This is a genomic window from Corallococcus interemptor (genome assembly GCF_003668875.1).
Lineage (GTDB): Bacteria > Myxococcota > Myxococcia > Myxococcales > Myxococcaceae > Corallococcus > Corallococcus interemptor.
In genome coordinates this window covers 1-56,827 of record NZ_RAWM01000029.1, presented here as the reverse complement: position 1 = coordinate 56,827, position 56,827 = coordinate 1, and the positions used below count along the sequence as shown (strand labels likewise).

The following is a 56,827-nucleotide window of genomic DNA, read 5'->3' as shown; positions in this document are numbered from 1 at the left end:
ATCTTGCGGTGGTTGCGCGCCAGGTTCTCGTCCGCCGGCAGCGGGCGGAACAGGTGCGCCTCGCAGCCGGCCGCCTCCAGCCGGGGCTTCACCTCTGTTTCGAAAGGACCGCTTCCCAGCGGATCCACCAGCACGCGGCAGTGCACGCCCTTCTTGGCGCGCTCGGCCAGCGCTTCAATCATCCGGTCGGACGCACGTCCCGGCCGCCAGATGAACATCACGATGTGGATGGAGGCGCGGGCCCGGCCGATCTCTTCCACCATCACGTCGAATACGGCGCCGTTGTTCGCCCACCGGATGCGGTTGCGCGGCTCCATCCGCACACCCGTCGTCTGGTACAGCGCCGATGCGAAGCCCGCCCCACGCGAACCCACCTGCCCCGTGAGATGAAACGGACGGGACGACTCCTTCGTGTTGCACGCGGACGGACATCCCGCGAGCAACATCGCCCCCAACATCCCCCCCAGCCATCGCCCGCCCTTGTTCACGTCCGTTGCCCGCGCCTCCTGGTCTTCAGGGGTAGGCACCCCCAGAAGCCATGTCACCCGCTGGGACAAGGCGAGTGTTGTCCGTCCACGGAGTGGGTGTGCGCACAGGGCGGCGAAGTGGGTGAAAGGTGCGTGCTAGCGTTTCGCTCCGTCGAGACATCGGGAGCGGACATGGCGTTGAGCACGTCAGAGGACTTCAAGCTGGACCTGGGCGTGGAGCCCTTGCGGCTGCTGCCCATCGTGTCCCGGCTGGAGGACTTCGTCCGGCCGTTCTGCGCCGCGCTCGATGCGTTCCATGCGGACTGGAGCGGCTGGGGCGGCAAGGCGACGTATTACTTCACGGGCAAGCAGGCGTGGGTGGACGCGCGTCTGGCGGCGCTCGATGCGGCGGAGCACCTGCTGTACCGGTTGTTCGACCTGGAGCGCGAGCGGCTCTCGCGTTCGAAGGCCTCGCGGCTGCTGTTGATGCGGCTGCTGGTGGAGATCCAGGAGAAGCACATCGAGCTGGTGGACTACGTCCACACGAAGAACCTGCTGCTGTTCACACCGGACCGCGCGACGCTGGGGACGGCGGCCCGCCAGCAGTTGGACGCGGACTGGGATGCGCTTCGCAACGGCACGGGCGCGGTGGCGCTGCCCACGGACGCGCAGTTCGCGCGAGGCAACCGCGAGGTGCGCGCCATCCACGCCCGGCTGTTGTCACGCCCGCATGGGCGGTCGCTGATGCGGTGGATCCTCGCTTCGACTCCGCAGGATCCGGTGTGGCCGGTGACGCTGGTGTTGACCCAGGCGTTCACTCCGTCCGCGCAGTTCCGCCAGCGGGTGGCGGCCAACCGTCAGCGCCTGACGGAGATGTCCGGCCAGCTGCGCCCCCTGGAGGAGGAGTACGAAGCCGTGGGCCAGCGGCTGTCCCAGATGGAGGTGGAGGCCCGGCGCGGAAACGAGCCGTGGGGCGAGCTGCGCGAACGGCTGAAGGTTGCATCGAGGGCCTATGCCGAGCTGTCCGCGACGCAGGGCGAGCTGGGCGGCCGCATCGACCACATCCGCGACGAGCTGCCCAAGTACGAGGAGGACGGCCACGGCGAGGACTACATGTTGACGGAGCCCGCGCCCGGCATCGCGGGCAAGACGAGTGGGCGCGGCTCCCGGCTGAGCCTGCGCTCCGGGTTGAGAGACAGCACGCAGCGCAACTACTCCGGCGAGCAGTACCCCATCCCAGCGCCGGCCTTCATCGTGTACGGACACGAGCTCATCCACATCCTCCAGCACCGGTATCCGACGCGGATGGTGCTGGATCCGCTGACCTATCCGCACGGGCACACGAAGCACGGCTACAGCAACACCACGGAGCACGAGACCATCCGCTCGCTGCGCAAGCGCCGCACGGGTGCGCACCTGCCCTTCTTCGAGAACCAGCTCCGAGAGGAGCACCAGCTCCCGAAGCGCAAGCACCACAACGGCACCACGGCCTTCGACCTGGGCGAGCTGGACTGAGCACGGCCTACCGTGTTCCTTGCGCGTGTCCTTTGCTTCCCTCTGCGAAGCATTCCTGGGAGGCACGCATGCGAATGACATTGTGAATGCTGGGCGTGATGCAGCGCGGGGCCTGCGGGGGCCGGGCTGAGCGTCAGACGCGTGTCCTTTGCTCTCCTTGGGAGGTGTCACTCCCAGGGGGCGTGGATGCGAATGACGCGAAGTGGGGCTGTCTGGCTGTGGCTGCTGTTGCCGGTGGCCGCATGGGCCGAGGACGTCCCGGAGGCGCCGCCCGTGGAGGTGGAACGGCGCCCACTGGACGAGGCCTGGCGCAACCTGCTGCGCGTGGAGGCGACGACGTTGTCCTTCCTGCCGCGCGCGGGGATGGGCACGAACGAGGGCTTCCTCCAGGTGGAGCCGACCCTCATTCTCGACGGAGGCGCGGAGTTCGGCCTCAACCTGGGCACGCCCGTGCGGTTGCGCCTCTGGAGTGGTGGAGGGGATGCGGGCTTCGTGCGGAGGGAGGACTGGGACAGCCTCTCTGATTGGGGCCAGCTCGTGCGCGGCCTCAAGCTGGGCTCGGACGCGGCGTCCGTCGGCGTGTGGCTGGGCGCCCTGGAGGACTACAGCCTGCTGTCGGCGCATCTGGTGCGCCGCTACTCCAACCGGACGAACCCGGACTACCACCCGGCGGGAGGCTTCCTCACGGGCACCGTGGGGCCGCTCTACACGGAGGCCTTCGCCTCGGACGTGTTGGGCGCGCGGTTGGTGGGTGCGGAGGTCGCGCTGGACGTGGGGCGCGTTCTCTTTGGCGCTGCGCGGTCGCCGGGGCGTTACTCACTCGCTGTTTCCGCCGTGCACGACTGGGGACGGGCCGGAGGCCGCGCGCCGTCCGTGACGCTGGCGCACCTGGACGCAACGGCGGTGGTGTTGAGGCGTCCGGGCCTGGAAGCGCACCTGCTGGCGGGCTGGGGAGGACGGCCGGGCGTTGGAGGTGCCTGGGGCGCGGTGCTGGGCATGGGGGCGGATGCGGTGGCCTCCGCGTGGGATGTGTCGGTGCGCCTGGAGGCACGCAGGCAGCACGGCGGCTTCCGGCAGGGCTTCTTCGGCCCGGACTACGAACTGGCGCGCTTCCAGTCCGTGGGCACGGAGGGTGTGCCGCTGGCGTCCGCTCCCCTTCCGGACGGGTACTCGCTCCAGGCCGAGGCTCGTGTGGGCTGGGATGCCGAGGGCTATCGAGGCCTGCAACGGCACCTGATGCTGTCGCTGAGCGCGGAGGCTTTCTCCTGGGGCCGCTTGGACGCGGACGGGCGCGTGGCGGTGCAGTTCCTGGAGCGCAGCCTGGAAGTGGCGGTGAAGGGGCTGGGCGTGGGCTTGGGCCAACCTGGGGCGCGCTACCTGGGAGCGGCGGAAGCACGCTGGCGAGTCATGGCGGGGAAGCTCTACGCGGTGGCCACGGGCGGCACGCTGCTGTTCCCAGAAGGTGATGGGACGCTGCGGCCGGGCGCTTTCGCGTCGGTGGGCCTGGGGGTGGACAATGCGCGCTGACGTCCTGCTCACGTGCGTGGCCCTCCTCTTCACCGGCTGCGCATCCGTGCCCCACGCGCCCGGAAGGACGCTGAGCTACACGGCCACGGACTCCCCTGGGACGTGGGAGTCAAACGACGGGGCGCCGCGTGCATCCGCTCCGGCGCCGAGTAGCACGCACCGAGAGGAAGCGCCGCCGCTGTACCGCCGCAAGGCCGTGCGCGAAGTGATGACGGGGGCAAGCCCCGTTCGCACGGTGGCCATGGCGGACGTCACCAGTCCTGACGATTCGCAGCCGGACGTCTGGGAGCGGTTGCTGACGAACGCGGGCCTGGAAGCGCGGGACGAGCGCCCTCTGGGAGGGGGACTGACGCCCGCACAAGCCGCGCGTCTTCTGGACGTGCTGGTGGGCAAGCCCGTCACGTTGAGCGCCTTCCCGCCTCGCATGGCCGCAGGCTTCATCCTGCGCGAAGTGATGGAGGGAGGCGAAGTCACGCGACAGGAGCTGTTGCGGCGGGTCGAGCGCTTCTCCCGGGAGCAGATCGCGGTGTTGCGTCCGGACGGCTATTTGGCGTGGGCCCTCACCGGGCGCACGCAGCAGAAGGTGGCGACGGTCGAATGGCAGGATGGCGCCTTCCGTGCGCACGGCTTCGAGCTGGGCCGCTTCTACAGCGGCAAGGGCGGTGTCTTCCGCGCGATGGACGCGAAGCTCCAGGCCTCGGATTGGCGGCCCATGGCCGAGGTCTACGACGACGCGGACGTCATCAGCCGCACCCTGGATGGAGCGGAAGATGCGTTCGTGGAGCTGTACCACGCGCTGGGCCAGTTGCTCACGCGCCCCGTGGACAGCCTCGCGGGACTGAGCCACCTGCCAGCAGGCGTGGCGGCGCTCATCGCGGCTTCACCCATGTACTGGGATCGCTTCCAGTCCATGACCCGTGGCGAGCAGATCCGCGAGGTGTCGCGGCTGACGACAGGCCTGCTCATCACCGGGGGCGCAGCGTCGGCCACGACACGGACGCTGAAAGGGATATCGCTGGGAGCGGAGGTTTCGGTGCCGGTGCTCTCGCTGTCGTCGGAGGGCGCGCTGGCGCTGGAGCACGTCGCGGTGCCAGCAGGGCGCGCGGCGGTGGCACTCAGCGGCGGCCCTGGGGCGGCCATCATCCTCCAGCGGGCAAACGCGGCCTCGAAGGGCGGAGCGCCTTCTCAGGGGCCTGGACAGTGGGGACCGGCGAAGGAGTCCATGAAGCCGCCCGCTCGGCGCTATCAGGAGCAGATCACGGGACACTCCGCCGATGATGCCTACTGGGTCGGCGGCACGAGCACGAAGGCGGGTGGCGTGAAGTTCGACGGCTTCAAGGACGGCGTGCTGCTGGAGGCCAAGGGACCCGGCTACGCGAAGTTCTTTGATGGCCTTGAGCCCAAGGAGTGGTTCCGGAACTCCGGAGCGCGGATGCTCGTTGAGCAAGCAGAGCGCCAGAGCAGAAAAGTTCGTGGCACGGGTATTCCTGTCCGGTGGCATGTCGCAGAGATGGCGGCTGCCGATGCCTTCCGCGAACTCTTCAAGAACGCACGTGTTGTAGGGGTCGAAATCGTCCACACCCCAGCTTTCTGAGTGGATAACCTCATGCTCGTGAAGCTCGACTCAGAGACCTATCCCGATACCTACTTTGCAGGTGCCTACTGGGGGCCGCGCAAAGAGTCTCCCGAGGAGTGCGCCCGTCGCACAGCGGGCTTCCTCAATCTCTTGGCGGAGTGCGATCCGTTCCTGGCCCACTGGTACAAGCCCGCCAAGTCGCGCAGGGACGCGCGCAAGCATCCCCTCATGCCGCCCGACATGCCTACGCTCGCTGAGATGTTCCGGCGAGGCGTCAACCGGGAGAGAGGGGGGCCTGTCTTTGAGGACTTGGGCTTTAGCTTCTGGTTCGACAACGGCGGAACCCGTCGTGATTGTGCAGCCCTGCGCATCCACTGCGGCGGATATGCGGAAGCGTTTTCTAACTCCTGTTTCTTGTCGCTCCCCAGCGAGGGAGCGAACGCGGAGCGTATTTTCACGGCGTCCGTGCTGGCCGAGGTGGTGCGCAGCATGGCGCTGGCCTGGGAACCTGAATGGGTCTCGGCCCTGTCCCGCACGCATCGGGACCTAGACGACAAGGACGGCAAGGCCGACGTGTGGCTTGGCTGGGTGACATACCTCGCTCGTCATCGGGGCAGTGTGCCGCCACTCCCCGCCCCGGTGCGAATCGAGCCGGTCGAGGACAAGGGCACCCTGATCATCCTCACCCCCGAGCGCTTCACAGTGGCCAACCCGGAGCATGTGGCGCTGGCGCGGCGGGTGCGCGAGTTGCTGGTCAGGGCTGGTCTCATGCCGCCCATCTCGGTCTGAGATTCCAGTCTGCTGTTAAGTCGGTGAGCAAAGGTTCCTGACAAAAGACGGCGGCTTGATCCACGAAGCCGCTGACGCTCCACAAAACCAGCCCAACTTTAGAAACCCGATATGGCACGCCTGAATTCGTACGAAGAAATCGTCAAAGCCTACCAATGGGGACCGCGCCTGAAGGCGATGGAGGAACTCGAATACTTCGCGAAGCTTCCGTCGCTTGAAGAGGCCATTGAGGCAGTGGCAGACGCGCGAAAGGAGAACGGCGCGCTCTTCAACCACCAGCGCCACCTGGAGCAATCCACGGTGGATGAGGTCCGTCGGGTGCTAATCGCGAACCAAGAAGCGATTCGTCAAGTCCCGAGCTTCGATGAGTTGTTCGCGATCCTCGAGCGCCTGCTGACTCCGATTCGCGGTGCCAAGGAAATGTACATCTACGACGCCGCGCTGCGGTTGGGATCCTACCTGAAGAAGATGCCGGAACGCGTGTACCTGCACATGGGCACCAGGGTTGGCGCTGAGGCGCTCGGCATCGCAGTCGCGGAACGTGCGTGGATCGCGGTCGAGGAACTTCCCTCAGCCTTCAGTCCCCTGAAGGCGTACGAGATCGAGGACGCGCTGTGCCGGTACAAAGACGATCTCAAGAGAGTACATGGGCGTCTCAAGCAGCGGCTTCGCTGAGTCGCTTACTCGACGCCGCTAATCCGGTCACTCGAAGCTCTCGACACCAACGGGGCTCGCTCTCCTCATTGCGAGGTCAGGCGTGTTGGAACCCGTCATCGCTCGCTGATTCGCCCGTGGCCTTGCGCTACTTCCGCGTGTCCCCCGGAGGCGTGGCCACCACCTCGCGCCCCAGCTCCAGAATCGTGGCGCTCTCCGATGGATCCGGGCGCTTGTCGCGCAGGGTGACGAACTCCTCCGCGGCCGTGGGGTGGATGCCCACCGTGGCGTCGAGCTGCTTCTTCGTCACGCCGCACTTCAGCGCCACCGCGAGCCCCTGGATGATCTCCGGCGCGTCCGCGCCCACCATGTGGAAGCCCAGCACCCGCTCCGTGCCCCGCTCCACCACCACCTTCATCATCGACCGCTCGTCACGGCCCGTCAGCGTGTGCTTCATGGGCCGGAAGCTGGAGACGTAGACGTCCACCTTGCCGTATCGCTCCATCGCCTCCCGCTCCGTGAGCCCCACTGTGCCCACCGGCGGCTGGCTGAAGACCGCGGACGGGACGTTCTCGTGGTCCATCGTCACCGGGTTGTTCCGGTACAGCGTCTCCACCATCGCCCTTCCTTCCGCGATGGCCACTGGCGTGAGGTTCAGCCGGTCCGTCACGTCCCCCACCGCGTAGATGCTCTCCACCGACGAGCGTGACTGCGCGTCCACCATCACCGCGCCCCGCTCGTTCAACTTCACGCCCGCCTCCTCCAGCCCCAGCCCCTGCGTGTTGGGCACGCGGCCGGTGGAGTACAGCACCGCGTCCACCTCCAGCGTCTCCCCCATGCGCGTCAGCAGGCTGAGCGTGCCGTCCTCGCGCTTCTCGATGTCCTGCACGAACGTCTCCGGGCGGATGTCCACGCCCTTCTTGCGCATCTCCTGCGTCAGCGCCGCGCGGATGTCGTTGTCGAACCCGCGCAGGACGGTGTCGCCGCGGATCAACATCGTCACCTTCGCACCCAGCGCCGTGAAGATGCCCGCGAACTCCACGCCGATGTAGCCGCCCCCCACCACCGCCACCCGGCGCGGCAGCGCGGGCAATTCCAGCGCCTGCTCGGACGTGAGCGCGTGCTCGATGCCTGTCACCTCCGGCAGGTAGGGCCGCCCACCCGTGGCCACCAGGATGCGCTCCGCCGTGTAGCGCTTGCCCGCGACCTCCACCGTGTGCGCGTCCACCACCCGGCCCCGGCCCTCCACCAGCGTCACGCCCGCGTCGCGCAGCAGCCGCCCGTAGATGCCCGTCAGCCGGTCCAGCTCCTTCGCCTTCACCGCCTGGAGCTTCTTCCAGTCCAGCGCCGGGCCACCCGCCGTCCAGCCGTAGCCGGCCGCGTCCTCGAAGTCGTAGCGGTAGTGCGCCGCGTACACGAGCAGCTTCTTGGGCACGCACCCGCGCAGCACGCAGGTGCCGCCCACGCGCCCCTCCTCGCAGATGGCCACCTTCGCCCCGGAGGACCCCGCGCGCCGGCTGGCCGCCACGCCGCCCGAGCCCGCGCCCAATGTGAACAAGTCGAAGTCGTAGCCCGCCATCCGGTGTCCTCCCTGCGTCAAAAGTGATGTTCCGGCGCTCCAGAGGGAAGGAACCCTGCCGGGCCCCGCCCGCCGGGCTGCCCCCCGGGGTCCGAAGCGCCTCCTGCTTCGCCTGCCGTCCGGCACATTCAAATCCCCTCCCGCACGAGAAGGGGGGATATCCTTGCGCGCGCGCAGGGCGGCTCCCCCTCATGTCTCACCCCCCTTCCTGTCAGACCTCCCGCCGGGCGGACGCCCCGGACATCGACACGTCTCCGGGCATGGACCCGGAAGTGGTGGGTCGGCGCTACCGCATCCTCGACCTGCTGGGGCGCGGCGGCGCGGGCACCGTGTGGCGCGCGCAGGACGGGCTCTCCGGCCCCGTGGCCCTCAAGCGGCTGCACAGGACGGTGGCGGACCTGGCGCGGCGGCCCGGCCGGGGCACCCCTTCCGCCTTCGCCACGCAGGGCATGGCGCTGTCGCTGGCCCACGAGTTCCAGACGCTGGTGTCCCTGCGACACCCCCATGTCATCCGCGTGCTGGACTACGGCTTCGACGCGGAGGGCCGGCCCTACCTGGCCATGGACCTGCTGGAGGACGCGCGCACGCTGGTGGAGGCCGGCACCGACGCGCCCCTGGCGACGCAGGTGGGGCTGCTCATCCAGACGCTCCAGGCGCTCGCGTACCTGCACCGGCGCGGCATCATCCACCGCGACCTGAAGCCCGCGAACGTGCTGGTGGTGCGCGGCCAGGTGAAGGTGCTGGACTTCGGCCTGGCCGTGGGACGCGACCAGCAGGGGCCTCGCGCGCAGCCCGCGGGCACCCCGGGCTACCTGGCCCCGGAGCTCTTTGAAGACCAGCCCCCCTCCGAGCTGACCGACCTCTTCGGCTTCGGCGCCATGGCGTGCCAGATGTTCTTCGGCCGGCTACCTCATGCCGGCCAGGTGTTCGCGACGCCGGGCTTCCCGCCCGCGCTCAAGGCCCTGCTGGAGCAGCTGGTGGCGCCCGAGCCCCACCGCCGGCCGCGCGACGCGGAGGCCGTCATCACCGCGCTGAGCGACGCCGTGGGCCAGCCCCGGCCCGCCGAGTCCGCCGCCACGCGCGAGAGCTTCCTCCAGTCCGCGCGCTTCGTGGGCCGCGTGAAGGAGCGCGAGCACCTGAAGGACGTGCTCGACGCGGCGCTCGCGGGGCAGGGCGGCGCGTGGCTCATTGGCGGGGAGAGCGGCGTGGGCAAGTCGCGCCTCCTGGAGGAGGTGCGCTCGCTGGCGCTGGTGCGCGGCGCGGTGGTGCTGCGCGGCCAGGCGGTGGACACCGGCGGCGTGCCGTACCAGGAGTGGCGCGCGGTGCTGCGCTGGCTGCCCATGCTCACGGAGCTGTCCGACCGCGAGGCGCGCGTGCTCCGGTCGCTGGTGCCGGACCTGGAGGCGCTCCTGGGCCGCGAGGTGCCCGCCGCGCCGGAGCTGGACGCGGACATGGCGCAGCTGCGCCTGCACCAGACGGTGGAGGACCTCTTCGCCCGCCTGCCGCAGCCCACCGTGGTCATCCTGGAGGACCTGCACCAGACGCACGCGGAATCCCTCCAGCTCCTCGCGCGGCTGGCGGCGAGGGCGCCGGGGCTGCCGCTGCTGCTGCTCGCGAGCTTCCGCGACGACGAGTCCCCGCAGCTGCCGGAGCGCCTGCCCGGCACGCGCATGCTGCGGCTGCAGCGGCTGAACGCGGAGGAGATCGCCCAGCTGGGCGAGTCCATGCTGGGCGCCGTGGGCCGCCAGCCCGGCGTGGTGGAGCTGCTGCGCCGCGAGTCGGAGGGCAACCCGTTCCTGCTGGTGGAGGTGGTGCGCGCGCTGGCGGAGGACGCGGGCGGCCTGGACCGGCTGGGCGCCATCACGCTGCCCCAGCGCGTGTGGGCGGGCGGCATGCGCGCGCTGGTGCAGCGCCGGCTGGAGAAGGTGCCCCGGGAGGCGCGGGAGCTGCTGGACGTGGCGGCGCTCCTGGGCCGGGAGCTGGACCTGGCGGTGCTGGAGCGCGCCGCGCCCGGCGTGGACGTGGAGGCGTGGCTCACCGACTGCGCGGCGGCGGCGGTGCTGGACGTGGCGGACGGCCGCTGGCGCTTCGCGCACGACAAGCTGCGCGAGCGGCTCTTGGAGGACCTGTCCCCGGCGCTCCGGCCCGCGCTCCACCAGCGCGCGGCCCTGGCGCTGGAGGCCGCCCATCCCCTGGGCTACGCCTCGGCGCTGTCGTACCACTGGGGGCAGGCCGGGGACGTGGCCCGCGAGGCGCACCACGCGCGCATCGCCGGCGAGGAGGCCCTGGCGGTGGGCGCGTGCCGCGAAGCGGTGCCGCTGCTCACGCGGGCGCTGACGGTGATGCCCGGGGCCACGCCGCTGGAGCGGGGCCGCGTGGAGGCGCTGCTGGCGGAGGCGCACTTCCAGCTGGGAGACCTGGAGGACTTCCGCGTGCTCGCGGAGGCCGCGCTCGCGCACTTCGGCTGGCGCGTGCCCACGTCGCGCGTGGCGTGGGTGCTGGGCACGCTGGGGCAGGTGCTGTCGCGGCTGGCGCAGAGCGCCCGGCCGGACGCGTACGTGGATGACTCCACGCGGCGCCGCGAGTCGCGCCGGGTGGCGGGCCGGCTGCTCATGCGGCTGACCGACGCGTTCATCTACGCGCAGGAGGCGCTGCCCGTGCTCTGGAGCGGCCTGCGCATGCTCAACCTGTGCGAGCCCGTGGGGCCCACGCCGGAGCTGGCGCGCGGCTACACGGTGATGGCGGTGGTGGCGGGCACGGTGCCGGTGCACCGCGTGGCGGACGCGTGGGTGAAGCGCGCGCAGGAGGTGGCGGAGCGCGTGGGCCGCCCGGCGGACCTGGCCTACGTGCTCAACCGCAATGCCGTCTGCGCGGTGTACCAGGCGCGCTGGCAGGACGTGGAGACGTGGCTCGCCCGGGCGACGGCCATCGTGGACTCGGTGGGAGACCTGCGGCTGGCGGAGGAGTGCCGCGCGCTGCTCACCGTGTCCGCCATGTACCGGGGCCAGTTCGCGCGGGGCCTGCCGCTGATGGACTGGCTGGAGGCGTCCGCGGTGCGGCGGGGCTCGGCGCAGACGCGGCACTGGGCCCAGCACTACCGCGCCCACATGCTGCTGCGGCTGGGGGAACACGCGCGGGCCCGCATGGCGCTGGAGCCGGCGCTCGCGTGGACGGAGGCACATGGCGGCGCCACCGACCGCATCATCACGGACGGCACGCTGGCGCTGCTGTGCCTGCGCGAGGGCGACACGGCGGGCGCGCGCGCGGCGGCGGAGAAGGCGCTGGTGCGGCTGTCCGCGGGCAAGCCCGTGGCGCACTTCGTCTACTTCGGCGCGACGGCGGTGGCGGAGGTGCTGCTCACGCTGTGGGCGCGCGAGACGCCCGGGCCCGGGTTGCAGGCGCTCACGCACAGCGCGCGGGCCGCGCTCAAGGCCGTGGAGGACTTCGCGCGGGTGTTCCCCTTCGGCGAGCCCGCCGCGTGGCTGTGGCGGGGCTGGGAGGCGTGGCTCACGGGCAAGCACGCCAAGGCCTTCCGCGCGTGGAAGCGCTGCATCGTGGAGGCCGACAAGCGAGGCATGCCCTACGAGGCCGCGAGGGCCCGGCTGGAGTGGGCGCGGCACCTGCCCTCGGGCGACGCGGAGCGCGCGGAGCTGCTACGGCGGGCCGTGGAGGACTTCACCCGGCTGGGGGCGCGCGAGGACCTGGCGCGGGCCCTGGCCGAACAGGGGACGGCAGGGTGACGAAGCGATGATGTGGCTGCGGGACGTGGCGTTGCTGGCATGCCCGGATTGCCGGGGCCAGCTGGTGTGGCACGGGCAGAGCGAGGACGCGCGGCTGGACGAGGGCCGTCTGCTCTGTGGTGGCTGCGGCGAGACGTGGGAGGTGGCGGACGGCCTGGCGCGGCTGTACCGCGAGGACCGCGTGCGGGGCACGGACCGCCTCATGCGCCACCTCTATGACGGGCTGCCCGCGCTGCACGACCCGCTGACGACGGTGCTGACGCCGCTGTTCCAGTCCGTCTCGGAATCGCGGATGCGCGACGGGTACATGCGCAGGCTGGAGCTGGGCGCGCTGAAGCCTCGCGATGACGGGCAGCCCGTGCGCGTGCTGGAGGTGGGCGTGGGCGCGGGCGCGAACCTGCCGCGCATCCGGGGCGCGCTGCCGCCGGGCCTGCCCGTGGAGGTGTGGGGCCTGGACCTGAGCACCGGCATGCTGGCGCAGTGCGAGAAGCGCCTGCGCAAGGGCCGGGGCGTGAAGGACACGCGGCTGATGGTGGCGGACGCGCACTCGCTCCCGTTCCGGGACGCCACGTTCGACCGCGTCTTCCACGTCGGCGCGATGGGCAGCTACCGCCAGCCCGCGGTGGCGCTGCGGGAGATGGCGCGCGTGGCGCTTCCCGGCACGCCGCTGGTGGTGGTGGACGAGCAGCTGGACGCGGCCTTCCGCCCGTCGCTGTTCCAGCGCGCCGCCTTCCGGGCCCTCACGTTCTACACACGTGAGGCGAAGAGTCCTCGCGAGCTGCTGCCGCAGGGCGCCGAGGACGTCATCGAGGAACAGGTGTCACCGTTCTACTACTGCCTCACGTTCCGCGTTCCGGCCGTCACGGGTTGAGCACCAGGTCCATCAGCTTGAGCGTCATGCCGCCCGTGAAGTCGATGGTGGCGCCGTTGAACCACGCGGCGTCATCTCCCACGAGCACGGTGACGAAGCGGGCCACGTCGTCCAGCGTGCCCATGCGCCCCGCGGGGTTCATGGCCGCGTGGCGTGCTTCCAGCTGGGCCAGCGCCTCTGGCGAATAGACGTGGCGCAGCGCGGGCGTCAGCACCGTGCCGAACTTGAGCAGGTTGACGCGGTGGCCCTTCGGGCCCAGCTCGATGGCCAGGTGGCGCACGTACATCTCCAGCGCGGCCTTGGCGGAGCTGATGAGGCCGGTGTTGCCCAGGTGCGTCTGATCCAACGGGTTCTGCAGGCCCAGCAGGCGCGCATCCGGAGCCAGCAGGTCGCGCCGCACCAGGGCCTGCGTCCAGTACACGAACGAGTGCGCCATGCAGTCGAACGTGCGCTGGATGCGGCGCGGGTGCAGCCGGTCCGGCCCTTCGGAGAGGAAGCGCCCCACGGACGCGCCCGCGATGGCGTGCACGAACAGCTTCACGCTGCGAGGGCCCGTGCGCTGGAGCAATTCGTCCGCGCCAGCCTCCGCGGCCTCGGGCGTGGAGGCATCCGCCTGCCGCAGGTGGATGTCCCGGCCCACGTCGCGCACACGGGCTTCCAGCTCACGCGCGGTGTCCAGGTAGCGGCCCCGGTGCACGCCGAAGACGTTCAGGCCCGGCTTGCGCGCGACGGCCTCCGCGATGGCCGCGCCCGTGCCGGAGGAAGCACCCAGGATGAGCGCCCACGCAGGGGACGGCGGATCCTCCTCCCGGGCTGGAGGGGATCCGCCTGCTGAGGGAGGCTCGTGCATGGTGCTTCCATCATAGGAAGCCGGGCGCGGCGGGGCTTGGGAGATGATCCATGCGGGCCGTGAAGACTCACCGTTCGCGCATGACCCGGATGGCCGCGGACACCAGCGCGGCGTTGTCTTGCGCGCGCTGCCCGTCCGGAAGCACCAGCGTGTCCTCCAGTCCAATGCGCGTGTCGAAGCCGTGGCGCCGGGCCCAGCCGAGCACGGCCCACGCGCCTCCTTCCGAGCCGTGCACGAGCAGCGGCCTTTCGAGGCCCGTGGCGCGCAGCAGCTCCACCAGCGTCCGCGCCTCCTGACACGCGGCCTCGGGTTGGGAGGACTGCGTCTCCACGAGGATGCGCAGGCACTTCGAGGCCTGGGGCCACGCGGTCAGCCGTGACACGTCCTCCGGAAACCACACGCCCGCCTCCACGCCGATGCCCGCGTCGAGCAGCGCGTCCGCGATGGACTCCCAGCCGGGCTCGGACAGGTTGACGGAGGCGAAGTCGGGACGGGTGCTGGCGGACAGCGCCTTCCAGCTGGCGACGCGCGCGTGGCGGGCCTTCACGTCCGGGACCATCCACGCGCCCGTGCTGACGCCCACCGGCACGCCCGGACACGCACGGCGGAGGTCCGCCACCGTCGCGCCGAGGTCCGCCGCGTCCAGGGACTCGAAGCCGTGCGCCGCGCGGGGGTGCACGTGGAACGCACCCGCGCCCACGGCGTGACAGGCGGCGGCGTCCTTCGCCAACGCTTCCGGGGTGACAGGCACGCGGGGATGATCCACGGCCGCGCGGGCTCCGTTGAGACAGGCCTTGAGCAACATGCGCCCCATGAAGCCATGGATGGCGCTGTCCACGGGCCTGCTGAAGTTGCTCCGTCCGCTGGTGGAAATCCCGCTGCACGAAGGGAGGGGTGGGTTGTTCCGGGGTTCGTGACGGTCTACCGATGAAGGACGCATCCCCGCGCCAGGGAGGAGGCACTTCCCGTCATGCGTCGCCTGGAAAAGGTCGTGTTCAGCCACACGGTCGAAGGCTTGGTGGTGGTCCTGGAAGGGCACCTGGATGGAGCGCTCCGGGCGCGGCTGAAGCGCGTGGGGCTGGACCTGGACCAGAAGCTGGCGCCCGCCTATCCCCGGGAACAGTGGCACCAGATGCTGCTCCTCGCCGCGGAGGCGCTCTTTCCCCACCGCCCGCCCGCGCAGGCGCACTGGTTCCTGGGGGAGCGGTTCGTCTCGGCCTACTTCGCCACCCACATGGGCCGCGCGCTACAGAGCGTGCTGCGGTTCCTGGGGCCCGCGCGCACGCTGGAGCGCACCACGCGCAACATGGCCTCCGGCAACAACTACCTGCAGGTGGACGTGCAGCGCCTGGCCGCCACCGACTACCGGCTGACGGTGACCGACGGCGGCGTCCACCCGGAGTTCATCGGCGCGCTCTGCCACTTCGGCACCCTGACCACCGGCGTGAAGGGGCTCTCCACCGAGGTGGAGACCCACGCGCCCCCCGCCGCGACGTACCGGATCCGCTGGTAGCTCTCAGCCGTGGGAGATGACGAACTCCTGGTCTCCCACGCGCACCTGGAGCAGGCGCTGGATGCCCGACCCCAGCTTCCACCGGAGGGCGAGCTGATCCATCCACGAGACGAACGCGGTGACGCGGAAGTCGTCGCAGGCCAGGTCATCCAGCGCCGTGAACACCTGCTGCACGGCGGAGGTCGCGTCGTTCTCCGCGATGACGGCTTCCGACTGGATGGCCTTGTTCAGCGCGATGAGCTTGTCGAGCAGGTCCTTCCAGAACACGTACACCTTGCCGTACGGCCGGCTCCCGATGTCGCCCCCGTAGCGCGAGCACTGCACCAGCACGTCCGCGAACGTGCCCGTGCCGCCGGTCTGCTCCCAGTGTGACGCGACGAAGCCGTCCGCTCCCGCCTGGGTCTTCAGGTGGTACGCCACGCTCGCCTTCGCCCGGTCCAGCGTCCAGTCCTTCGCCCCGTCCTTGAGGTACGCGTCCCAGAGCGGCGTGTAGAGCTCCTCGCGGCGCTGGAGGCTCGTGCGCACGGGCTGGTTGACCCGGGGCATGGCGCGCGCCAGGGCCCGCGCGAAGGCGTTGCGTTCGAAGACGGGCTCGGAGCCCAGCTTCGCCAGCAGCCGCCGGAAGCTGGGGTTGTCCACGCGCAGGTCCAGCCGTGTTTCGGTCTTGGTGCCGGCGGGCGCCGCGCGGAAGAGGCGGTCCACCAGCGCTGGCGCGTCCTCGGGCCGGACCGCGCCCCAGAGGGTGGCCGCGTCCACCGCGCGCTGGATGAGCTCCTTGGACAGGCCGTCCTCCACCTGGCTCTGGCCGAAGAAGGCGTATTCGAACTCGTCCGCGCTGGGCGTGAGGCTGAAGCGCGGCATCTGGGCGCTGAAGTCGAGCCCCCAGCGGGACGTCTTCCCGTACAGCACGCCGGAGCTCGTGTAGCTGCGCGCGCCCAGGAACGCGTAGCGGCGCGGCCCCTGCCGGTGGTCCCGGGACGCGTGCTGGACCACGGCCTTGAGCTTGCGGCGGTCCTCCTGCGAGGCGAAGTTGAAGTCACGCCAGCCCAGGCCCAGGCCCCAGACGCGCTGGGACTCCACGGACTTCATGTGGAAGTAGCGCCGCAGCCAGGCGTCGTTCACCCGGCGCTGGATGGACGCCAGGTCGCCGGAGACGAGCGCGCCGTGCGCACCCGCCAGCTCCGCCACGGGCACCTCCAGCTCCAGCAGGGTCGCGTCCTCGGTGGTGCGCGCGTACTCGTACTCGAAGCCGGCCTTGAGCGAGCCGCTCACCACGCTCTCCACGAAGTCCTTCAGCTCTTCATACGCGGCCGTCACCGCCGCGACCGTGGGCTCCACCGCCTTGAGGAACCCCAGCTGCTTCAGCAGCGCGGCGGCGACGCCGAGGAGCGCGGGCTGGAGCGAGCCCTGCTCCAGGCCATCGACGATCTTCAAGGCGTCCTGCACCTTGGCGTCCACGGCGCTCAGGATGGAGGCGAGCAGCGGCGACGTGTATTCCAGCGACACGCCCGCGGAGACGTGGACCGCCGCGGCGTCCGACGTGGCCTTGCGCACCGACACGCGGAAGGGGCCGCCGTCCTTCGGGCGGGAGAAGACGATGCGGAACGTGTCCTGGAGGGACACGGTGCCGCCGATGGACGCGCCCGCTTCCGCCTTCAGCTCGAACACCAGCTGCCCGGCGATGCGCTTCGCGAGCGCCGTCACCAGGGACGTGCTGATGGCGGACCAGGACACCTTCACGCCGGCCTTCAGGGCCACGCACGACTGGAACGACAGGGCGTCACCGGGCTGGAGCGCCTGCACGTCCGCGAGCACGAAGGGCAGCCGCAGGGACTTCACGTCCGAGCCCATCGCGGCCTCCAGCGTCTGGGTGGCGGCGTGGTGCCGGTAGTCCGCCACCTGCACCTGGAGCGAGCCTGATCCGCTCAGTCCGACGAAGGGGAAGTCGCCCTGGCCGTTGGCCTCCGCGCTCAGCTCCGCCGCGTACTTCAGCCAGCACGCGACGCCGTCCGGGGAGAAGAGGGGCTCCACCGTGGAGCCATCCAGCTCCTTGGGGGGCATGCCGATGATGCCGTACGCGTCCTTGTCGTCCCGGTCGTTGAAGAGCTCGACGGGGACCTTGAACGCGCCGGTCAGGGACACCTGGCCGCCCTGGATGGGGATGGCCTTGTTGCCGTTCAGCTCCGCGTGGCCCAGCGCCTGTTCATGCGCGGCGTTGCCCAGCGCGAGCTTGAGCGTGTTCACCGCGGGAATGTGGATGCTCCAGCTCATATGCCCCCCAAGGCCGTGTCCCATGGACCGGTGAGCAATCATTGACGTGGAGCCCGCCTGGACGCTTCTGACGGCGGGGAGGTGCGACTGTCCTCACCGTGAAATCGTCATCACCCCGGGGATGTAGGGGTTGTCCACAGGTGCATGTTCGAACTAACCAGGGGGCACCCAAGCCACGTCATCCCCCGAGACGTGGCGGAGGAGCCCCTCGTGTCGAACCCGTCGGAGATCGTCTTCGGCCATACGGTCGAAGGACTGCTGTTGGCCTTGAAGGGCCGGCTGGAAGGTCCGCTGCGCGCGAAGCTGAAGGAAGCCGGGCTGGACCTGGACCGGAAGCTGGAGCCCGCGTACCCGAACGCGACCTGGCAGAAGCTGCTGCAGATTGGCGCGACGGAGCTGTTCCCGGACGTGTCCATGAACGAGGCGCAGTGGCTGCTGGGCGAGCGCTTCGTCGCGGGCTACTTCGAGACGAACATGGGCCGCGCGCTCCAGACGGTGTTGAAGCTGCTGGGCCCCGCGCGCGCCCTGGAGCGCACGTCGCGCAACCTGGCCTCCGGCAGCAACTTCCTGCACGTGGACGTGGAGCGCCTGGCGGACACGGACTACCGCATCAAGGTGAACGAGGGCGGCACGTATCCGGAGTTCATCGGCTCCATCTGCCACCACGGCACGCTGACCACCGGCGTGAAGGGCCTGACCACCGTCGTCGAGTCCCGCCAGGGCCGCGCCGCCATCTACCGCGTGCGCTGGTAGTCGTCCCCCGGTGGCCTTGCCACCCGGGAGGCCCTGCTTGATGCTGGAGGCATGACGCAAGGGCCACCCACGGATGACGCCTCGGATGCCCTGAGGGAACTGGGACGCCGGCTCTCCAGGCGGAGGAAGGAAGCCGGGTTGGAGGTGGAGGCCCTGGCCGCGCGTGCGCGGGTTTCCGCGCACCTCATCCGGACCTTCGAACAGGGCGAGCAGGCGCTGGGGCTCAGCGCGCTGACCCGGTTGGCCTCGGCACTGGGACTCTCGCCCACGGCCTTCTTCCATACGTCCGCGCCCGTTGAGAAGGCCCTCATGGAGCCCACGGCGCTGTTGAAGGGAAGCACGGCCAGCGCTTCGCTCTCCGACGTGGATCGGGCCTTCCTCGTGGACGGGCTCCGGCAGGCACGGGCCTTCAGTCTGCTGGGGGCGCTCCGGCAGGTCCCCCGGTTGGCGGAGCAGTTCCAGCCCGAGCCGCCTCCCTCGAAGAATGCCCACCAGGCGGGATATGCGTGCGCCCGGAGGGTCCGTGCCCTGCTGCCGGAGCGGCAAGGGCCGCTGCGCAATCTGGGCCGGCTGATGGAGAGTCACTTCGACATCCTCGTCCTCCGCCATGCCTTCACGAACCCCGCCGTGAATGGGGTCAGCTGCCGCTCTGGCGACGCCCGCCTCATCGTCATCCATGAGGCGCTGACGCATGAGCCGGTGCGCCGCTTCGTGCTGGCTCATGAGCTGGCGCATCAGCTCCTCGACCTGTCGGAGAGCGACGTCCAGACGGACGAGGGGCGCTTGGACTCGTCACGCTTCTGGATGGAGAACCCTCCCGCCGAGAAGCGGGCCAATGCCTTCGCCGCCATGCTGCTGGCGCCCGAAGAGGCCGTGGCCCAGAGCCTGGGGGCCGCGAAACCGGAAGGCTATGGCCTGAAGGCGGCCCGCGAGTTGGTCATCCGGGCCCGCACCCACTTCGGCCTCAGCTTCTCCGCCATGGCCTGGCATCTCTACAACCTCCGGTACATCCGGGAGCGGGAGACCGTGGAGGCCCTTGTGATGTCACCGGACGAAACAGTCCTGGACAGCTTCGAGGAGGATACGCGCTTCACCGGCATCGAACGCCGTGCCCTGGATGCACATGCCCACGAGTTGATTTCGTCGAGCCGGGCTCGCGAGCTGCTCGGACGTCCTGTCGAGGATCTCCTCGCCACATGAGCCAATACGTTGTCGACACCGACGTGCTGGCGAACATCCAGCGCGCGGGTCATGCCGCTACGCTGATGGCGCTGGGAGCCCTGCCCGTCGTCATCACCGACACGGTCTGGGATGAGTTGACCGTGGGCGCCTCCCAGGCTGGCGCCCCGGAACGGCTGGTCCAGGAAGCGGAAGCGATGCTGAAGGCCATCGCGGGGGCGCCCATCGTGCTGGTGCCGCAGAGCCCGGAGGCCGAGACCCTGGTCCAGCTCCAACTCCCGCCGGTGACAGAAGGGATGGGGGAGCACTCGGTGATTGCCTACGCTTGTCACCATCCCGACGCGACGGCGATCCTGCATGATCGCCGCGCCCTCCACCGGGGCATCGAGGAGCTTCGCGGGCGAGTCCTCTCCCTGCACGGGTTCCTGGACGTGCTGCGCCGGGAGCACGGGCTTGCATTGAAGGCCGCCCACCAGATCTCTGAGTGGTACTGCGCCCGCTTCAAGCCGCAGCGACGCCCGCTCTGGTGGTGATGCTCAGGACGGCCGCGCCGCGTCCAGCAGTCCCTGCACCGCGCGCGTCACGTCGCGGTGCACCGTGAGCAGGGCCTCCCGGTCCGCCGCGTCGAAGCCCGGGGCCAGGTGGGTCGTCAGCGGTTCTCCTACCCATTGGGTCATCTTCACCGGGAAGGGGAGGGACAGCGGCCACAGGCCCGTGGCGCCCACGCCCAGCCACAGTGGCAGTCTTCCGGGCATCCCCACGCGCTTGCCCCACGCGTAGCCGTCGTTCAGGCCCACGTAGGCGTCGTCCATGCCGTGGCCCGCGATGGGGACGATGGGCAGCCCGTAGCGCACGGCCAGCCGCAGGTAGCCCAGGCGCTCTCCCCAGTCCACGCGGTAGCGGTGACGGAAGTCCCGGCAGCCCTCGCGTGTACCTCCGGGCTGCACCAGCACGTGCTCGCCTTTCGCTACTGCTTCGGCCAATAGCGGCCCGTCGCCGGTGACGAAGCCCAGCCCGTCCGCCACCTGCCGCATGCCGGGGATGCGGTCGAACGCGCCGTGCGCGATGCCGTGGGGGAGGTAGCCCAGCCGGTCGTGCAGCGTCACCGTCAGCATGCACAGGTCCACCGCCAGGGGGCGCCCGTGGTAGCCCACCAGCAGCTTCGCGCCGGGCTTCAGCAGCGGCTCCAGGTTCACGACTTCGTAGCGGTGGTAGCGCTGGAGCAGGCGGAACGTCGTCAGCCACGCGGCCCTCGCCGCCACCGCTGTCGCTGAGTTCACCCGCCCACCCGGTACAGCACCGCGCCGTGCGCCACGCCGGCGCCCACGCCCACCAGCAACACCCGGTCCCCGGGCTTCACCGGCCGCGTGCGCCACAGCCGGTCCAGCCCCACGCCCAGCGACGCGGAGCCCACGCTGCCCACGGTGTCCACGACCGTGACGCTCTTCTCCTCCGGCACCTCCAGCGCCTGGAGGATGGCCGCGAACATGCTCCCGTTCGGCTGGTGCGTGAGCACCCACTCCACGTCCGCCACCGTCAGCCCCGCGCCCTGGAGCACCGCCGAGGCCGCGCGCGTGAGTGCTCCCAGTGCCACGCGGGTCATGTCTCGCGACGCGGTGAGGAAGCGCATGCCTTCGCGCTGGCCCGTCTGGTGCGGGTTCTCCAGCACGACGTCCGGCGGCAGCGTGCCGTCGTTGCCGAACGCCACGCCCAGCACGCCCTCGCCGGGCCGAGCCTCGCCCAGCACGACGGCCGCAGCCGCGTCGCCCAGCACCAGGTAGGGACGTGGATCCTCCGGCCGCGTGGTGCGCGACAGGAGCTCCACGGACACCACGCCCACCGGCCCCAGGCCTGTCGCGACAGAGCGCGCCGCCAGGTCAAATGCGCTCAGGAAGCCCATGCACGCGTTGCCCACGTCCATCGCATCGCACGTCCCGGACAGCCCCAGCGCCGCCGCCACCCGGCTGCCATTGGCCGGAGTGATGACGTCCCCGCCCATGGACGACACGAAGAGGATCCGCTTGAGCGCCGTCGCCGGGAGCCCTGCTGCCTCCAGTGCGCCTCGCAGCACCTGAGCGCCCAGGTCCGCCGCGCGCATCCCCTCCGGAGCGAAGTGCCGCGTGCGAATGCCCGTCTTGCGCTCCACCTCCGCCGCGTCCCGGCCCACGCGCGCGCAGACCTCCGCGGTCGTCACCGGCGGACCGGGCAGCACGCTCGCGGTGCCGAGAATCCGGACCGGAATCACGCGGCCCTCCTTCCGCCGGCCGTGCTTCCTCGCGTGCGCAGGGCTTCCCAGGCCTGCTTGAGCTCCAGCAGCTTCTGCTCCAGGCCCATGTCGCGCGCGGCTTCGTCCAGGACCTCGTCCACGTGCGTGAAGCGCATGGATCCGAGCAGCGGTTGATCGCGCGTGCCCACGTCGTATCTCAGGTCGCCTCGCGCGGACTCCAGGTCTCCGTTGCGGTGCAGGAGCAGCACGCCACTGGCCAGGAGATCCTTCGCCCTCGCCACCGGGTTGAGCGCGGAGAGGAACAGCCCCACCGCTCCAGGCAACAGCGGCCTCGCCGCGTGGTGATGGCCCGCGGGGAAGATGTTGCTGGAGAAGATCAGGTCCGCCCCCGAGTGCAGCAACACGTCCACCGGCACCATGCTGGTGAAGGCCCCATCCACGTAGCGCGCGGGTGGCTGGAGCGTGGGCGCCCAGACTCCTGGCGCTGAACCACTCGCGCGCACCGCCAGCGCCAGCGGGCCCTTCTCCAGCACCACGCAGCGGCCGGTGGTCAGGTCCGTCGTCACCGGCAGGAAGCCCACGGGCAGCTCCTCCAGCGCCAGGTCTCCCAGATCGCCGCGCACCAGCCACTCCATGGCCTGCGTCGTCACGACCGACGACAGCGCCGCCGCGGACAGGTGCCCGCCCCGCGCCCGGTGCTGGAGCCTTCTCAAGCCATCCAGTCCCTCACGCCCGTCACGCGCGGTGCCGCAGTAGTACGCGCCCACCAGCGAGCCCATGCTGGCGCTGCTGAGCAGATCCACCGGCACGTCCAGCGCGGCCAGCCTGCGCAACAGGTGCACGTGGTAGAAGCCCCACACGCCGCCGCCGCTGAGCGCCAGCCCCACGCGCCGGCCCGTGATGGCGCGCGCCCACCGGGACAGCGCGTCCCGCGTCCCCGCGTCCAACCCCAGCGCCGCCAGCGGCCGCGCGTCCCCTGGCCGCACCACCCACCGCCCCCAGTCCAGCCGCAGCCGGCACCCGGGCGGAGGCACGTCCTCATCCCAGCCGTCCTCGTCCGGCAGCGAGCGCCCCAGCAACGTCGGGCTGCCCTGCGGCCGCCACGGCGACAGCAACACCGTGGGCAGCACCTGCGCGCCCGGCGTCCCCACGGCGTCCGACTCGCCTCCCGGGGGCACCAGCCACACCTCGCGCGGCGTCAGGCCCTCCGGCGCCGGCACGCCGTCCAGCAGCACGCAGTCGAAGTCCTCCCCCTCGGCCAGCACCGGCGCGTGCGGAACCACCGTTCGGCGGAACACCCCATCCGCGCCGCGCACCGCGCCCTCCGAGCGCTTCGTCCCCGCGCGCACCAGCAGCACCCGGTCCCCGAAGTCATGGACCATCACCTTCGCCACCAGCTCCACCATCAGGGACAGCGTCGCGGGCGGCAGCTCCAACCCCCGCGCGCGGAACGTCACCACGTCCGCGCGCGACGCCACGCCACCTCCAGAGCCACCGGCAAAGCCTCCGGGCCGGGGCACCGCCGCCACCGCCTCCAGCTCCGCGCGCGGAAGAAAGAGCGCATGCGACGCGGACTCCGCCGTCACCGTGACGGGCCACGTGCCGCGCGCGAGCGCCTCCACGCCCAGCGACATGCCCGGGCGCAGGTGCAGGAGCACCGTCCCTCCCGTCGTCACCCGCCACTCGCCCGAGCGCAGAAGATGGACACCGTCCACCGGCTCGCCTTCACGGCAGATGCCCTCGCCCGGCTGGGGCTCCACCGGCCGGGCCCTCTCCAGCAGCCGCAGCAGGACGGACGCGCGCGTGTGGCGCAGCGCGGGCGATTGCTTCAACGAGTACAGCCACCGACGCCGCTCATCGACAGTCAGGGGAGAAGCCATGCGTCGCCCAAGGATAATCAGGACGCTCCAGCGCCGGATAGCGCGCCGGAGTGCCTGCCCGCCGTGCGGGTCCTGCGCGATGCGTCGCTACGCCGGCTGGGGTCGCGGCGGCTCCCCCTCCGGAGGGATGGACGGCGGCGGCGGATTGTGCGGCGGCCCGCTCTGCGGATTGCCGTGCTTGCGGTGTTTCAGGATCTTCGTACGCGCCCCCTCCACCAGCGCGTAGAGCACCGGGATGAAGATGAGGTTCACGAAGGTGGAGAAGAGCATCCCGCCGAAGACGGCCGTGCCCAGAGACTTGCGCGCGGAGGCGCCCGCGCCGGTGGCCAGCATCAGCGGCACCACGCCGAAGAGGAACGCGAAGGACGTCATCAGGATGGGGCGCAGCCGCGTCTCCGCCGCGTTGATGGCGGACTCCACCACGCCCTGACCCTGCGCGCGCAGCTGCTCGCCGAACTCCACGATGAGGATGGCGTTCTTCGACGCGAGGCCCACCAGCATCACCAGGCCCACCTGGCAGAACACGTCGTTCACCAGCCCGCGCAGGTTCTGCAACAGGAGCGCGCCCATCATCGCGACGGGCACGGCGAGCATGACGACGAAGGGCAGGGCGAAGCTCTCGTACTGCGCGGCCAGCACCAGGAACACGAACACGATGCCCAGCGCGAAGATGACGAGCACGGTGTTGCCCGCGCTCTTCTGCTCCTGGGACAGGCCCGTCCACTCGAAGGTGAAGCCCGGCGGCAGGGCCTGCTTCGCCACAGCCTCCATCGCGTTGAGCGCCTGGCCGGTGGAGACGCCGGGCGCGCCCTGGCCGTTGATGTTCGCGGAGCGGAAGAGGTTGTAGTGCGTGATGTTGGGCGCCGTCGTCATCGGCGTCACCTTCACCAGCGACTCCAGCGGCACCATGGCCCCGGTGTCCGAGCGCACGTACAGGCTGCCGATGTCCTTCGGGTTGTCGCGGAAGGGCGTCGCGGCCTGCACGAACACGCGGTAGACGCGGTTGGAGAAGGTGAAGTCGTTCACGTACTGGCTGCCCAGGTACACCTGGAGCGTGGAGAACAGCGAGGACAGCGGCACGCCCAGCGCCTTGGCCTTCTCCCGGTCCACGTCGATGTTGAGCTGCGGCGAGCCCGCGGTGAACGCGGAGAACACGCCGCGCAGCTGCTGCTCCGCGCTCGCACGGCCCACCAGCGCCTGGGTGGCCTGCGCCAGCTCATCCAGCGTGCGGCCGCCCTGCTGGTCTTCGAGCACGAACTCGAAGCCGCCCACGCTGCCCACGCCGCGGATGGCGGGCGGTTGCAGGGGCAGCACGCGCGCGCCGCCCACCTGGGACAGCTGGGGACGCAGGCGCTCGATGATGCCCGCGACGCTGGACTCCTTCGTCGTGCGCTCCTCCCAGGGCTTCAGGTTGATGAAGAGCGAGCCGTAGTTGGCGCCCGTGCCCAGCAGCGAGAAGCCGCCCACGGTGAAGATCTGCGTCACCTCCTCCTGCTGCTTGATGATGTCCTCCACCTGGATGAGGACGTTGCGCGTGTACTCCAGCGACGTGCCCTCCGGGCCCTGCACCGCGATGATGACGTAGCCCTGGTCCTCGTCCGGGATGAAGCCCGTGGGCGTGGACCGGTAGAGCAGGCCCGTGGCCACGAGGAACACCGCGAAGATGCCCACCACCACCCAGCGCAGCTTGCCCAGCATCAGGCGCAAGAGCTTCCCGTAGCCGCGCCGGAGCGCGTCCAGCCCCTCGTCGAACTTGCGCGCCAGGACGAACTTCTGGCCCTCGTTGGGGCGCAAGAGGCGCGCGCACAGCGCGGGGGACAGGGTGAGCGCGACGAGCGCGGAGAGGCTGATGGAGAACGCGATGGTGAGCGCGAACTGGCGGTAGATGGCGCCCGTGGTGCCGGGGAAGAAGGACACCGGGATGAACACCGCGGACAGCACCAGCGCGGTGGCCACCACCACGCCGGCCACCTGCTGCATGCCCCGGTGCGTGGCCTCCTTCGCGTCCACCTTCTCGTGCTCGATGACGCGCTCCACGTTCTCGATGACCACGATGGCGTCATCCACCACCAGGCCCGTGGCCAGCGTGAGGCCGAAGAGCGTCAGCGTGTTGAGAGAGAACCCGAACGCGTTGACGAACATGAACGTGCCGACCAGTGACACCGGCAGCGTCGTCACCGCCACCAGCACGCTGCGCCAGCCGTGCAGGAAGATGAAGATGACCAGGACCACCAGGAGGATGGCCTCGCCCAGCGCCTTGAGCACTTCTTCAATGGAGGCGCTCACCGCGGCCGTGGTGTCGAACGCCACCTGATAGGTGAGGCCCGGCGGGAAGCTGGCGGACAGCCGCGTGAGCTCCGCCTCCACGCCCTCGCGCACCTCCAGCGCGTTGGAGCCGGGCAGCTGCGTGATGCCCAGGCCCACCGCGTCCTGGCCGTTGAAGCGGAGCAGCTGCTGGTAGTTCTCCGCGCCCAGCTTCACGTCGCCCACGTCGCGGATGCGCACCAGCGCGCCGTCCTGTCCGCGCTGGATGACGATGGCGCCAAACTCCTCCGGCGACGTCAGCTGGCCCTTCACCTGGAGGGACAGCTGGTACGCCTGCTCCTTGGAGGACGGTGCCTGGCCCACCTTGCCCGCGCCCACCTGGACGTTCTGCTCCTGGAGCGCGTTGAGCACGTCCTGCGCGGTGAGGTTGCGGCGGGCCAGCTCCGTGGGGTCCAGCCACAGGCGCATGGCGAAGCGGCGCTCGCCGAAGATGCGCACGTCGCCCACGCCCTTCACGCGCAACAGCGCGTCGCGGATGTAGACGTCCGCGTAGTTGCTGATGAACTCCGTGTCGTAGCGCTTCTCCTTGTCATAGACGCCAAAGGAGACCAGCAGCTGCGTCTGCGCCTTGCGCACGGTGACGCCCAGCGCGTTCACCTGCGAGGGCAGCTGGGGTGTGGCGGTGGCCACGCGGTTCTGCACGTCCACCGCGGCCAGGTCCACGTCGCGCGACGGGTCGAACGTCGCGGTGATGGTGCTCTGGCCGTCGTTGGTGCTGGTGGAGGACATGTAGCGCATGCCCTCCATGCCGTTGAGCTGGCGCTCCAGCACGGTGGTGACGGCGCTCTCCACCGTCTCCGCGGACGCGCCCGTGTACGTCGCCGTGATTTGAACCTGCGGCAGCGCCAGCTCCGGGTACTGCTCGATGGGGAGGCTGGGAATGGAGATGGCGCCCACCAGCGTGATGAGGATGGACAGCACGCTGGAGAAGACGGGGCGCTTGATGAAGAAGTCGGTGAACATGGCAGCCCCCTACTGACCCGCGTCCGAGCCGCCGCCCATGCCCTGTCGCGCGGGCGGCAGGGGCATGCCCTCCGTCTGGCCCCGCGCCTGCTGCGCGGGCTTCGGCTGGATGGGCATGCCGTCGCGCAGCTGCTGCACCCCGCTGATGATGACCTGGGTGCCCGCGTCCAGGCCCTTGAGCACCTCGTAGTCGTTGCCCTCCACCAGCCCCAGCGTCACGGGCTGGCGCTTCACCACGGTGCCGGCGTCGCCTTCGCCCACCACCAGGGCGAAGGACTGGCTGCCCTGCCGGGTCACCGCGGTGGTGGGCATCTTCAAGGCGTCGCGCACGTCGTAGACCAGCTGCGCGCGCACCAGCTGTCCGGCGCGCAGACCCACGGTGTTGTCGAAGGCGGCCTGCACCTCCACCAGCTGCGTGTTCGGGTTGGGCGTGGGGGCCACGAAGAAGGCGGGGGCGCGGACAATGGGCTCGCCGTCCTCGTCGAGGATCTCCAGCGGCGTCTGGCCCACCTTCACCCGCGCGGCCTGGTCCACCGGCACCTGCACGGACAGCTCCAGGGCGCGGCTCTGGTCCAGGATGGTGAGCGCGGTCTGCGGCGTCACGTAGTCACCCAGCTTCACGGGGATGTCGCCCACGACGCCGTCGAAGGGGGCGCTCACGTTGAAGAAGCCCAGCTGCACCTGCTGGTTTTGGATCTGCGCCTCCGCCTGCTGGGCCTGGGCCTCCGCTTGCGCCGCCTGGGCCACGGCCTGTTCGTAGTCCTGGCGGCTGACGAGCCCCTCCTTGAGGAGCTGCGCGCTGCGCTCGCGCGTCCGGCGCGCGAACTCGCGGTTGGCGACCGCGGAGGCCTTCTGGGCCTGGGTGGCGCGCAGGGAGGCCTGCTCCTGCCGGGGGTCCACGACGAGCAGCACCTGGCCCGCCTTCACCTTCTGACCGGGGCGGGCGGGAATCTTCTGGATGTAGCCGGCGACCTGCGGGACGACGGTGATGCTGCTGCGGGAGATGAGGGTGCCCACGTATTCGCGGGTGTCGCGCACCGGGCCGGGCTTCACCGCCATCACCTGCACGGGCATGGGCTTGCCGCCGCCCTGGCTCTGCTGGCCTCCCTGGGGGCCGCCTCCGGGCGAGGCCTGACCGGGCTCCTTGCCACCGCTGCATCCGCCTGTCGTCAGCGCGAGGACGAGTCCCCACGCGCCCCAGCCGCCCCTCACCAATCGCATGCCGCCTCCGACAGGAATGCATCCACCTGGGCCTGGCGGAACTGGAAGTCCCGGAGGACGAGCTCCAGTTCGGCCTGCCGCAGGGCCCCGGCTGACTGCACCAGCTCGAGGCTCGTTCCGGTGCCCACCTCGAAGCTGCGGCGGGTGAGCCGGTCACTCTCTTCCGCGAGTCCGCGCTCGCGCTCCGCCAGGTCGCGCGTCGCCTGGGTCACCTGCACGACGCGCTTCGCCTGGGTGACCTCGATGACGACATTGCGCTCGCGAGCGGTGGTGTCCGCGCGGGCCTGCTCCAGTTGTCCGCGGGCCTGGCGCAGGCGGCCCTCGCGCGCGCCGCCGTCCCAGAAGGGCAGCACGAGGCTTGCGCCGACGTTCCAGATGGGCACCTCCGCGAAGCCCGGGTTGACGGTGAGCGCGGTGGTGGTGCTGGTGAGGTTCAGGGTGGGCGCGTACTGGCGATACACCTCGCCGATGGCGCGCTCGGCCACCACCTGGCGCGACTTCGCGGCGGCGATGTCCGGGCGGTTCTCCACCGACTCCAGCGTGCGGCAGGTGGCCTTCGCGCCCTGGAGCAGGGTGGTCAGCTCCAGGCCCGGCTTGAGGCCCACGGCGGATGGGGTGCCCAGGGCCAGGCCCAGCGCCTCGCGAGCCTGGCGCAGGTTCTCATCGCCGGTGACGACGTTGCGGCGGGCCACCTGGGCGTCCTGCTCCACGCGGACGACGTCCAGGCGGGTGCCTGCGCCCAGCTCGAAGCGGCGCTGCGCCAGGGCCAGGCGCTCCAGCGCGGTGCGCAGGTTGACGCGGTTGACCTCCGCCAGGCGCTCGTTGGAGGACACGGAGACCAGTGCCTGCGCGAGCCCGCGAGTGAGCTGCCGGCGCGTCTCCGCGAGCGACAGGGCGGCGGTGCGCCGCGACTCCTTGGCGCTGCCCAGGGCGTAGAGGCCGGCCAGGTTCACGACGGGCACGTTGGCGTTGAGCACGCCGATGCCCAGCAGCTCCGTGGGCGTGAAGCCCTCGGCGCCGCCCACGCCACCTCCGATGCCGCCGCCCGCGCCACCGCCGACCGCGGGGATGCTCGGGTTGAGGACGTTGTACTGGACGGACAGGTTGCCATCGAAGGCGGGCAGCAGGCTGGCGAGCGCGATGCGCCACGTGCCCGCGGCGAACTCCACCTGGCCCAGGACGGCCTGGAGGTCGGTGGAGCGCTGGCGCAGGAGCGTGAGCGCTTCGTTCCAGGATTGGATCTGCTGGGGCGCGGCGGGCGCGGGCGTGAGCAGCGGATCCGACACGTTCGCCTGGAAGGGCGGAGGCACGTCCGGAACGTCGTCCGGGTTCTGGGACGCGGGCTGCCGCTGCGCGGGAGGATTCGGAGCCTGGGCTTTCGGCGCCGAGGCGGGAGGCGAGGGCGGCGGAGGCGCGGGTGGAGCGCGCCGCGGTGGCGCGGTGGACTGCGCGACGAGCGGCAGGGAAGGTCCGGAGCCGGTAGATGCTGTCGCCTCGCCGGGGACCCCGGCGGGGACGAGCAGGGCTGCGAACACGAGCGCATGCATAGGGGTGCTCCCCAGGTAGGGGCGAGGCCAGCCCCCGGCCACAGGTCGCGCCCCCGGCGCTCCGATGGACGACACAGCAGGGCGGGGAAGTGCTCAGCAGTCGATGAACAGGCCTCCCGCCAGTGGTGGGAGGTCGTGGGCCAGGGAAGGCCCCAACGTGCATCACGAGCGCCGAGCAGGCGTCTGTCTCGAAGGGAGGCCGGGCGTTCAGCACGCCACGGCCGTCACGCCCTGCTATTCGTAATACTTGCCCGCATCCGCGCTGGGAGCGATGAACGGCAAGGGCACGGAACCATCAGGTGGATCGAAGGACCGGCCGACCTCCGACGTGGGGACCAGGATGCCGGGCCCAGCATCCGTGGGCACCCGGGATTCATCCGGCTCGCCATCCCGGAGGCGACGGAGGAGCCGGCCATCGCTCCCGACGGCATACTGCGCGCCTGAGTGCAGCGCGGGAACCGTCAGCCCACAGGCCTGGGGATCCTCATCGATCCGGATGAAGAGGATGCCTTGCCGCTGAATGACCCGGTACCGGTGTGTCTCACGCCGGTCCACGCAGGGCGTGTTGGCATCTTGTGGACCCAGGAAGTCATCGGCGGCGACTTCGAGCGCGCGCAGGACACTGCCGCTCAATTCGACCGTGCCTGCTTCGATGGCGGGCTGCTCGAAGAACTGTGGGAACCCGATGGACGCGTCATTCGTCCAGGGCTCACGCGTGGGCGTGGACCGCAGGCAGCCCGCCAGGAGCAGCGCTGCCGGAAGCATGAAGTGCTTTGTCGCCATGAGCCCTCGTGAACGCGCCGGCCTCGGGCCCTGGATTCGCTCGGGAATGTCGCGGGCGTTGATCTGCACGACTCCGGGTGCCGCCGCGGGCTGCGCGCAGGCCAGCGCGACAAGCAGCGGCGACGCACCCAGGAGCCTTGCACCGGCACCCGCCATCACTGCACCGGCAGCATGCCCAGCCGCTGCTTCGCGAACTTGTTCTGCGGGTCGAACCGGAGCGCTTCCTCCAGCCGGTCGCGGCCCTTCTGCGGGTTGCCCTGCACCACGTAGAGGTCCGCCAGCCGCACCAGCACGTCCGCGTTGTAGGGCTGCAGGTCCAGCGCCTGCTCGAACTCGCGCGTCGCCGTGACGACGTCGCGCTTGCGCATGGCCAGCTGCCCCAGCATCACGTGCGGCTGCACCAGCCCGCGCGTCTCCGGCTCGGTCGCCAGCGCCTGCAGGGCCGGCATCGCCCTTGGGTCCCCGAACGCCGCCAGCGTCAGCGCCGCGCCCTGCCGCACCCACAGCGAGCCGTCCTTCAGCAACGGCACCAGGTCCTCCGTCGCCTCGCGCGCGTTCGCCGCGCCCAGCCCGTCGATGATGTCCGAGCGCAGCGTGGGGTCCGTCGTGCCCTTCAAGGCCGCGCGCAGCGCCGGCACCGCGTCGTGCTTGAACCGGCGCGCCAGGAACTTCGCCGCCGCGCCCCGCAGCGTGCCCGCCTCCGCCGTGTCCGCCAGCACCGCCTCCAGCGCCCCACGGCTTCCCGCTGCCGTCTTCTCGTCGAACGCGTCCGCCAGCCGCAGGCGCCGCTGCTGCCGCGCCTCCGCCTTCGGCCACCACTTCACCAGCGACGCCTGCATCGCGTCCGGCGTCTGCTTCGCATGGCAGGTGTTGCACGCATTGGGGATGTCATGGCGCGCCGTGTTCTGGGGCACCGGCACGTCCAGCGCGTGGTCCGCGAAGTGGTCCAACACGCCCGACACCACCGGAGGCATGTGACACGCCAGACAGTCCTGCGCCGCGGCCGCCTTGTGGTGCGTGTGCTGCTCGCCCTGCGCCACCACGTCCTGATGACAGCCCTGGCACGTCGCCGCGTTCACCGACGCGCGCGCCGCCACTGGCTTCTGTTTCTTCACCTCGTTGGGCGCGCTCGGGGCGTGCGGCGCCGTGTGGCACGTCAGGCACGTGGCCCCGCCCTTCAGGTGGCACTGGGACTGGATGAGCGCCTGGTACTCGAAGCTGGAGGTGCTGGGCCGCCCGTCCGCGAAGAAGTCTCCGGACCGGTCGTTGCCCACCAGCAGCACCATGGGCTGATAGCTCGCGTCGTAGCGCTGGCCGGGCTGGAAGTGGTGCTTCGCGTCCAGCATGGGGAACAGCGTGCGGCGCGGCCCGTGGCACTGCGCGCACACCGCGAAGCCCTCGTCCTTCGACAGCTTCGCCGGCTGGATGATGTCCGCCGGCAGCTGCGACTCCGCGTGCCGCCCGCCGGGTCCGTGGCAGGACTCGCACGCCACGCCCGCGTCCGCGAACTTCGTCTCCCACTGGTGGCTTGCCCTGTCGTAGCGCGCGTCCAGCCCCGTCACGTGGCAGTCCATGCACGCGTGCTGCGCGCTGCGGCGGAAGTTCGCCCAGAAGAACGGGTGGTCCGGCGCCAGCGCCCCCTGCTTCTTCTCCGAGTAGTCCACCCACTCGCCCTTGCCCGTCACGTGGAAGTACACCGGCAGCACCTGCCAGCGGCCGTCCGGCAACAGCGTGATGGGGTCCTGCATCCGCTTGCCGCCCACCACCCACTGCACCGGCCACTCGCCCAGGTTCCCGTCCGCGCCCTTGGTGCGCATCAGGTAGTGATTGCCGTCGCGGCGCATCCACGCCTCGCTGGACTCGCCCTTGAAGTGCGTGCCCGCCGTGAACGTGCCCGCCACGTACGCCTTCGTCGCCGGGGACAGCGCGCGCGAGTGCCAGTCGTGCTTCCAGCCGGCGTGCTGCTCCTCGTGGCAGTCCGCGCACAACTGCGAGCCCACGAAGTGGTTCGGCTGCGCGGGCGGCGCCTCCACCGTCTTCACCGGCACGGGCGCCGGGGGGGCCGGAGCCTGGGGCGCTGGAGCCTGGGCCACCGGCGGCGCCGTCGCGGGTGTGGGCGCCGGGGCGCGCAGGAAGAAGAACAGGCCCGCCGCGAGAACCACCACCGCGAGGGCGACAAGGACAGGGCGAGAGGAGCGCATCCGGAAGGTGCGCCCATGCTCCTCCCAAGCGATGGATGGCACAAGCGGCGCTCCGCGCAAGCCCTTCTCCTCCAGTGGACAATGACCTCCCAGGGAGGGCTGCGGTCCTGGCGAGGTCTGGATTAGGGTCCCCCTTCAAGCCAAGGGAGGCCGTGCCCATGCCCATGCGGTCCGTGAATGGAACCCGGCTGTATTACGAGGACACCGGCGGCTCCGGAGACGTGGTCCTCTTCAGCCACGGGCTCCTCTGGAGCACCCGGCTGTTCGACCCGCAGGTGGAGGCCCTGCGCGGCCGCTTCCGCTGCGTCGCGTACGACCACCGGGGTCAGGGCCAGAGCGACGTGCCCCCGGACAAGGTCATCGACGTGGAGACGGTGTACGCGGACGCGGTGGCGCTCATCGAGTCCCTGGGCGTGGCGCCCGTCCACTTCGTGGGCCTGTCCATGGGCGGCTTCGTGGGCATGCGGCTGGCGGCGCGGAGGCCGGAGCTGCTGCGCTCGCTGGTGCTGCTGGAGACGTCCGCCGACCCCGAGCCCCCCCTCAACGTGCCGCGCTACACCGCGCTCAACCTCGTCGCCCGCTACGTGGGCCTGGCCCCCGTCGCCACGCCGGTGATGCGCATCATGTTCGGCACGTCGTTCCTCACCGACCCGGGCCGCGCCGAGGAGCGGGCGCTGTGGGACGCGCGCCTGAAAGGCAACCGCCGGGACATCTACCGCGCCGTCAACGGCGTCATGAAGCGCAAGGCCATCGCGGACGAGCTGCCGCGCATCCGCACGCCCACGCTCGTCATCGTGGGGGAGGAGGACCGCGCCACCGTGCCCGCGAAGTCGGAGCGCATCCACTCCCTCATCCCCGGCTCGAAGCTGGTGCGCCTGTCGCGTGGCGGCCACTCGTCCACCGTGGAGGAGCCGGCGCTGGTGAACGCGGAGCTCGCTCCCTTCCTCACCCAGCACGCGTCCGGTCAGGCCGCGCAGGTGGGCTGACGCGCCGTTAGCGAAGTCCCCAGGAGGCTTTCCCATGCCAGTCGCGAAATGGAACGGCGCGGTGCTCGCGAAGAGCGACACCTACGAGACCGTGGAGGGCAACATCTACTTCCCGCCCGACAGCCTGTCGCGCGAGCACTTCAAGCCCAGCGCCACGCACACCACCTGCCCGTGGAAGGGCGAGGCCAGCTACTACTCGGTGGAGGTGGACGGGAAGACGAACGCGGACGCGGCCTGGTACTACCCGGAGCCCAAGCCGGCCGCGTCCAACATCCAGGGCTACGTGGCCTTCTGGAAGGGCGTGACGGTGGAGCGCTGAGGTTGGAACTGTAGGGGATGTGACGGGCCCCATGGGAACGAGGCTTCACGGAGGGACGCGAGCGGCGATGCTGCGGCCTTTCGCGGGGGCATGGCCCTCGCGTGGAGGAGCGGAGCCTTGGCGACGGTGTCCCTGCAGGACGTGCGCAAGGTGTACCGGGGCGGGGTGGCCGCGGTGAAGGGCGTGACGCTGGACATCGCGGACGGCGAGTTCGTGTCGCTGGTGGGCCCGTCCGGCTGCGGCAAGTCCACGACGCTGAACCTCATCGCCGGCCTCGAAGAGCTGTCCGGCGGCGAGCTGCGCATCGACGGGCAGCTGGTGAATGACCTGTCTCCGCGCGAGCGCGACATCGCGATGGTGTTCCAGAGCTACGCGCTCTATCCGCACCTGGACGTGGCGGGGAACCTGGGGTTCCCGCTCAAGGTCGCGGGCATGGGCGCGAAGGACGTCGACGCGCGCGTGCGCGAGGTGTCCGGCGTGCTGGGCCTGGAGGCGCTGCTGTCGCGCCGGCCCAAGGAGCTGTCCGGCGGACAGCGGCAGCGCGTGGCGCTGGGACGCGCGCTGGTGCGCAGGCCCAAGGTGTTCCTCTTCGACGAGCCCCTGTCCAACCTGGACGCGGCCCTGCGCACGCAGATGCGCGGCGAAATCAAGAAGCTGCACGAACAGCTCAAGGCCACGTTCATCTACGTCACGCACGACCAGGCGGAGGCCATGACGCTGTCGGACCGCGTGGTGGTGATGAGCCAGGGCGAGGTGCAGCAGGTGGCCCCCCCGCGCGAGCTGTACGACGCGCCCGCGAACCTCTTCGTGGCGGGCTTCTTCGGCTCGCCGCGCATCAACCTGGTGAAGCCGTCCACGCTGGGCCTGTCCGACGCGGACACGGTGCTGGGCCTGAGGCCGGAGCACCTCCAGGTGGGGCAGGGCGAACGGCCGGCGGACGCGCGCGAGGGGCGCGTGTACCTGGTGGAGCCCATGGGCGCGGAGGTCTGGGTGACGGTGGAGACAGGCGGCGAGCGGCTGGTGGCGCGGGCGCCTGGAGACTTCCGGGCCTCCAGTGGAGACACGGTGTGGCTGCGCCACGACGCGCGCTACCTGCGCCGGTTCGACGCGAAGTCCGGGCGCGCGGTGTCAGCGGGTCAGGCGTAGACCTGTTCGCTCTCCACGACGGGTTCCAGCCGGCGCTGGAGGGCGGCGAGCCGGTCGTAGCGCTGGTGCAGCGCCTCCTTGTGCTCGGCCCGGTCCGCGTGGGCGATTTCATCCAGCAGCGTCTGCAGCGAGGAGTCCACGGCGTCCTTCAGCACGCGGGATTCGTCATTCGACAGTTCCAGCAACATGGGGGGCCTCCTTGAGGCAACGTTAGGCACCGCGTGTCAGGGCCGCGCGCAGGGCAGGCGCGCAGCCGTGGAAGAAGGCGGCCCGAGGGCCCACCGGGCTGCCTGCCGCGTCGCGCACGACAGCGGGAGCGACCCCACTCTTGGTGAGGACCCCATGAGCGCGAGGAGCGACGCGATGATTCACGCGGGAGCGGTTCGTGAAGGCATGTCGGTGCGCACCGCCGACGGACATTCGCTGGGCCGGGTGGCCGGCGTGGGCGACACGCACTTCGAACTGGAGCAGGGGTTGGTGCCCATTCCCCGGCGCGACTACCTGGTCGAGTACAGCGACGTGGAGGCCGTGACCGGCGACGAGGTCCTGCTCAAGCCGGCGGACCACCCACAGCTCACGCTGGAGGAGGACGACGACGGCGGAGCCCTGCCGCCGCGCCACAGCGAGGGCCTGGAGGCGGAGCCCACGAACGACCCCGTGGGTCCCTCGCGGCACTAGCGCGTCCAACCCGGCAGGCAGGCCAAGGCCCTGGAATCACAGGGTCTTGTGGCTGCCTGGGTGTCAGACCGGCAGGTTAAACGGACCCCTCGACCAGACGTCCCGGTGGGGTCATGCGACGGTTTTCGACATCTTGCGTCACGATGCTGTGGTTGGGAGTGGTGTTCGCGTGCGGGCCCGCGCCGCGAGCGGACGCGGGCGGCGTGGAGGCGCCGGTGCCGGGCATGTTGTCCACGCCGAGGCGGCTGTTGCCCTACGTCGCGTTGGAGGACGGGCGGGTGCTGGCGGCGGGAGGCCATGACGGCAGCCGCACGCTGGGCAGCAGTGAGGTGTTCGACCCGGACACGGGGCGCTGGCGGACCACGGGGGCGCTGCGCACGGCGAGGCGCAACCACGCGGCGGTGCGGTTGTTGGATGGGCGCGTGCTGGTGGTGGGCGGCTCCAACGGCGTGACGGTGGGCGCGCTGGCGAGCGCGGAGCTGTACGCGCCGGACGCGGGCACGTGGACGCAGGCGGCGCCCATGCGCGACGCGCGCAACGACCCTGCGGCGGTGGTGTTGCCGGACGGGCGCGTGCTGGTGGCGGGCGGCACGGACGTGGACCTGCGGCCGGTGCGTTCGGCGGAGCTGTTCGACCCGGTGACGGGGACGTGGAGTCCGGCGGAGGCGCCAGCGTACGCGCGAGGCGGCGCGGGGACGGCGGTGGTGCTGCGCACGGGCAGGGTGCTCTTCGTGAGCGGCTTGCAGTCGGAGCTGTACGACCCGGCGACGGGCCACTGGGAGAAGGCGGGCGTGGTGGGCGGCGCGGCGGGGACGCACCGGCTGGGGCACACGGTGACGCTGCTTCCGGATGGGCGCGTGCTGGTGGTGGGAGGCACGACGACGCAGGCTGCGAGGACGGCGGAGGTCTACCTGCCGGAGCAGAACACCTGGGAGCAGGTGGAGGCGCCCGCGGTGCCGCGAGAGCACCACGCGGCGCTGGTGACGGCGGAGGGCGCGGTGCTGGTGGTGGGCGGCGAGCACTCGTCACGAGGCACGCTGGACTCCGCGGAGCGCTTCGATCCGGCGAGGAACACCTGGACGCAAGCGCCCACGCTGCACGAGCCACGAGGCGAAGCCGGAGCCCTGTGGCTGCGCCGGGGCACGGTGCTGGTGGTGGGCGGAGTGAACGAACTGGGCACCCTGGCCACGAGCGAGGAATACGTCCCCGCCCCGGCCGTGGCCCAGGTCGAGCCGGGCGAATAGCGAACGGATGGCTGGCACTTGGGGGATGCCGATTTGAGAAGCGTGGCAGCCGCAGCTCTGCTGAGCTTTCGTCCATGAACCCTGGCCCTCCGCACCACGCGTCCATCGACGACCCCGTGGCCGACGACTACTGGTCCTTCGAGGACGACCACGGGCGCAAGCACGTCTCCCGCGTCACCCTGGGCCGGCCCGTGCCCATCCCCCAGGATGCGAATGGGGACTGGTACTGCCCGCTGATCATCGGACACGCGGTGCCCATCACCGTCAGCATGGTGGGCGTCGGTCCCGTGGATGCCCTGCTCAACGCCGCGCGCTTCGTCCGCGAGCACTTCCACGAGCTGCGCAAGGTCAGCCCCCGCGCCCCGCCGCCAGGGTCCACGGATTCGAAGTGAAGCCAGGACAGTGCGTCTGGCTTTTCCCGGGATGACTGACAACGGCGGTTCCTGAGACTCATTCGCGCCGCGCGGCGTGAAAGGGCGCGTGACAGACTGCGCGCCCATGCGCTCCTGGAAACACCTGCTCGTCGTCCCGCTCGTCTGTTCCTCCGCCTGCGCCACCGCGCCCGCCGCTCCCTCGAAGCCCGAGGCCCCGGCCGCCGCCGCGCCGGCCGCTCCCGTCGCCGCCGTGACTCCGGCGGCTCCCGTGCGCCCCTTCGGCACGCTGCGCGAACAGGCCGCGCGCCAGCAGGCGTGGCTCAAGGAACGGCTGGAGACCGGCGTGCCCCAGCTCATGCGCAAGTACGGCGTGCGCATGTGGGTCGTCCCCATGCGCGAGTACAACGAAGACCCTGTCTTCAAGGCGCTCGTCGCCCCCACCACCTTCTCCGCCCGCCGCCGCACCATCTACGTCTTCTTCGACCGGGGCGGGGACCAGGGCGTGGAGCGGCTGGCGCTCGGCGGCAGCACCCAGGGCGGCCTCTATGAGGCCCGCCGCGCTCCCATGATGGTGGACCGCGGCGGCTCGCAGCGCGCCGCGGAGCTCCTGGGCCCTGAACAGTGGGTGCTCCTCAAGCAGGTCGTGGAGGAGCGCAAGCCGGACTCCATCGCCATCGACGTGTCCCCCGCCATCGCCTTCGCGGACGGCCTCACCCACGGCGAATACGAAGGCATGACCCAGGCCCTGGGCCCCACCTGGACCAGGCGCCTCAAGCCCGCCGGCGGCCTGCCCCTGGACGTGCTCGGCTGGCGCAGCGCCGACGAGGTCCGCTTCTACGCCGACCTCCAGAAGTACGCCTGGAACCTCATCCAGACCGCCTTCTCCAGCGCCGTCATCACCCCCGGCACCACCACCACCCAGGACGTGGAGTGGTGGATGCGCCAGCGCCTGGCCGACGACGGCCTGGACACCTGGTTCCAGCCGGACGTGGACGTGCAGCGCCAGGGCGCCACCGACGAACAGCTGGGCGACAACCCCGTCATCCAGCGCGGCGACGTGCTCCACTGCGACTTCGGCGTCACCGCGCTCCGCCTCAACACCGACACCCAGCACATGGGCTACGTGCTGCGCGACGGAGAGACGGACGCCCCCGCGGGCCTCAAGGCCGCGCTCAAGGCGTCCAACCGGCTCCAGGACATCGTCACCGGTGAAATCAAGCCGGGCCGCACCGGCAACGAAGTGCTCCGCGCCTCGCTCACGAAGATGAAGGCCGAGGGCATCGACGGCACCGTGTACTCACACCCCATTGGCCTGCACGGCCACGGCGCCGGCCCCATGATTGGCATGTGGGACCGCCAGGAGGGCGTGCCCGGCAACGGCGAGCACAAGGTGATGCCCAACTCCTGGTTCTCCATCGAGCTGCAGGCGACCCGCCCCGTCCCGGAATGGAAGGACCAGCCCGTGCGCTCCGCCCAGGAGGAGGACGTCGTCGTGGACGCGGAGGGCACCGTGCACTGGGCCCTCCAGCGTCAGACGTCCTTCCACCTGGTGCGCTGAGGCCTACTTCGCCGCGCCCGTCATGGACTTGAGCAGCGTCACCAGCGCCTGCTTCTCCTCGCTGCTCAGGTCCAGCTTGACGATGGTCTCCGTGCGCACGCCCGCGAAGGTGCCGTCCGGGTCGCCGCCCTCGTTGTAGAAGTCGACCACGTCCTCCAGCGTCTTCTGCGCGCCGGTGTGCATGTACGGCGCGGAGAGCGCCACGTTGCGCAGGGTGGGCGTGCGGAACGCGCCCTCCACCTCCGTGGGCTTCGCCTGCGCCTGCGCCTTGAGCGTGGACAGCCGCGCCGCGTCCGTGCCCGAAGGCGCGTCGCTGTACTGGCCCGCGGCGTTGAACGTCCAGGACACCACCGCGTCCACCGCGTCCGCATGTCCGCGCCGCCCGGCGCCGGAGTCCTTCAGCCCCAGGTTGTGGAACTTGTCGTCCGACAGCGAGCGGCCCTTGTGGCACACCACGCACTGGCCCTTGCGCACGAACGTCTTCAGGCCCAGGTACGCCGGGTCCTTCTCCTGCGTGCCCGCCTCCACCGCCTGGAGGAAGCGCCGCACGTCCGCGTCGAACGGCGCGTCCGTGCGGTTCAACGTGCGCTGGTACGCCGCCAGCACCTTGCCCACGTTCGCCATCACCCGGTCCGGGTCGGACTCGTCCGCGGGCGCCTTGCCGAACAGCTGCGTGTACGCCGTCGTGTACGAGGGCTCCGCCACCAGCCGCGCGCGCACCACCGTCGCGTCCGAGTTCATCTCGATGGGGTTGGTCAGCGGCAGCACCGCCTGCGACCAGAGCCGGTCCGCCCGGCCGTCCCACATGAACCAGCGGCTGTAGCCGATGTTGAGCAGGCTGGGCGGGTTGCGCTCCGACGGGTGGCCTCCGCAGCCCTCCGCCGTCGCCGTCTCCACCGTGTAGGACTCACCCGCGTGGCAGCTCTTGCAGGACACCGTCCCGCAGCGCGACAGCCCGGGGTCCTCGAACAGCCGTTGCCCCAGCGCCGCCGCGTCCGCGTTGTCCGCCCACTTGTTGGTGGGGTCCGGCTCCGGCTTCGCGCTCTGCGTGTGCAGGGAGCTCAGCTGGTCCAGCTCATCGTCGGTGGGAAAGGGGGCTTCGGATTCACAACCCGCCCCCAGCAAGGCCAGGGCGAGCACGGCGGTACGCGGACGGAGACCAATCATGGGCCGGGCCAGCTTCGCGCCCTTGTGTTCAGCAATCAATGGTCCCTGTTCCCCCGCCGGGCATGCGAGCGTCCACGCACGAAGGCCGGGGGGCCCTGTTGGGCGCGCCCCGGCCTTCACGGCGTGATGCTCTTCAATGGGACTTCGGGAGTGCTACTCGCAGGCCAGCTTGAAGCTCACCACCGGCGCCGCGAACTTGGCGATGGTCATCTTCGTGGGGCCCGGGGTGACCGTGGGCGCCGCGCCGTTGGCGCACTTGAGGCCCGCGTCCACCGCCAGCTCCACGTTCAGCTCCTTGCCGTCCGGCAGCCCGCCGACGTTGTAGCTGCAGCGGTTGTTGCGGCTCTGCTTCACCTCGCCCCAGCCCAGCGCCACGCCGTCGTTCTCCGACACCTTCACCCGCACCGCCGAGCACGGATTACCCGACAGACCGCTCGCGGGGTACGCGACGCTGCCCGTGACCGTGGCGTTGCCCGCGCGACCCGCGGCCGCCGCACCACCCGACGAGGCGCAACCCGTGGCGGCAACGACGAGGGCGGCAACAGCAATTCGCAACATGGATATCCTCAATTCAAGAATGAAATGGTTTTCGCGCCGGGTTGGCCGCCGTCCCGGCAGCCATTGGCGCGCGCCACGTACAATTCCGGCGCGCTTTCATTCCACGGAGAAGTGCATTCGCGATTGCATCACGCGGAGCATTTTCACTTTCTCGAACATCCATGCTCCGCGTCCGTGCCGCGCCTCATGGCTCCCATGAATTGGGATGCGGCTCACTGCAGCCGCAGCAAGGCGTCACGCGCGTGCACCACGCCGTGTCCGAAAACGGGATCCCATCCGGCGGTGCCCAGGTCGTGCGCGGAGGCCTCCAGCGCCTCGCGCACCTGCTGGGGCGTCAGCTCCGGCCGGGCGCTCCAGAGCAGCGCGGCCACGCCGCTCACGTAGGGCGCGGCCATGGAGGTGCCGGAGACGTGGGTGTAGTCCACGGGCACCAGCGACAGCCGCGCGTCCGAGCCCAGCCGCTCGCGCAGCATGGTGCTGGCGGCCTGGTTGACGCTGACGGCGGGGGCCCAGTGGCCCGCGCGGGGCAGCGACAGGATGTCCACCGCGCCGCCCGCGGGGGCGTCGTCGGCGCCGAAGACGACGGCGTGCGCGCCCTGGAGCATCACGTGGGTCATGGCCTGGGACACGGGCACCGCGCCGGGCCGCACGTAGGCCACGAAGCCGTCACACGTGGCGTCCAGGCACGACGACAGCGAATCCCCCAGGCCGCAGTCCACCAGCCGCCCCGCGGTGTCGCCCGTGGGCGAGTACAGCAGCGAGCGCGAGATGGGGGACGTGCCATCCAGGGACATCTCCGCGAAGGCGCCCATCCCCCGGGGGAAGGTGGACAGCACGTCCACGCCGGGCGCCACCAGCGACAGCTCCGCGCCCGCGTTGGAGAAGCTCGCGCGCCGCTCGTTCGCGTCCACCGCGCCCACCGCGAGCACGGACGGGTCGGACGCGGGGTAGAGCACCGGGCCGCCCTGGTTGCCCGCGGCCGCCACCACCAGCAGGCCATGCTTCAGCAGCGCGCGGAAGGACTCCGTCGTGCTGCGCGTGGCCGAGCCGCCGCCCAGCGACAGCGACACGACGCGCGCGCCCTGGGACTCGCACCACTCCATGGCGGAGAGCACCACGCTCATCTGCGTCTGCCCGGACAAATCCAGCACGCGGGCGATGACCAGCGACGCGCCAGGCGCCACGCCCGCGATGCCGCCCGGCGAGCCCCGGGCGCCGGTTTCACCGCCGTGGCCCAGGCGCGCCGCGATGATGCCCGCCACGTGCGTGCCGTGGCCCTGGCCCCACTGGCCGTGGGCGCTGCGGTCGCTGGCGTCGTCATCCCTGTCCACGAAGTCGTGGCTCGCCACCACCGCGCCCTGGAACTCCGGGTGCTCCATGTCCAGCCCGCTGTCGATGACGCACACCCGCACGCCCTCGCCGCTGGGCGCGCCCACGTCCAGCTCGCCGTCGTGGTTCGCGTCCCACACCTCCGGGGCCTGCACCAGGCGCAGGCCGCCGGTGTACTCGTCGGGCGGCCCGAAGCTGGCGGCCGTCACCTGGCGCGACAGCGGCGCGAAGAGCCCGGGCGTCAGGCCCTGGGCGAACCAGACCTGGTCCACCTCCACGCTCTCCACCAGCGCGTTGCGCTCCAGGGCGCGGCGCTCCTCGGGCGTCACGCGCGCGGCCACCGCGGGGATGTTGCGGTAGATGGCGCTCACCTTCGCGCCGGTGCTGGCCGCGTAGCGGGCCCCGGACGCGGAGACGCTCGCCGCCTGGGTGCGCTCCTCCCGGCGGAAGCGGATGATGACGGACTCGCGCCCGTCGCTCTGCACCGGCGAGGGCTCCTGGCCATCCAGCTTCTGGCGGGCCGTCATCTCCCCAGCGACGACACCGGGGCACACCTGCCCCTGCGCGGTGGTGCGCGAGGACGACTCCGGCGCACACGCGGACAGCGCCAGCAACCCGACGAATCCCCATGCCTTCATGACGCGGACTCCTTCCAAGCAGGACGCCCCTCCCGAGGGCAGTCCCCCGCTGGGCGGAGGACCAGGAGGAGCCCGCCCCCCTCACCTGGGAAGGAAGCGGCGTGCTGCCCTGAGGGAACGCATCCCCGCGTGGACGCGCATCGTCTCCGGGCCCAGGGGGCAGCCTGGACGTGCGCGGGTGCACAACAGACCTGTTACCGGGTGGAATACAGCTCCAGGAATTCCGTCAGCTCCGGGACTTTCCATTTTTCGTGCCCGCGGTGTCAGGGGCTGGCAAGGAGGGGCAGTGCGAGGTGCGCGGCTTGATTCCATGGGGGAGTCCATGCTGCGCTCCGGAGCGCCAAGTCATGAGCACCGCACCCACAGAGTCCCCCCGTTTCTTCGGGCGCTATGAGCTCGTCCACCTCCTGGGCCAGGGCGGCATGGGAGAGGTGTACCTGGCGAAGCTGTCCGGGGCGGCGGGCTTCGAAAAGCCCTGCATCGTGAAGACCATCCTGCCGGGGCTGGTGAAGGACCGGCAGTTCCTGGACCGGTTCCACCACGAGGCCAAGGTGCTGGTGCACCTGGTCCACTCCTCCATCGCCCAGGTGTACGACATGGGCGAGGCGGACGGCACCTACTACATGGCGCTGGAGTACGTGGCGGGCGTGGACCTGGGCTACCTGCTGGAGCAGGCCCGGGTGCAGGGCCGGGCGGTGCCCACGCCGGTGGCGCTCTACATCGGCCAGCGCATGGCGGAGGGGCTGGGCTACGCGCACCGCAAGACGGGCACGGACGGCGAGCCCCTGGGCATCGTCCACCGCGACGTGTCCCCGCACAACGTGATGGTGTCGTACGAGGGCGAGGTGAAGGTCATCGACTTCGGCCTCGCGAAGTCCACCGCGCGCAGCAAGTACACGCTGCCGTCCACGGTGATGGGGAAGCTGGGCTACATGTCGCCGGAGCAGGTCCGCGCGGAGCCGCTGGATCACCGCAGCGACATCTACTCCTGCGCGGTGGTGGTGTGGGAGATGCTGGCGGGCCGTGGGCTGGTTCCCCACGGCACCGTGGGCGAGATGATGGCGGCCATGTCGCACCCGGTGGTGCCGCCGCTGACGGACTTCCGTCCGGACGTGGAGCCGTCGCTGGAGGCGGTGCTGCGCCGCGCGCTGGCGCCTTCGCCGGCGGACCGGTACGCGCGGGCGGATGAGTTCGCGCGGGCGCTCAACGCGGAGCTCTTGCGCTCGGGCAATCCCATGGGCGCGGAGGAGGTGGGCGAGTTCGTCCGCGCCATCTGCCCGGAGGCCTTCGCCGAGCAGCGCAAGCTGACGTCCAGCGTGCACGGGGAGCGGCGCACGCCGTCGCCCGCGCCCCGGAGCGGCGGTTCGGGCACGGGGTTGTATGGAGGCCCCGGAACCGGCTCCGGGAGCAACGAGGCGCCCGTCGCGGCGGCCCTCCCGGAGGCGCCGGCCGGTAACAGGCCGAACACCGGGCGCATCGACGTGGACGGCGCGGCGCTGGGGCCGGGGGGCACGTTCGTGTCCCATCCCTCGGGCTCGGGTTCGGGCTCCGGTGGCGTGGCCAGGTCCACGTCAGGATCCGGCGGCGTGGCGCGCAGCACCGACGAAGTGGACGCGGCCGCGCTGGGCGCCACGGCGGTGCACCTGTCGCCCGCGACGCCCCAGGGCGCCGTGGTGGCGGGGGCTTCCGGACAAGTGCCGGCGGTGCAGCCCGAGTCCCGCCGTCCGGTGGCGCGGATCGCCGTGGCGGCGCTGCTCCTGGTGGGCGCCTCCGTGGGCATCACCGCCTACGTGCTGCGCCCGCACGCGTCCGAGCAGCCCGTCGTGGTCCCCCAGACGCTCCCGCCGTCCGAGCCGGTGGTGACCGCCGCGCCCCCTCCGAAGGTGGAGGAGCCGCCCCCCGCGGTGACGCCGCCCGTGGAGCCCCCGCCCGAGGCCGCCGCGGTGGACGCGGGCATGGTGGCGGGCGTGGAAGAGCCGGAGGTGAAGCCCGCGCCGGTGGCGAAGCCGGTCGTCCCGGGGCCGAAGAAGCCCGCGACACCCCAGGTGGAGATGGTGCCCGCGCACCTGCCCGTGGCGAAGATCGGCGACACGGGCGCCGGTCAGCGCGTGGTGAACGTGACGGTGCCCTCGGGCATCAACGCGGGCACGGTGTTCCAGGTGGTGGGACCGCCGCAGAAGGGGACCCGCAAGCGCCCGGTGCTGGGGACGGCGACCGTGCTGACCGTCCACCCGAGCCGCGAGCGCATGACCCTGCGGCTGGACGCGGAGGCGGACGCGGCGAAGGAGCCGCGCTTCGTGCTGATGACCGCGCGTCCCACGGGGCCCAAGCTGCCCACGCCCGTGGCCGAGGCCCCGCAGGCCGCGCCGCCCGCGCCCGAGCCGAAGCCCGTGGAGCGCTCGCGCCTGCTGGGAGAGGCGGAGATCGACGGAATCCTGGGGACCGGCTTCAACAGCACCCTCTACGTGATCAGCTCCGACACCCGGGCCTGGCACAACTGCGCCATCGTCCTGAACGGACGGAAGGAGGCGCGGATGGCGCGGCTGGAGCCCTACCAGACGCACAAGGTCCCGGTGGAGGTGCCCAAATACTTCAGGGTGAACAACAAGGCGCCCGCCGTGCCGGACAAGGCCGTGTGGGTGAGCTGCGACGAGGGCGAGGACACCTTCGCCCTGCGCAAGCGCTGAACGTCAGGGCGTAAGCCGCGAGGCGGCCACGGGGCACTCGTTGCGCAGGAACTCCGAGACCTCCGTGTCGCCGCCGTTCGCGTTGCGCACGGCGCGGGACAGGGACGTGCGGCACTGCCAGGTGACCTCGCGCGTGCCGTGGCAGCAGTGCCACCCGGTCAGCGTGCGGTCCAGGTACTGAATCATCTCCTCGCGCGTGGGCGTGACGATGCTCCACACCGCGCCCGCCAGCAGCGCCCACCCCACGAGCGGCAGCGCCAGCTTCCGCGCCCAGCCGCGAAGGCCGCCCGGAATCAGGGCCGCGTGCACGCCCAGCTGCGCATCCAGCGGCCGGCGCTGCAGCACCACCTGGAGCAGCAGCTCCACCGGCGCGGTGAGCGCGCGCAACAGCCCCGCGCCCAGGCCCGGCACCCTGCCTTCCGCCCGCTCCAGCTTGAGGCCCAGGGCGTGACGGCCCGGGGTGAGCCCCGTGAGGCCTCCCACGCAGGACAGCACCACCCAGGCGACCCCCATGGCGAACCCCAGCAGCCCGGCCGTGGACACCCACTCCGCCGCGCGCACCGCGCCCCAACCCACGAGCGCCGCGCCCGTGAGGTCCAACGCATCCGCCACCCAGAGCCGGTTCTGGAACCGGGCCTCGGTGGGCGGTGTGTCCATGGAGAACAACGTCCCGTCGCTCATCAGCCTCTCTCGTGGTCGAGCGGCGCGCGAGCATAGGCGGCCCGCCGTCCACAGGCGCGCTCCAAAAGCGCCCACCGGGACGGGGAATCCGGCTACAGGTCCAGCACCAGCCGCTTGGACCGGGCGCGCGACACGCAGACCAGCATCCGCGCGTCTCCGGCGGCCTCCTGCTGGAAGAACGTGTCCCGGTGGTCGGGTGTTCCCTCGCACACGCGGGTGACGCAGGTGCCGCAGGAGCCCGCCTCGCAGTCGCTCTCCACCTTCACGCCGTGGGTGCGCAGCACGTTGAGCACGCTCTTGCCGGCCGGCACGCGCAGCACCTGGCCGGTGCTCTTGAGCGTCACCTCGAAGTCCTCCTCCGGCGTCGCGTGGGTGGCGGACGTGCCCTCCGCGGTGAAGGCCTCGAAGTGCACCTTCTCCCAGGGCCACTTGTTCAGCGTGGCCGCCTCCCGCACGGCCTTCATCAGGCCCGCCGGGCCGCAGCAGTACAGCCGCGTCCCCGGGCCGCGCGTGGCCAGCAGCGACCGCACGTCCAGCCCCTTCGAGGGGTCCCCCCCGTCGTGGTGGATGTGCACGCGGCCCGCGAAGGACGGCGTGGACAGCAGCTCCTGGAAGGCGGTGCGGTCCGCGTCGCGCGCGCAGTAGTGCAGCACCCACTCCGCGCCGGTGCGCTCCAGCACGCGCGCCATGGCCAGGAGCGGCGTGATGCCGATGCCGCCCGCGATGAGCACGTAGCTGCGGCCATACAGGAGGGGGAAGTCGTTGACGGGCTCGCTCACGGTGAGGACGTCGCCCTCGTGGACGTGGTCGTGCATCGCCCGGGAACCGCCGCGGCCGTTCACGTCGCGCTGCACGGCGATGACGTAGCGGTGCGTCTCGCCCGGGTCGTTGCAGAGCGAGTACTGGCGCATGCCGTTCAGACCCGGCACCTGCACGTCCAGGTGGGCGCCGGCCTCGAACTCAGGGAGGGCGCTTCCGTCCTGGGAGACCAGCTCGTAGGACTGGATGCCTTCCGCCTCACGGGCGATGCGCGCCACCCGCAGCTTGAGCGTGTTCGTCGTCACGGTATTGCCCCTGTTCCCTTGCCCGCCGCCCGCGCGAGACCGATCTGGCCGCGCACGGTGTGCACGCCCGCGCCGTCCGGGGAGTGGGGCCCGGTGTGGTTTTTCGACCGGTTCCGGACACCAGGCGCCTGTCGCCCGGCTGCCCTCCGTCCGGACTTGGCGGCCAGGGCGGCGGGGGTGGGCACGGCCGGGAATCCATCCCCACCCTTCACTCCGTGCCGCGCTGCGCCAGGGCCACTTCGGGACCCGGGCGTCATGGCGAAGGGGGAGGCGCGGCCCCCCGATTCGACGCGAAGGGAGACGGCCCATGGATGCCATCACGTTGCTGAAGGCGGACCACAAGACGGTGGAGCAGCTGTTCCGCAAGTTCGAGAAGGCGGGCGACCACGCGCTGGCGCACAAGCGCAAGCTGGTGGACGAGATGGTGCGCGAGCTGTCCATCCACGCCGCCATCGAGGAGCAGGTCTTCTACCCGGCCGTGCGCGCGCGCTCGGAGGACCTGTCCCCGGACGTGCTGCGCTCGCTGGAGGAGCACCACGTGGTGAAGTGGGTGCTGTCGGAGCTGGACACGCTGCCCGCGGAGTCCGAGCGCTTCGACGCGAAGGTGCACGTGCTGATGGAGAACGTGCGCGCGCACGTCCTGGAGGAGGAGCAGTACCTCTTCCCGGAGGTGAAGAAGGCCTTCAAGCCGCAGGAGCTGCGGCAGGTGGGTGAGTCGCTGGAGCTGGCGAAGAAGGCCGCGCCCACGCACCCGCACCCGGCCGCGCCGGACACGCCGCCGGGCAACCTGCTGACGGGCGCGGTGGCGGCGATGATGGACATGGGGCGGGACGCGCTGCGCACCGCGCGCCGCAAGGCGGTGACCCAGGTGCGCAAGTCCGCGCCGCGTCCGCTGAAGAAGCCGCTGGAGTCCCTCATGTCCATGGATTCGGCGGGGGACTCGCTGCACTAGCCGAGCGTCCGGCGCCAGACGTCCCGGGCCTGGTGAATGTCCACCGGGGCCGGGGCGTCCTGAGGGACATGGGAGGCTTTCGCGCGGGAAGCGCGAAGGTCTTTTCCTCAGCCTTTGGGAAGGAGGCGCCATGTCCGCTGTTCGCAGGATGTTGACGACGTTGGTGGTGCTGGCGGGCTTCACGGCCGCGGCGCAGACGCAGGTTCCGCCGTCCGGCTCACCGCAGCCCCGGCCGCCCGTGGATCCGCAGGTGCGCACGTTGCGCGTGGAGGGCACGGGCGAGGTGAAGGCGCAGCCGGACGAGGCCTTCATCGACGTGGCGGTGGAGACGTCCGCCGCGAACGCGAAGGCGGCGGGTGAGGAGAACGCGAAGCGGATGGAGAAGGTGCTCGCGGCGCTCACCGGTGCGGGCATCGCGAAGCGGGACCTGCAGACGCGCAACTACAACGTCTATCCGGAGTACACGCCGGCGCCGCCGCAGGGCGGTGAGCCCAAGCTCAAGGGCTACCGGGTGAGCAACCTGGTGAGCGTCCACGTGACGGACCTGTCCAAGGTGGGGAGCCTGTTGGACAAGGCGCTGGCGGCGGGAGCGAACCGGGTGGACTCGGTGCGCTTCGGGCTGAGCCGGCAGGACGCGGTGCAGGGCGAGGCGCTGCGGCAAGCGGTGGCGCGGGCGCGCAAGTCCGCGGACGTGCTGGCCGCGTCGCTGAACGTGAAGCTGGGTTCGGTGCTGGACGCGAGCACGGTGACGGAAGCGCCGCGCCTGTACCCGGCCACCTTCGCCATGGACATGGCGGAGTCGCGCGCCGCGCCCATGACGCCCATCCAGCCGGAGGAGCAGACGGTGCAGGCGAAGGTGACGCTCATCTTCGCGATCCAGTAGCTACTGCCATCCCAAGGCCAGCAATCTCAACGGCTTGCCGGGGTGCTGCGTTGTCGGGGGAGCGTCATGTGCCCCCAATGTGCCCCTCTGGCGCCGTCAGGCCAGAGCGGCGCGATGCTGTGAAGCGGGCGCGTCGAGCTGTTGGACGGCGCGCTCCTTCGTCTCCGGGGAGAGGTGGGCGTACCGCATCGTCATTTCGATGGTGGCGTGGCCCATCAGCTCCTGGATGACCTTGAGCGGGACACCGCGCATGGCGAGGTGGCTGCCGTAGGTGTGGCGGAGGTCGTGCCAGCCGATGCGGCCTTGTTCTCGGGTGATGTTCGCCTGAATCAGGCTGCGCTCCAGCGGTCGCCGCATCAGGCCGTCGGTGAGCGGCTGACCGTCCTCCTGACAGAACACGTAGGCCCCGCGCAGATGACGGTGCTCCTTGAGGGCATCGACCACGGACGCGGGCAGGTCTACCCCTCGCTCGCGGCCACCCTTGGGCAAGCCCTCGTGTCCGTTCGTGCGGGTGCGCCGGACCTGGAGTTTGCCGCGCGGCAGGTCCAGGTCGCTCCACTGGAGTCCCATCAGTTCGCCCTCGCGGAGGCCCGTCTTGATGGCGACGAGGAGCAGCGTCCTCCACTCGGGTTCGGCGTGGGAGACAAGCCGCTCGGCCTCTTCGAAGGTGAGGAAGTCGAAAGCGGGCTTCCGCGTCTTGAGGAGCTTCACGCGGGGGACATGGGCGATGACGCCCTGTTCCTGCGCGAGCGTGAGCAGCTTGTGCAGCACCGTGAGGGTGTTGTTGATGTACCTGGGGCTCATGGGCGGTGGCCCGGAGCCCTTGCGCAAGCGGAGGGCTGCCCGCGAGGGGGCTTCCTTCCGCGCTCGTGCGCCCGAGTGCTTCTTGCGCATGGCGGCCTTGAAGTCCTCCACCTCCGCGAGGCCGATGGCATCCAGCGCCATGCTTCCGAAGAACGGCAGGAGGTGAGCCGCCAGAATCTGCCGCTTGCTGAGCAGGGTGGAACCCTTGTTGTTGTTCTCGCTGTACGTGATGAAGCGCGGCTCGAACTCCGCCAGCGTGACGATGCGCTTCTCCGTGGGCTTCTCCTTTCCGAAGGTCCCGGTCAGCAAGGCGTGGCGGACCTGACGCTCGTACTCCTCCGCGCCTCGGCGGGTGTTGATGGGCGATGCCTTGCGGACTCGCTCCACCTTCCCGCTGGGGTGCTGGTACTTCACGTCCACCCACCACGCTTCCTGCACCTTGCCCTCTTTCGTCTTCCACTTTCGCAGTCTGACGCTCATCGACTCTCTCCGAGCGCAGGACCGCCGTTACCCGGTCGCCATGCTAACAGCGCGTCGCGACGGATGCGGATGGATCGGCCGATGTGGAGCACGCCTGGGAGTTGAGTCAGGCGGATCAACTCGTAGAGCGTCTTCCGGTTCACGCGCAGGAGCGCTGCGGCCTCGTCGACCGTCAGGAACTCGGGTGCGCTGAACCCCGTTTCCGTGGGCTTGGTCATCGTGTCGGACCGCCCCCGTTGGTTGGAGGCGCGCGGCCTGGCATTGCCTCGGGGGACGGCTGCGGGTTGTTCGTGCTCGCGACGTGAACACCGCGCGGGCCCGTGAGCGGGACGACCTTCGCTGCTTGCGGTGATGCGTCCTGAGCCGGCTGATGCCAAGAGGGAAGCCATCCCCGTGCCCTGTTGTCGCGCTGCTCGGTCCAGCCTGCTGTCTTCAGCGCGGCAAGGAAGGTCCGTTTCTGGGGCGGATGCTTCTGCCCCACCGCGATGCAGAAGCCGCAGACCGCCGCATACAGCGCGTCATTCGTGAACGCCTGGGTCTTGCCCACCTGAGCGCCGACACGGTGAATCGCTTGGGCCATCGGGCCCGTCGTCGCCCAGTCGCGGAGCTGCGCGTCGGGGTCTGGGCTCTCGCTGAGTTCTCGCAGGAACTGCTCCGTCACCGGCTCGCTGAGCTGCTGAAGCTCCTCGCGGGACGCGTTGACGTGAGGCCGGCGGACCTGCCGCGCGTCCACGGCGCGGTTGACCATGGCGTGAGCGAAGGCGGCCACCTGCCGCATGAACTCGGGCGTGAATGCGTCGTCCTCTCCGGGAGCGTGCAGCGATTCCAAGAACTCCCGATGCGTCATGCCCAGGTCCGGGTGCGTGTACTCGGCGGGCTTGGTCCTGTTGTGGAGCACCGTCCAGCGTCGGTCGCCCTCTTCGATTTCAAGAGGCTTCGTCCGGTTGGTAGCAGCGAGGAGCCCCGCGCGATTCGTCGCGGACGTCCGGGCAACCCCCTTGCTCTCCAGGAAGACCTCTCCGTCTGTGATGGTCGCCTTGAGGCCGTCTCCGAGTGAGCCCCCGCGCTTGTGGTTGTCGAGCAACTCGTTGGCGAAGATCAGGAGCTTCGTGGCGAAGTGGAAGTTGTAGGGCTTGGCCAGATCCGCCTCTCCAATCTGGACGCAGTTGGACGGCCCCAGCAGGTGCGCCAGCACGCGATAGAGCACGTTCTTCCCGGAACCCGGAGGCCCTTGCAGAAGGATGGCGGTGCCCGGCCTGGAGCCCGGATGCTGGACCTTGAAGGCGATCCAGTTGAGCAACCAGTCCAACCCGGCTTCATCCTCCGCGAGCCAGAGAAGCACGCGGCGCACGTTGGGCCACGTTCCCGGCACGGGTACGAGCGAAGGGGGTTCCCAGGTGTTGACCGCGAAAGTCCCGTCCTTGCGCTCAATGAGCACGGGCGCGTGTGGCCTGCACTCCATGGACATGACACCCACGCAGAGGGCTGGAGTGCTCGGCGAGGAAGCCAGCGGGCTTGCTCCGCGTGGCCATGTATCGCGCGGCTCCAGTAGCCCGCGCAGAATGAGGTAGTCCTCCGCGGCCTTCTGAGTCAGGAACTCGGGCGCGAAGCCGTGCCCGTCGTGCCGCCGCGCGAGGTAGCGCTCCAGCGGGACGATCTTCACCAGCGGCATCTTCGCCACCTGGGCAAGGGCGCTGTCCCTGTCTGCGACGTCAGCCGAAGCGTTACCGGGCTGGATCTCGGCGCTCATCGCTCGCCCCCATTCCCGAGGCTCGGATTGGCCACCAGTTTCAGGTTCCGGAGCCATCGTGCGTGCTCGGCCTCCTGGTCAGCCTTCCTCTGTCGTTCCCACTGCGTGAGCTTGGCGCGTGCGCCGCGTAACCCGCGCAGGGCTTCGCCCCACACGTCACGCGAGGGTTCCAGGTGTGCGAGGGCATCAAGCGAGCGGCGCGCGCATTCGAGGAGGCTTTCCGAACTCTCGTCGGGCTTGGCCGCCCAGGCGAGCAGTTCGGTCAGCTTGTTGATGCCCAGGTGCCGCTGCCCGTCGAGCATGAGCACTTCGCCCGCGTCCATCTGCGCGAGCACGGTCACGGCGTCGGAACGCTTGAAGCGCTGGAGTCGCCTGCGCACGTCACCCGAATTCGCCGCGCGCGTGCCGTCTACCTGCTCCTCGTTGGGGCGTTCGGCGTAGCGCGCGAAGGGCTCCCGGAGCAGGGGCCCGAACTCTGCTTGTACGTCCACAGGCTGGCCCTGGTGGTGCTCGGGGGCTGGGCGTGGCACGGCGTTGGAGGGATCCCAGCTTGGCAGGTAGTAGAGCCGCGCCACGTCCTTGCAGGATGCATCGGCCTTCAGCGCGGCGTCGGTCATGTCGCCCAGGCTCACGCACTGCATGAGGCGCGGCCAAAGGCGTTCCGACCAGCGGCCCGGTGAGCCCACGGGAACGGGCTCGCTGAACGGGAAGACGACCCGATAGCGAATGGGCTTCGCTGTGCGTCCGTAGGAGTGCGTGGGGTAGGCGAGGAACCACAAGCCACGGCGGCGCAGGCTCGCAAGCCACGCCTCAAGCGCGGCCTGGGTCTCACCGTCGAAGTCCACGATGCCCAGAGTGACGTGGGAGAAGTTCGCGTTGCGCCGGTAGGGCGTGGGCGTGGGCTGCCCGTCCTTGCCTTCGTAGAGGCCGTCAGCGCGGGGTGGGCACGGCCTGGCGGGGATGATGGCGCGACCATCCTTCTCCTCGCGCAGGAGCGGATCCACGGCCACCTCCCAGAGCGCGGTCATCAACTCGGTCTGTGAATCGAACGTCACGACCTCAAGGCAACCGGGCGTGAACCGCGAGTCCGTCAGGCAGACCGCCCAGGATGCGAGCGCGGAGGTTGAAGAACAGCCGGCCGAGATAGCGGATGTGACGGAGCACTCAACGCGTGGGCGCTCCGTCACTGCTCCGTCACCGGGGTTTTCACCCTGTACGTGACGGAGTGACGGAACTTCCTTTTTCTTAAGAGAAGAAGAGAGAGAGGAGAGGGAGAAACGAGCCGCGTCAGTCACTCCGTCACCGCCTGTTCCGGGGTGGTCGCAGGGCTGACAGCCGGCGTCGCGTCATTGGGTTGGGCGAGGGTGTAGACCCGTGGCACCGCGCCTCGTGATCCCGGCGTGTAGCGGAAGGACTCGCGCACCGTGCCCGTGCACAGGAGGAGGGTGAGCGTTCGGCGGATGACCCCCTCTCCGGCATCGAGCCGCGCGCGCAGCTCCTTCACGGTGAGGCCCGAAGGGCCAGCGTCGCAAAGCGCAGCGATGACATGGGGGCGGTAGTTCTCGACGGCTTCAAGCATGGTCGTCCTTCGTTGTCGGTGACTTCGCCTCCTGTAAATGGGTGCAAAATTTGGCCGTGGCTCACGCTCTGGCGTTTTTTCTGGTGACTGCCGTTGAGCCCTCGCTTGTGACTCATCCCCACAAGCGTTTCGGAGTCGTCGATTCATAAGGCTGGCCCTGGGAGCCCCCCCGGCTCCGGTTTCCGAAGCGTCGACCTGTGAGACCTTGCTCGGCGGTCCCACACGCTCGAAAAATTCTCAGGAAAAACGCAGCCCCTTCACGCCACGTCGCGGATATGCGCGGCGTAGCGCGGGTTTTTTCGGCAGAACCGGGCGAACCCCATACCGACAGAGGGATTGGAGGCACCATCCACCCTTTGTGCCTGTGGATCCGTCCCCGCGCGCGTAGACCGTAAGCAGCGTTTCCAGGCCTGTGGTTCCTTTCGGTTTGGTAGTTTCGCGGGCGGAGGCCGTCCCGCTTGCCCTTCTCCTTCTCCGCGTTGAACCTGCCCCTCGTGCTCGGGGGACTGCTTCTCTTCACGGCGGCCCAGGCTCAGTCGGCATCATCTGTCCGCGAGCGCAGGGACAGGCGGGTTGTGCTCCCACGTCCTGGTGAGCCCGTCCTGGAGGTTCCAGTCGCGGCGGGCATCCTGACGACCCTCGTTCTCGATTCGGCGCTGGACCGGAACTCCGTGGAGCTGGAAGGCCGCACTCGCTTCAAGCTCGTGGACGTGGGCGAGCGCGCCATCAACCTGGAGCCGGTGATGGAGCTGGGCGCGGGTGAGCATCTGATGCTCCGCGTGCGCTTCGCAGATGGAGCCTTCCCCGAGCATGCGGTCTTCGCGCTCGTGTCTCACCCAGCCATGGTGGACACCCGCGTGGAAGTGTCCCGTCGTCCGCTGGCTCCCGAGGCGCTTCAGGCGGAGTTGTCCGAGGTGCGCGCCCAGCTTGCGGCGAAGGAAGCCGAGCTTGTCGCACTCCGCGCACGCGGCGATGCGAGCAGTCCTGCGGCTCTCGCGCTGGCGGGGCTTCTCGACGAGGATGGGGTATCGACCAGGAGGGTTGACCTTCAGTCCAAGACGGAGATGCAGTCGTCACTGCGTGTCATGGACGGCGTCAGCTTTCGGGCCAACGCATGGGCAGTGGTGTCCATGAAGGTGAAGAACTACGGCAAGACGCCCTGGACGCCCACGGAAGCGCGCCTCATCCGTTCAACGGGCGGTGTGCCGGTGCAGGTGCTCGGCGTTCGCATGAAGCAGCCGCGGATTGGGCCCGGAGAGGTTGGCACCGTCGTGGTGGAGGCGGAGGATCCTCCGTGGACTGCGGGTACGCTGTTCCGCTTGGAATTGATGGATGCCACGGGCACGCGTCCTCTTCTCGTTCCAGCTGTTGCGCTGTAGAGGTCGGCCATGTTGACGGTCATTCACCACCCCGCGCAGCTCCCGCCCGGGTACATGATTCACGGCTGGCGCGTGGTGAAGCTGCTGGGCGCGGGCACCTACGGTGCCGTCTACCGCGTGGAGATGAACGGCAGCCCCTTCGCGATGAAGATCGCGATGCACCGGCCCGGGAGCGGCGACGCGGAGCAGGCGGACGCACGGTTGAAGCGTGAACTGGGCTGCCTCGTTCACCTGACGCACCCGAACATCGTCGGCGTGCATGGTCACGGTCGCTTCCCGGACTTCGAAACGGGGTGGCTCTACGTCCTGCTCACCTTCGTCGAGGGCTACACCCTCGCAGAGTGGGTGGAGCGGATGCATCCCACGGCCCAAGAGGTGGTCCGCGTCTTCGAGAAGCTCGCGGGCGCCGTGGACTACATGCACGGGCGCGGCGTCTTCCACCGCGACTTGAAGCTCGCCAACATCATGGTGCGCGCCAAGGACGGCGAGCCCACCATCCTCGACTTCAGCGCGGGCGACTACACGCACGCCGAGGACTTGACGGATGCGCCCTTGCCGCCCGGCACCCGCCGCTATCGCTCGCCCGAGGCCGCGCGCTTCTTCAAGGAGCACGGAGACGAGAAAGGGGCGCGCTACGAGTTCAAGGTGACGGATGACGTCTACGCGCTGGGCGTCTGCCTCTATGACGTGCTGACGACGGCGGAGCCCGCGAGCGGTTCCCCGAAGGCGGCCGTGGAGGGACGCTGGGTGCCCAAATCCGCCCGGGAATTGAACGCACGGGTGCCGGCGGGACTCAGTGACGTGGCGATGCGCTTCATCGCGCGCGAGCCCGAGCAGCGCCCCCCCACGGCGGAGGTGATGCGGCGCGAATTGGCGGCACTGCTGGGGGAGGCGGGGCCGGAATGGACCGTGCCCGTCCATGTTCCTTCGCTGAGGCCACCGGCAGCTCCCGCCTCCAACACGGATGAGGAAACGCCCCCCGCCCGTCGTGTGCGGCGGGCCCGCGTCGTGGACGCCGGAGTGGCGCTCCTCGTCGTGGCGGCAGTGGCGGGGGCCTTCATGTGGCTGCGCCCCGCGTCGCATCCTGTCCCCAGTGAGGGTGTGGCGCGTCCGACCGCGCCCACTTCGCCTGGGGATGCGGGAGTCGCCTCCCGCGTTCCAACGCCCATGTCCCTCCAGGATGCGGGCCCCTCACCTGACGCGGGCGACGTGCTGGCCGCGTCGTCCCCTGGGGTAGCTTTGCCCCCTCTTGATCCTGTCCGGAAGGAAAGCTCCGCCGTGAAGCGTGCTCCCATCGTCGCAAGCCCGTCCAAGAAGGACTCCACCTCCAGTTCCAGGGCGGAGTTCCTCGCGAAGTGTGCTGCGGCGAGCGCCGCCGTCGCCTTGCAACTTGGCTGCCCCAGCAGCGCCCAGGTGCGTCCTGAATCAGGGGCGTGCCCCGAGGAAGCGCGCAACGCCATGTTCCGAGGAAAAGAAGAAGGATGGCTCGGTATGGTGCGGAACCAATCTTCCGTGCAGGTCACCATCGACAGGAGCCAGCCGGGCGATCCTGGTGATGAAGGGGTGTTCAGGGATGGCCCCGTGACAGGGGTTGTCTTCACGGCGAACCGTGCAATCCCCAAGGGAACTGTGTTCTCCGGCCGGTTGTGGACGGGGGACGGGACGTTCCTGCTGGCCCGCTACACCGAAGCGCACCTCCCGGACGGACGCACGCTTCCGGTGTGCTTTGCCGTTGGGCTGGATGGCCCCCACGAAGCTTGGGAGGGCTCCAAGCCAGGGGCAGTTCGCCAATCTCGTGTCCAGGTGGCGTATGCCGTGGACCGCTGGCCCTGAGGCCGGAACGTAAAGACTCGTTGCGTTTCCGTCGCTGGGGGACCCATTCCGGGGATAGCAGGAAAATTTGGAATAGAGGACCCCCAGCGTCGTTCACGCTCGAAGGCAGCTGGAGGTAGCTTTCCGTCTGCCTTTGCGCGGCTCCCTCGCGCGGGCATTCAGGAGCCCCCTTCATGTCCAGTAACCGTTCACCGGCTGGAGGCTGCTTGAAGGGACTGCCGGGCAGCGGACGGTGGGCGGGACGGCGCTCGACGGCGGGGGCCGCGGAGTGGCACACCGCCACTCGTGGCGGGACTCGACCCCAGGG

The 56,827-nt window shown here is 70.5% G+C and carries 47 protein-coding genes (1 of these 47 cut by a window edge); 23 read left to right on the top strand and 24 right to left on the bottom strand.

The annotated features are described in order from the left end of the window. Positions 1-446, bottom strand: the 5' portion of a protein-coding gene (locus D7X96_RS13640; RefSeq protein ID WP_244219574.1) for a phospholipase D-like domain-containing protein. Its footprint begins 733 nt before the window's first position; only the first 446 of its 1,179 coding nucleotides appear in the window; it begins with the start codon at positions 444-446; its stop codon lies off the left edge, out of view. A gap of 213 nt (positions 447-659) precedes the next feature. On the opposite strand from D7X96_RS13640, the gene D7X96_RS13635 reads away from it, so the two are divergent. The 5 genes from D7X96_RS13635 to D7X96_RS13615 all read left to right on the top strand — a co-directional run bounded on the left by D7X96_RS13635 (position 660) and on the right by D7X96_RS13615 (position 6,549). Then, entirely contained in the window at positions 660-1,982 is a 1,323-nt protein-coding gene (locus D7X96_RS13635; RefSeq protein WP_120553029.1) for a type III secretion system effector protein, read from the top strand. 186 nt (positions 1,983-2,168) lie between these two features. Beyond that, the gene (locus D7X96_RS13630; protein ID WP_121769903.1) at positions 2,169-3,509 is read left to right on the top strand and encodes a hypothetical protein; all 1,341 of its coding nucleotides are present in this window, start codon (positions 2,169-2,171) and stop codon (positions 3,507-3,509) included. Then, on the top strand, positions 3,499-5,103 hold the full coding sequence (locus D7X96_RS13625; protein WP_121769902.1) for a restriction endonuclease fold toxin 5 domain-containing protein: 1,605 nt from the start codon (positions 3,499-3,501) through the stop codon (positions 5,101-5,103). The genes D7X96_RS13630 and D7X96_RS13625 overlap by 11 nt, the downstream gene beginning before the upstream one ends. A gap of 12 nt (positions 5,104-5,115) precedes the next feature. Further along, entirely contained in the window at positions 5,116-5,874 is a 759-nt protein-coding gene (locus tag D7X96_RS13620) for an immunity 52 family protein (protein ID WP_121722265.1), read from the top strand. A gap of 111 nt (positions 5,875-5,985) precedes the next feature. Then, positions 5,986-6,549, top strand: a complete 564-nt coding sequence (locus D7X96_RS13615; protein ID WP_147468298.1) for a hypothetical protein — start codon at positions 5,986-5,988, stop codon at positions 6,547-6,549. Positions 6,550-6,676: 127 nt separating this feature from the next. Here D7X96_RS13615 and gor read toward each other — a convergent pair whose 3' ends face one another. Further along, positions 6,677-8,107, bottom strand: a complete 1,431-nt coding sequence (gor, locus tag D7X96_RS13610) for a glutathione-disulfide reductase (RefSeq protein WP_121769901.1) — start codon at positions 8,105-8,107, stop codon at positions 6,677-6,679. Positions 8,108-8,298: 191 nt separating this feature from the next. On the opposite strand from gor, the gene D7X96_RS13605 reads away from it, so the two are divergent. Next, entirely contained in the window at positions 8,299-11,847 is a 3,549-nt protein-coding gene (locus tag D7X96_RS13605) for a serine/threonine-protein kinase (RefSeq protein ID WP_121769900.1), read from the top strand. Positions 11,848-11,854: 7 nt separating this feature from the next. Then, positions 11,855-12,718 carry a methyltransferase domain-containing protein gene (locus tag D7X96_RS13600; protein WP_199746854.1) on the top strand — a complete coding sequence of 288 codons (864 nt, stop codon included), beginning with the start codon at positions 11,855-11,857 and terminating at the stop codon, positions 12,716-12,718. Here D7X96_RS13600 and D7X96_RS13595 read toward each other — a convergent pair. Then, a complete protein-coding gene (locus D7X96_RS13595) occupies positions 12,708-13,568 on the bottom strand; it encodes an SDR family NAD(P)-dependent oxidoreductase (protein ID WP_244219573.1) in 861 nt (286 codons plus the stop codon). The two genes, D7X96_RS13600 and D7X96_RS13595, sit on opposite strands and share 11 nt — an antisense overlap. Positions 13,569-13,635: 67 nt before the next feature. After that, positions 13,636-14,406: a 3-keto-5-aminohexanoate cleavage protein gene (locus D7X96_RS13590; protein WP_208647310.1), complete on the bottom strand. Its 771-nt coding sequence runs from the start codon at positions 14,404-14,406 to the stop codon at positions 13,636-13,638. Positions 14,407-14,538: 132 nt separating this feature from the next. Here D7X96_RS13590 and D7X96_RS13585 point away from each other — a divergent pair, with 132 nt between their 5' ends. Beyond that, entirely contained in the window at positions 14,539-15,081 is a 543-nt protein-coding gene (locus D7X96_RS13585; RefSeq protein ID WP_120548537.1) for a DUF2378 family protein, read from the top strand. 3 nt (positions 15,082-15,084) lie between these two features. On the opposite strand, the gene D7X96_RS13580 is transcribed toward D7X96_RS13585, so the two are convergent. Continuing rightward, the gene (locus D7X96_RS13580; protein WP_121769899.1) at positions 15,085-17,352 is read right to left on the bottom strand and encodes a hypothetical protein; all 2,268 of its coding nucleotides are present in this window, start codon (positions 17,350-17,352) and stop codon (positions 15,085-15,087) included. A gap of 210 nt (positions 17,353-17,562) precedes the next feature. Here D7X96_RS13580 and D7X96_RS13575 point away from each other — a divergent pair, with 210 nt between their 5' ends. From D7X96_RS13575 to D7X96_RS13565, 3 genes are read left to right on the top strand one after another with little or no spacing between them, the layout of a single operon-like run. Next, entirely contained in the window at positions 17,563-18,105 is a 543-nt protein-coding gene (locus tag D7X96_RS13575) for a DUF2378 family protein (RefSeq protein WP_120548573.1), read from the top strand. Between the two features lie 51 nt (positions 18,106-18,156). Further along, complete coding sequence (locus D7X96_RS13570) at positions 18,157-19,305, top strand: helix-turn-helix domain-containing protein (RefSeq protein WP_121769898.1); 1,149 nt, start codon at positions 18,157-18,159, stop codon at positions 19,303-19,305. Then, positions 19,302-19,817: a hypothetical protein gene (locus tag D7X96_RS13565; protein WP_121769897.1), complete on the top strand. Its 516-nt coding sequence runs from the start codon at positions 19,302-19,304 to the stop codon at positions 19,815-19,817. The genes D7X96_RS13570 and D7X96_RS13565 overlap by 4 nt, the downstream gene beginning before the upstream one ends. A gap of 3 nt (positions 19,818-19,820) precedes the next feature. On the opposite strand, the gene D7X96_RS13560 is transcribed toward D7X96_RS13565, so the two are convergent. From D7X96_RS13560 to D7X96_RS13525, 8 genes are all read right to left on the bottom strand, one after another. Further along, positions 19,821-20,564, bottom strand: coding sequence for a lysophospholipid acyltransferase family protein (locus tag D7X96_RS13560; RefSeq protein WP_244219572.1), 744 nt, complete (start codon positions 20,562-20,564; stop codon positions 19,821-19,823). Next, entirely contained in the window at positions 20,561-21,529 is a 969-nt protein-coding gene (locus D7X96_RS13555) for a 3-oxoacyl-ACP synthase III family protein (RefSeq protein ID WP_121769896.1), read from the bottom strand. Before D7X96_RS13555 ends, D7X96_RS13560 begins: the two co-directional genes overlap by 4 nt. Beyond that, the gene (locus tag D7X96_RS13550; protein ID WP_121769895.1) at positions 21,526-23,391 is read right to left on the bottom strand and encodes a cyclic nucleotide-binding and patatin-like phospholipase domain-containing protein; all 1,866 of its coding nucleotides are present in this window, start codon (positions 23,389-23,391) and stop codon (positions 21,526-21,528) included. Before D7X96_RS13550 ends, D7X96_RS13555 begins: the two co-directional genes overlap by 4 nt. A gap of 87 nt (positions 23,392-23,478) precedes the next feature. Next, positions 23,479-26,679 carry an efflux RND transporter permease subunit gene (locus tag D7X96_RS13545; protein WP_121769894.1) on the bottom strand — a complete coding sequence of 1,067 codons (3,201 nt, stop codon included), beginning with the start codon at positions 26,677-26,679 and terminating at the stop codon, positions 23,479-23,481. A 9-nt stretch (positions 26,680-26,688) separates the two neighbouring features. Further along, a complete protein-coding gene (locus tag D7X96_RS13540) occupies positions 26,689-27,900 on the bottom strand; it encodes an efflux RND transporter periplasmic adaptor subunit (protein ID WP_120548545.1) in 1,212 nt (403 codons plus the stop codon). Beyond that, positions 27,888-29,447 carry a TolC family protein gene (locus tag D7X96_RS13535; protein ID WP_199746856.1) on the bottom strand — a complete coding sequence of 520 codons (1,560 nt, stop codon included), beginning with the start codon at positions 29,445-29,447 and terminating at the stop codon, positions 27,888-27,890. Before D7X96_RS13535 ends, D7X96_RS13540 begins: the two co-directional genes overlap by 13 nt. Before the next feature lie 234 nt (positions 29,448-29,681). Then, entirely contained in the window at positions 29,682-30,386 is a 705-nt protein-coding gene (locus tag D7X96_RS13530; RefSeq protein WP_147468297.1) for a hypothetical protein, read from the bottom strand. After that, complete coding sequence (locus D7X96_RS13525) at positions 30,386-32,431, bottom strand: HEAT repeat domain-containing protein (protein ID WP_121769892.1); 2,046 nt, start codon at positions 32,429-32,431, stop codon at positions 30,386-30,388. The genes D7X96_RS13530 and D7X96_RS13525 overlap by 1 nt, the downstream gene beginning before the upstream one ends. Before the next feature lie 158 nt (positions 32,432-32,589). On the opposite strand from D7X96_RS13525, the gene D7X96_RS13520 reads away from it, so the two are divergent. From D7X96_RS13520 to D7X96_RS13510, 3 genes are all read left to right on the top strand, one after another. Beyond that, positions 32,590-33,417 (top strand): alpha/beta fold hydrolase, encoded by an 828-nt coding sequence (locus tag D7X96_RS13520; RefSeq protein ID WP_121769891.1) that lies wholly within the window; start codon positions 32,590-32,592, stop codon positions 33,415-33,417. A 34-nt stretch (positions 33,418-33,451) separates the two neighbouring features. Then, complete coding sequence (locus D7X96_RS13515; RefSeq protein ID WP_120548551.1) at positions 33,452-33,736, top strand: DUF427 domain-containing protein; 285 nt, start codon at positions 33,452-33,454, stop codon at positions 33,734-33,736. 117 nt (positions 33,737-33,853) lie between these two features. After that, the gene (locus D7X96_RS13510) at positions 33,854-34,882 is read left to right on the top strand and encodes an ABC transporter ATP-binding protein (RefSeq protein WP_121769890.1); all 1,029 of its coding nucleotides are present in this window, start codon (positions 33,854-33,856) and stop codon (positions 34,880-34,882) included. Here the strand turns inward: D7X96_RS13510 and D7X96_RS13505 are convergent. Further along, a complete protein-coding gene (locus tag D7X96_RS13505) occupies positions 34,873-35,070 on the bottom strand; it encodes a hypothetical protein (RefSeq protein ID WP_120548553.1) in 198 nt (65 codons plus the stop codon). The genes D7X96_RS13510 and D7X96_RS13505 overlap by 10 nt on opposite strands. Positions 35,071-35,224: 154 nt before the next feature. Here D7X96_RS13505 and D7X96_RS13500 point away from each other — a divergent pair, with 154 nt between their 5' ends. The 4 genes from D7X96_RS13500 (at position 35,225) to D7X96_RS13485 (ending at position 38,736) form a co-directional block, all read left to right on the top strand. Then, positions 35,225-35,560: a DUF2171 domain-containing protein gene (locus D7X96_RS13500; RefSeq protein ID WP_233609559.1), complete on the top strand. Its 336-nt coding sequence runs from the start codon at positions 35,225-35,227 to the stop codon at positions 35,558-35,560. 143 nt (positions 35,561-35,703) lie between these two features. Continuing rightward, positions 35,704-36,804, top strand: coding sequence for a Kelch repeat-containing protein (locus D7X96_RS13495; protein WP_208647309.1), 1,101 nt, complete (start codon positions 35,704-35,706; stop codon positions 36,802-36,804). Between the two features lie 74 nt (positions 36,805-36,878). Then, complete coding sequence (locus D7X96_RS13490; RefSeq protein ID WP_120548556.1) at positions 36,879-37,196, top strand: hypothetical protein; 318 nt, start codon at positions 36,879-36,881, stop codon at positions 37,194-37,196. A gap of 106 nt (positions 37,197-37,302) precedes the next feature. Beyond that, positions 37,303-38,736, top strand: a complete 1,434-nt coding sequence (locus D7X96_RS13485; protein WP_120548557.1) for a M24 family metallopeptidase — start codon at positions 37,303-37,305, stop codon at positions 38,734-38,736. A gap of 3 nt (positions 38,737-38,739) precedes the next feature. On the opposite strand, the gene D7X96_RS13480 is transcribed toward D7X96_RS13485, so the two are convergent. The 3 genes from D7X96_RS13480 to D7X96_RS13470 form a co-directional block, all read right to left on the bottom strand. Continuing rightward, positions 38,740-39,903, bottom strand: a complete 1,164-nt coding sequence (locus tag D7X96_RS13480; RefSeq protein WP_120548574.1) for a cytochrome-c peroxidase — start codon at positions 39,901-39,903, stop codon at positions 38,740-38,742. Positions 39,904-40,056: 153 nt separating this feature from the next. Beyond that, entirely contained in the window at positions 40,057-40,461 is a 405-nt protein-coding gene (locus tag D7X96_RS13475) for a hypothetical protein (RefSeq protein ID WP_121769888.1), read from the bottom strand. Positions 40,462-40,673: 212 nt separating this feature from the next. After that, complete coding sequence (locus D7X96_RS13470) at positions 40,674-42,428, bottom strand: S8 family serine peptidase (RefSeq protein WP_120548559.1); 1,755 nt, start codon at positions 42,426-42,428, stop codon at positions 40,674-40,676. Positions 42,429-42,775: 347 nt separating this feature from the next. Here D7X96_RS13470 and D7X96_RS13465 point away from each other — a divergent pair, with 347 nt between their 5' ends. Next, on the top strand, positions 42,776-45,115 hold the full coding sequence (locus tag D7X96_RS13465) for a serine/threonine protein kinase (RefSeq protein ID WP_120548560.1): 2,340 nt from the start codon (positions 42,776-42,778) through the stop codon (positions 45,113-45,115). A gap of 3 nt (positions 45,116-45,118) precedes the next feature. On the opposite strand, the gene D7X96_RS13460 is transcribed toward D7X96_RS13465, so the two are convergent. Together D7X96_RS13460 and D7X96_RS13455 are read right to left on the bottom strand one after the other, a co-directional pair. After that, positions 45,119-45,796 carry an RDD family protein gene (locus tag D7X96_RS13460; protein WP_120548561.1) on the bottom strand — a complete coding sequence of 226 codons (678 nt, stop codon included), beginning with the start codon at positions 45,794-45,796 and terminating at the stop codon, positions 45,119-45,121. Between the two features lie 92 nt (positions 45,797-45,888). Beyond that, positions 45,889-46,860 (bottom strand): PDR/VanB family oxidoreductase, encoded by a 972-nt coding sequence (locus D7X96_RS13455; RefSeq protein ID WP_121725608.1) that lies wholly within the window; start codon positions 46,858-46,860, stop codon positions 45,889-45,891. Positions 46,861-47,167: 307 nt separating this feature from the next. Here D7X96_RS13455 and D7X96_RS13450 point away from each other — a divergent pair, with 307 nt between their 5' ends. Together D7X96_RS13450 and D7X96_RS13445 are read left to right on the top strand one after the other, a co-directional pair. Further along, positions 47,168-47,812 carry a hemerythrin domain-containing protein gene (locus D7X96_RS13450; protein ID WP_120548563.1) on the top strand — a complete coding sequence of 215 codons (645 nt, stop codon included), beginning with the start codon at positions 47,168-47,170 and terminating at the stop codon, positions 47,810-47,812. Between the two features lie 130 nt (positions 47,813-47,942). Continuing rightward, a complete protein-coding gene (locus tag D7X96_RS13445; RefSeq protein ID WP_120548564.1) occupies positions 47,943-48,695 on the top strand; it encodes an SIMPL domain-containing protein in 753 nt (250 codons plus the stop codon). A 96-nt stretch (positions 48,696-48,791) separates the two neighbouring features. Here the strand turns inward: D7X96_RS13445 and D7X96_RS13440 are convergent, their stop codons facing one another. The 5 genes from D7X96_RS13440 to D7X96_RS13420 form a co-directional block, all read right to left on the bottom strand. Then, positions 48,792-49,979, bottom strand: a complete 1,188-nt coding sequence (locus D7X96_RS13440) for a tyrosine-type recombinase/integrase (RefSeq protein WP_120548565.1) — start codon at positions 49,977-49,979, stop codon at positions 48,792-48,794. Continuing rightward, the gene (locus D7X96_RS13435) at positions 49,976-50,197 is read right to left on the bottom strand and encodes a helix-turn-helix domain-containing protein (protein ID WP_120548566.1); all 222 of its coding nucleotides are present in this window, start codon (positions 50,195-50,197) and stop codon (positions 49,976-49,978) included. The genes D7X96_RS13440 and D7X96_RS13435 overlap by 4 nt, the downstream gene beginning before the upstream one ends. Continuing rightward, positions 50,194-51,786 (bottom strand): primase-helicase family protein, encoded by a 1,593-nt coding sequence (locus tag D7X96_RS13430; RefSeq protein WP_147442741.1) that lies wholly within the window; start codon positions 51,784-51,786, stop codon positions 50,194-50,196. The genes D7X96_RS13435 and D7X96_RS13430 overlap by 4 nt, the downstream gene beginning before the upstream one ends. Beyond that, complete coding sequence (locus D7X96_RS13425; RefSeq protein ID WP_147442742.1) at positions 51,726-52,784, bottom strand: hypothetical protein; 1,059 nt, start codon at positions 52,782-52,784, stop codon at positions 51,726-51,728. The genes D7X96_RS13430 and D7X96_RS13425 overlap by 61 nt, the downstream gene beginning before the upstream one ends. 236 nt (positions 52,785-53,020) lie before the next feature. Then, complete coding sequence (locus D7X96_RS13420; RefSeq protein WP_208647308.1) at positions 53,021-53,308, bottom strand: hypothetical protein; 288 nt, start codon at positions 53,306-53,308, stop codon at positions 53,021-53,023. A gap of 458 nt (positions 53,309-53,766) precedes the next feature. Here D7X96_RS13420 and D7X96_RS13415 point away from each other — a divergent pair, with 458 nt between their 5' ends. After that, a complete protein-coding gene (locus tag D7X96_RS13415) occupies positions 53,767-54,687 on the top strand; it encodes a DUF2381 family protein (RefSeq protein WP_121769887.1) in 921 nt (306 codons plus the stop codon). A 9-nt stretch (positions 54,688-54,696) separates the two neighbouring features. After that, entirely contained in the window at positions 54,697-56,520 is a 1,824-nt protein-coding gene (locus tag D7X96_RS13410) for a serine/threonine protein kinase (protein ID WP_244219570.1), read from the top strand. Positions 56,521-56,827 lie beyond the last annotated feature (307 nt).

Coding starts and splice junctions, on each gene's coding strand:
- D7X96_RS13605 (WP_121769900.1), top strand. CDS start 8,299: ATGTCTCACCCCCCTTCCTGTCAGACCTCCCGCCGGGCGGACGCCCCG.
- D7X96_RS13485 (WP_120548557.1), top strand. CDS start 37,303: ATGCGCTCCTGGAAACACCTGCTCGTCGTCCCGCTCGTCTGTTCCTCC.
- D7X96_RS13580 (WP_121769899.1), bottom strand. CDS start 17,352: ATGAGCTGGAGCATCCACATTCCCGCGGTGAACACGCTCAAGCTCGCG.
- D7X96_RS13545 (WP_121769894.1), bottom strand. CDS start 26,679: ATGTTCACCGACTTCTTCATCAAGCGCCCCGTCTTCTCCAGCGTGCTG.
- D7X96_RS13525 (WP_121769892.1), bottom strand. CDS start 32,431: ATGCGCTCCTCTCGCCCTGTCCTTGTCGCCCTCGCGGTGGTGGTTCTC.
- D7X96_RS13620 (WP_121722265.1), top strand. CDS start 5,116: ATGCTCGTGAAGCTCGACTCAGAGACCTATCCCGATACCTACTTTGCA.
- D7X96_RS13630 (WP_121769903.1), top strand. CDS start 2,169: ATGCGAATGACGCGAAGTGGGGCTGTCTGGCTGTGGCTGCTGTTGCCG.
- D7X96_RS13410 (WP_244219570.1), top strand. CDS start 54,697: ATGTTGACGGTCATTCACCACCCCGCGCAGCTCCCGCCCGGGTACATG.
- D7X96_RS13520 (WP_121769891.1), top strand. CDS start 32,590: ATGCCCATGCGGTCCGTGAATGGAACCCGGCTGTATTACGAGGACACC.
- D7X96_RS13430 (WP_147442741.1), bottom strand. CDS start 51,786: ATGGCTCCGGAACCTGAAACTGGTGGCCAATCCGAGCCTCGGGAATGG.
- D7X96_RS13550 (WP_121769895.1), bottom strand. CDS start 23,391: ATGGCTTCTCCCCTGACTGTCGATGAGCGGCGTCGGTGGCTGTACTCG.
- D7X96_RS13635 (WP_120553029.1), top strand. CDS start 660: ATGGCGTTGAGCACGTCAGAGGACTTCAAGCTGGACCTGGGCGTGGAG.
- D7X96_RS13500 (WP_233609559.1), top strand. CDS start 35,225: ATGAGCGCGAGGAGCGACGCGATGATTCACGCGGGAGCGGTTCGTGAA.
- D7X96_RS13530 (WP_147468297.1), bottom strand. CDS start 30,386: ATGGCGGGTGCCGGTGCAAGGCTCCTGGGTGCGTCGCCGCTGCTTGTC.
- D7X96_RS13480 (WP_120548574.1), bottom strand. CDS start 39,903: ATGATTGGTCTCCGTCCGCGTACCGCCGTGCTCGCCCTGGCCTTGCTG.
- D7X96_RS13465 (WP_120548560.1), top strand. CDS start 42,776: ATGAGCACCGCACCCACAGAGTCCCCCCGTTTCTTCGGGCGCTATGAG.
- D7X96_RS13460 (WP_120548561.1), bottom strand. CDS start 45,796: ATGAGCGACGGGACGTTGTTCTCCATGGACACACCGCCCACCGAGGCC.
- D7X96_RS13505 (WP_120548553.1), bottom strand. CDS start 35,070: ATGTTGCTGGAACTGTCGAATGACGAATCCCGCGTGCTGAAGGACGCC.
- D7X96_RS13595 (WP_244219573.1), bottom strand. CDS start 13,568: ATGCACGAGCCTCCCTCAGCAGGCGGATCCCCTCCAGCCCGGGAGGAG.
- D7X96_RS13450 (WP_120548563.1), top strand. CDS start 47,168: ATGGATGCCATCACGTTGCTGAAGGCGGACCACAAGACGGTGGAGCAG.
- D7X96_RS13440 (WP_120548565.1), bottom strand. CDS start 49,979: ATGAGCGTCAGACTGCGAAAGTGGAAGACGAAAGAGGGCAAGGTGCAG.
- gor (WP_121769901.1), bottom strand. CDS start 8,107: ATGGCGGGCTACGACTTCGACTTGTTCACATTGGGCGCGGGCTCGGGC.
- D7X96_RS13625 (WP_121769902.1), top strand. CDS start 3,499: ATGCGCGCTGACGTCCTGCTCACGTGCGTGGCCCTCCTCTTCACCGGC.
- D7X96_RS13475 (WP_121769888.1), bottom strand. CDS start 40,461: ATGTTGCGAATTGCTGTTGCCGCCCTCGTCGTTGCCGCCACGGGTTGC.
- D7X96_RS13615 (WP_147468298.1), top strand. CDS start 5,986: ATGGCACGCCTGAATTCGTACGAAGAAATCGTCAAAGCCTACCAATGG.
- D7X96_RS13435 (WP_120548566.1), bottom strand. CDS start 50,197: ATGACCAAGCCCACGGAAACGGGGTTCAGCGCACCCGAGTTCCTGACG.
- D7X96_RS13600 (WP_199746854.1), top strand. CDS start 11,855: ATGATGTGGCTGCGGGACGTGGCGTTGCTGGCATGCCCGGATTGCCGG.
- D7X96_RS13420 (WP_208647308.1), bottom strand. CDS start 53,308: ATGCTTGAAGCCGTCGAGAACTACCGCCCCCATGTCATCGCTGCGCTT.
- D7X96_RS13540 (WP_120548545.1), bottom strand. CDS start 27,900: ATGCGATTGGTGAGGGGCGGCTGGGGCGCGTGGGGACTCGTCCTCGCG.
- D7X96_RS13570 (WP_121769898.1), top strand. CDS start 18,157: ATGACGCAAGGGCCACCCACGGATGACGCCTCGGATGCCCTGAGGGAA.
- D7X96_RS13585 (WP_120548537.1), top strand. CDS start 14,539: ATGCGTCGCCTGGAAAAGGTCGTGTTCAGCCACACGGTCGAAGGCTTG.
- D7X96_RS13515 (WP_120548551.1), top strand. CDS start 33,452: ATGCCAGTCGCGAAATGGAACGGCGCGGTGCTCGCGAAGAGCGACACC.
- D7X96_RS13470 (WP_120548559.1), bottom strand. CDS start 42,428: ATGAAGGCATGGGGATTCGTCGGGTTGCTGGCGCTGTCCGCGTGTGCG.
- D7X96_RS13490 (WP_120548556.1), top strand. CDS start 36,879: ATGAACCCTGGCCCTCCGCACCACGCGTCCATCGACGACCCCGTGGCC.
- D7X96_RS13565 (WP_121769897.1), top strand. CDS start 19,302: ATGAGCCAATACGTTGTCGACACCGACGTGCTGGCGAACATCCAGCGC.
- D7X96_RS13495 (WP_208647309.1), top strand. CDS start 35,704: ATGCTGTGGTTGGGAGTGGTGTTCGCGTGCGGGCCCGCGCCGCGAGCG.
- D7X96_RS13535 (WP_199746856.1), bottom strand. CDS start 29,447: ATGCATGCGCTCGTGTTCGCAGCCCTGCTCGTCCCCGCCGGGGTCCCC.
- D7X96_RS13445 (WP_120548564.1), top strand. CDS start 47,943: ATGTCCGCTGTTCGCAGGATGTTGACGACGTTGGTGGTGCTGGCGGGC.